The following is a 55,757-nucleotide window of genomic DNA, read 5'->3' on the forward strand; positions in this document are numbered from 1 at the left end:
ACCGCACAGTTCTTGATTGATGGGCGGTCCGACGACCTCCGGGGGGGAGAGTACCTGACCGCCCATCGACAGGGACTATATATCATAACTGATAGGTTGCCTAATGCGTACCTATTTGTCTTCCGCACGCCGTCCGGCGCGCGAAATCCTCGCTTCCGGGCAGGCAAGCTGCCCACGCTGCGGGCGGCCAGTCGGCCTTGCGGTTCGCTGTTCGCGAACCGTTTATGTAGCTTTCGCACGAAGAGCTGGAGTTGACTGCGTAACCAACGTCTAGCTGACCGTCGCCCTCAAGTAGTGAAGCGATAGGGCAAAGGTGTGCCTTCAACCAGCGAAGTGTAAAGGCAACAAAAAAGAGCGGGGTGCCTCTCCACACCCCGCTCTCATTTTTGCTCCGCCGTGAAGGCTAAGCTGAGGTTAGCTGCCGCCCGCTCCTGGGCCGCCGCTACCGAATTGACGATACTTCTCGTTGCCGACGAAGCCAAACTTCGTCACGCCTGAAACCTTGATGATGTTCAAGACGCGTGCTGACAGCTCGTAACTTGCCAGAGCTTCCGGTTCGAACTGCAGCTCGGGTTCCGGTACCATCCCCAGCGATGTGTTGAGGTTCGCGACCAGCGTACCCTGATCAATCGATTCCGCATTCCAGAGGATCTGGCCGTCTTGTGTCAGAACGATCTTGTTCTTGATCGGATCAACCATGTCAGGTGGCGGATTCGGGTTCGGTTGCGGCAAGTCGATGCTGACCGCGTGTGTCGCCACAGGGATCGTGATGATGAACATGATCAGCAGAACGAGCAGAACGTCGATCAGCGGGGTCATGTTCATGTCGGTCATCGGCTGCCCGTCGAGCTTGCCTCCTGCCATACCCATGAGATGTGTCTCCTAAGTTCTTTTCTTCTGCGGCTTAGATGCCGGGTGCAACCGGGTTGGAAATGAACCCAACCGTCGGATAACCAGCAGCCTGGACGTTGTAGATCGAGCCTGCGACGCAGCGCCATGGAGCTTTCACGTCACCGCGAATGTGCACCTGCGGGATGAGGTCGGGATCAGCCATGATGGCATCCGCACCGCCCGCACGCTGGACGATCGCGTCCAGACGTTCAAACGCCATGTCATAGAGCTCTTCCGAGGTTACCGGCGTGATGTTGTTGAAATACACCCGGCATTCGCCTTGGCGCGAAGCCCCTTCAAAGCCTGGCTCACCAGCGCTGCGACCGTTTGCATCGGTCGTGCTCACAGTCAGCAGCAGGTTCTCGACCTTATCATCGGATTCGATCGATTCCATGATTGGAATCTCAAGCTTCTCGATCGTCTGAATCGCCACCGGAACCGCGATGAGGAAGATGATCAGAAGCACCAGCATCACGTCCACCAGCGGCGTGGTGTTGATGTCTGACATTGGGGTCTCGCCCCCGCCTCCCATCGAAATCGCCATTGTACAGTCCTATCGTTTGTAATGCGCTTTTATGCAGCTTCGACCCGAAGAGCGTGAGCTGCGTTTGACCTGATCGCTAAGGCTAGGGGGCAACCACTGCTGCCCCCCGGCCCTTCAATCGATCAGGCCTTGCTTGCTGGAGCAGCAGCTGCTGGACGCGCCGCAGCCTTAGCAGGTGCGCCGCCAACGGCTGGCTTAATCGCACCGTTCGAGCCCATGTAAGCGAGCAGGTCGGTGGAGAAACCGTTCATCAGTTCAGCGATGCGACGGTTACGGCTCTGCAACCAGTTAAACGCAAGCACAGCAGGCACAGCAACGAACAGACCAATCGCGGTCATGATCAGTGCTTCACCAACCGGACCAGCAACCTTATCGATCGACGCCGAACCAGCGATACCGATGTTGATCAGTGCGCGGTAAATACCGATCACCGTGCCCAAGAGGCCGATAAACGGAGCGGTTGCACCGACCGAAGCGAGGAACGGAAGACCGCCTGCAAGCTTGGAGTTGATCGAGTCTTCAGAAGACTGCAGCGTACCGTGCAGGTAATCGTGTGCTTCGCGGCTGTCAGTCATCTTGCCGTGATCTTCGCTCGCCTTGAGCGCGTCATCAGCGAGCTGGCGCCAGGCGCTGTTCTTTTCCAGCTTGGTCGCGCCTTCCTTGAGGCTGTTTGCGCGCCAGAAGTTCTGACGAACCGCCTTGTACTGGTTCATGATCTTGCGCTGCTCGAGCAGCTTGGTGATCAGAATGTAGAATGAGCCGACGCTCATGATGACCATAACGGCCAGAATGAACCAAGCGACCGGGCCGCCTTGCTCCATGGCTTCCATGAAGCCGAACTTGTTCTCCGGGGCTGCGTCGGAAGCAGCAGCAAGAAGTTCAATAATCATTGCGAATAGTCCTCTTTAAAATGTCCCCAAAGGCTGAGCGCTCACGACACGCGATCGCTCAGTCCCCGTGTTAGTTGAGTCGATAAACAATACGTGTGGAGTAGCTGCCCGTTGTCGGGTTACCCGCAGCATCCAGCGCAGGATCAAACCGAGCGTAACGCTCCATGCCTTTGCAAGCTGCATCGTCGAGAATGCTAGAGCCGCTCGACGCGGTTACACGGCAACCCGCGACGCGACCGTTCGCGCCAACAGATACGGCAACGCCAACTACGCCTTCGGTCTCTTCGCGCAGGGCACGTGACGGATAGTTTTCTTGAATCCGGCGCGCCCAGCGGCTTTGACCTTTCGGCGAAGCGCCACGCGCTTGTGACGGAGGTGCCGGCGGAGCTGGCGGCGGCACAGCGAGCACTGGCGGTGCAGGCGGTGGTATCGTCGGCTGGGTACGAATAGGCGGAGGAGCCGGCGCGATATTGATCGGCGGCGGCGGCGCAACCGGTGGCGGTGGCGCAACGTCCTGCGGTTCGGGTGGAGGAGGCGGTTCATCCTCCGGCTCAGGTGGCGGTGGTTCCTCGATATCGACAGTCGTAACGCGCTCGATCACCGTCTTGGCTGCTTCGATAGCAAGCCCGGTAATCAGCATGTATCCGACCGCGACGTGAATCAGAGCAACGATCACAATCGCAACCATGCGATTTCCGCTCATCTCTTGGTCAGCGTAAGCCATCCAGTCGCTTTCTCTCCATTCCTTATGCCGACACGAAACCGGCTAAGTCTTGCATCCGCAAACGCATGCCTGCGGAGCGTCGACGCACTCCAACAATCTGTCTGACCGGTTCACGCGGAGCGACCCGGCGAACGAGCGATTCGGTAACGAAAGCTATGTCTCGACCTCTTCCCTCGCAGGATCGCCGCCCGTTTATGTCCCCATGGCATGCAATCCGAAAGCCCGCTTTAACGGGCAAGCGAACCCCAAGCAAACGCTTTATCGGTTCAGCGGCAATTCAGTGCTTGTCGTCTGGAAGCGATTGGACAAGAATTCAGCGCGTGGCATGGCATTTGATCAAGCCGCTGATTTCGAGTGAGAATTATTTTAACTACCTGTTAGGATTTGATTTTTTGCAAATGGCTCGCAAAATCTGGTTCGTCATCGCAGCGCTAGCCGCTGCTTCGCTTGCTCCGCTCTCAGCGCAAAATGAAAGTGCAAATGAAAGTGCATTGGCTGGACCGACCTATGCAGATTTGGCCGCTCTTGCCGATTCTGCAGGGCTCGTATTGCGGGCTGAGATTCGCAAACAGGCAGAAGTCGAGCCGGAGCGTGCTCCCGGCCTCGCACCGGGCTATGCGCGTCTTTATGTTACGGCGCGAACAGAGGCGCTTATCAGTGGCCGGGTTCCTATGGGCGAGGAGCTGACTTATCTGGCCGACGTGCCGCTCAATGCGAACGGCAAAGTGCCTCGGTTGAAGCGCCTTCAGGTTTTGCTTTTTGCCAATCCTGTGACGGGCCGTCCTCGCGCCATTCAGCTGGTTGCGCCCAGCGGCCAGCTGCAGCACTCGCCGGAATTGGAAGCACGCCTGCGCCCGATTCTCGCAGACCTTGCACAGCCTGACAGTCCGCCAGCCATTACCGGAGTGCGCGATGCTTTCTCAGTGCGCGGCAACCTATCTGGCGAATCGGAAACGCAGATCTTCCTCAACACCGATGGCAGTGCACCTGCTTCGATCAGTGTCTTGCGTCGTCCGGGCCGTCCGCCCGTATGGGGCGTTTCTTGGGGCGAGATCATCGATGCAGCAGCGCTGCCGCCAGAGCCGAATTCCATTGGCTGGTATCGTCTGGCTTGCTCGCTTCCCGAACAATTGCCGGCAGGCGCGCTTTATAGCGATGACCCGACAGCGCGCCGTCAGGCAGCGGCCGACTATGTCTTCGTAAGGCAGTCGCTAGGGCCCTGCGAACGCAGGCTGCCCGAGTTCTAGGAGCTTCGCAGCCAAGCCAGTCTTGTCCGCACTCTAGACAATTCCCTTTCACATGGCGCGAAACCCGCGCTAGTGCCCGCCTCGTCTTGGGACGTGCGAACCGGTGATGAAAGGGATTGCCTCGCTATGAATGAAACGCTGCCTCCTTTGCGCATCGCCTTGGCCGGGATCGGCACCGTTGGAGCAGGCGTGATCCGCTTGCTTGAGGCGAACCGCGATGTGATCGCCGCTCGTGCTGGTCGCTCAATTGAAGTCGTCGCGGTCAGTGCGCGCGATCGCAGCAAGGATCGGGGTGTCGATCTCAGCACTTTTGGCTGGGAAGACGATATGACTGCACTTGCGGCATGCAACGATGTGGATGTCGTGGTAGAGCTAGTCGGCGGCTCGGATGGTCCGGCCCTCGCGCTCGCTCGTACAACGCTTGAGCGCGGCAAAGGCCTTGTCACAGCCAATAAAGCGATGATCGCGCATCATGGTTTGACGCTCGCGCAAAGCGCAGAGGCGCGCGATGTCCCGCTCAAGTTTGAAGCCGCGGTCGCTGGCGGCATTCCAGTGGTGAAGGGTCTGCGCGAAGGCACGTCGGCCAACCGGCTTGAAAGAATTTACGGCATCCTCAACGGGACCTGCAATTACATCCTGTCAGAGATGGAAGACACCGGCGCTGACTTTGGCGAAACGCTTAGCGAAGCGCAGCGGCTTGGTTACGCTGAAGCGGACCCTGAGTTTGACATTGAAGGGATCGATGCTGCGCACAAGTTGGCGATCCTTGCAGCAATAGGATTCGGCGCCGAGATTGATTTCAATAATGTGCGCACAACCGGGATTACGAGGATTACAGCAGCGGATATCGCTCAGGCCGACGCGCTCGGCTATGTTATCCGACTGATTGCAGAGGCCGATGTTGAACACAGCGAGGATGGCGCAAAATTGCTCCAGCGTGTGCGTCCATGTCTGGTTTCTAAAGCGCACCCGCTTGCGCCAGTTGATGGCCCTACCAACGCCGTCGTCGCGGAAGGCAATTTTTCAGGCCGCTTGCTTTTTCAAGGGGCAGGTGCCGGCGAAGGTCCTACCGCAAGTGCTGTGGTTGCAGACTTGATTGACATCGCCCGCGATGAAGTAGGCGCGCCGCTCTCCATACCGGTTTCGCAGCTGGTCAAGATGGCACCGCTAGAGCCCGGCCATAGAGTAGGCTCGACCTATATCCGCTTTACAGTTGCGGATCGCCCCGGCGTACTCGCGGAAATTACCGCCGCTATGCGCGATGCCGATGTTTCTATCGAGAGCCTGCTTCAGAAAGGCCGCGCCGGGGAAGGCGAAGATGTGCTGGTCGCAATGGTCACGCATGAAGGCCCGGAAAAATGCGTGAGCGAGGCGATTGGCCTGCTTGAAGGGTCTGACAGCCTTACGGCTGCTCCTCTGGTTCTTCCGATTCTTCCGGATTAGTCTCTGGTTCCGGTCTTGTCTGCGCACCTGTGGTCAGGGTCGGCCGGACCGGAGGCAAGCCCAGCTCTTCCTGGCTTGGAGGCGCTCCTCGATCATTACCGAGTGGCGGAAGCCCGCGCGCAATCCTGTCAGCATCCGAGCCTGGCGGCGCTTCGGGCAGCGACTCGATGTCAATGATGAGGGCAGCTTCCTTGGGGCAAGGCGGAATGAAGCAGAGCCCCGAAGCAGTTGCCGGTCCTTTGAATATTCCTGCGCCCGCGACATCAGGTGCCTGAGGATCGTTCGCGAAAGCTGTTTCCTCCGCATACCGCCTTTGTGCATCACTCGGGCTTGTTGTTCGGAACTCGCGTTGATCCTGCTTCCTGCGACAGACGATGATCTCGCCCGATATGATTGCGGCCTCCTGCTCGTCCGTGCAGTCTTCGAATGGTGGCGGGGGACCATAAAGCTCGTCTGCGTCAGCAAGGATGTCGATGGTTGTATCGCCATCGGGAGTTCGCTCGGTTTCGCGTTCAGTGAAGTCCTCTGCTTTTTCCAATTTAAACTCGGAGGCTGCCTGTTCCTGAGCAGACACGCTGGCTGGCAAGCAAAGCGCTAAGCAAGCAAATGCCATCCGTCTCACCATGGGCCATAAGTCTCGCAGCCTTCTCGACAAATGGACCTCCTTGTGGCTAAGCGCGCCGGAAAGGTCGCCAACCGATAACTGCGCCAAGCCGCAGAGTTCTTCATTCTTGCCACGCAAAGGGCTGAATTCGCCATGAATGCTACTGAAAACGCTGACCTGCTTGCCAACAAACCGGACGCCGCAAACGCGCTTGACCGTGTGCTCGTACTGGAAATGGTGCGTGTGACAGAAGCGGCGGCTGTTGCCGCTTCCAATCTAATCGGTCGCGGCGATGAAAAGGCAGCCGATGCGGCGGCTGTGGAAGCGATGCGCAAAGCATTCGATACGCTCTATATGGACGGCACGGTGGTGATCGGCGAAGGCGAACGCGATGAAGCGCCGATGCTTTATATCGGCGAGAAGGTTGGCGGGGCTCCTGGCAAGGGTCCGAAAATCGACATCGCGCTGGATCCGTTGGAAGGGACGACCATCACGGCAAAGGCCGGCCCTAACGCTCTGGCAGTTCTCGCAGCAGCAGAAGAGGGCAACCTTCTGAATGCGCCTGACACTTACATGGACAAGATTGCGGTCGGCCCTGGCTATCCAGCCGATGTCATCGATCTTGCAAAGACCCCGACAGAGAATGTGAAGTCGGTCGCTGCGGCAAAAGGTGTAGAGCCGCATGAGATCATCGTTTGCGTGCTCGACCGGCCGCGTCATGCAGACTTGATCGCAGAGCTGCGCAGCATCGGTTGCGGTGTTGTGCTGATTGGCGATGGCGACGTCGCTGGCGTGATCGCGGTCACCGATGAAGACACGACAATCGACATGTATATGGGTCAGGGCGGCGCCCCGGAAGGCGTGCTCGCAGCAGCCGCTTTGCGATGTGTTGGCGGACAGTTCAACGGACGACTGGTCTTCCGCAATGACGATGAAAAAGCGCGCGCGCGCAAATGGGGCATTGAAGACCTTGATCGCATCTACAAGCTGGAAGACCTTGCCAAGGGCGATTGTATCTTTGCCGCAACCGGTGTGACATCAGGCTCGCTGCTCGAAGGCGTCAAGCGCAAACGCGGCGGCCTCATGACAACTGAAAGCGTTGTCATGCGCGCGAGCTCGGGCACTGTGCGCTGGGTCCGGGGCGAGCACCGGGTGAAGTGAATTGATCGCCATGCGGTCCGACGAATCTTCGGGTTCTTCACTGGGCCGGTGGGCGGCTCTTGGCGTATTCGTCACCGGAGTTCTTTACGTTACGGCGTTGGGTGGCGGCTTTGCTTCGCTAGATAGCGCGCAGGATCCCATCGGCGATCCTTGGTTCACGATCCTGGAGCTGCTCATCCTGACTGAACTCCCACTGCTAGTCATGTTGTTCAGCGCGCTTCATATGCGAACACCAGTGCCACTTCGTCCATATTCACTCGCGGCGTTGATCTTCATCTGCACGCTTACCACCATCTCTGCTTCAGTCCATTTCTCAATCCTCACGCTTTCTCGAACTGAGCTGTTCCAGCAGGATGATATTTCGAGGGCGCTGTTTGCATTTGAGTGGCCGTCTGTGGCCTATGCGCTGGACATCCTGGCCTGGGATGGCCTGTTTCCCCTCGCACTGTTTTGTATCGCAGCTACGTTCAGTCCGACTGGAAGGGAAAAGATAGTGCGGCGGCTGGTCCTGGTCAGCGCCTGGCTATCTCTTGCCGGGCTCGCGGGGGTTGTGTTTGCCGACATGCAGCTGCGAAACATTGGTATTTTGGGCTATGGTATGATTTGGCCTTTGGCAGCTTTGGCGATGGTGGGCCTTTTCAAAACCGAGACGAGAGCAGTCAGCAGCGAGGACGCCTTGTCATGAAAGCATCTGATCCTGGCGAACCCAATCAGCCTGTCAGCCATACGCTGCTTGAAGATGCACTCGCACTGATCGTCGGATGCATCTTTGTCGCGACCGGCCTTGCAATTCTGCATGCGGCAGGATTGGTCGCAGGGGGTATGGCGGGAACGGCGCTGCTGGTCTCACAGTTTGTGCCGCTTGCGCCTGGCCTGCTTCTCGGACTGCTCACTCTTCCTTTTCTGGTCCTCGGATACTTCGCGATTGGGCCGCTGTTTGCGCTGCGCACAGTTGTGGCAAGCGTGGGTATAGCGGTGCTGTCAGTAGTGGCTGAAGATACGGTACGGCTGGGCGTTGACAGCCCCTTAGTCGCGGCGATTGCTGGCGGAACCTTGCTTGGGCAAGGCATGCTGATGCTGGTCCGTCATGGTACCGGGCTTGGCGGCTTTGGCGTGCTCGCGGTCTGGCTCTTGCAGAAATTCGGCTGGCCGATTGGGCGGACTGCTATTGTTGTCGATGTTATCGTTCTTGGGGTGAGCGCGATCTTCCTCGCGCCAATTCCGCTGATGTGGTCGGCTTTGTGCGCGATCATCATGGGCGCGATTGTCTATCTCTGGCATCGTCCGGGCGTTTATGCCGGTGCATCCAGGATGGGTTGATGAGCTAGGCCACTGGCGCGCTCCGCGCTGGGCAAAACCTCTCACCGCTCTCTGTTGCAAACAGGCCGCCCTCAGCTAAGCCAAACGCCAGACAAGCGTCGCGATTCGGCGCGCGATTCGGGGATCACACCGCCATGAAGATCATGTCCGGCAATTCGAACTTGCCGCTCGCTCGGGCAATTGCCGCCTATCTCGAAATGCCGCTCACCGATGCGAGTGTCAGGCGTTTTGCCGATGAGGAAATCTTCGTCGAGATCAACGAGAATGTCCGCGGCGAAGATGTCTTCCTGATTCAGCCGACCAGCTTTCCGGCCAATGACAATCTGATGGAGCTGCTGATCTGCATTGACGCGTTGAAGCGTGCATCAGCCAAGCGTATCACAGCGGTTGTACCCTATTTCGGCTATGCGCGGCAGGACAGAAAGCCGGGTCCACGCACACCGATCTCTGCCAAGCTTGTGGCAAACCTTGTGACAGAGGCAGGTGCGGATCGCGTTCTCGCGGTCGATCTGCACGCGGGGCAAATCCAGGGCTTTTTCGATATCCCGACCGACAACCTCTATGCCGCCCCTGTCATGGCAGCCGATATCCAGGCGCGCTATGGCGATCAGGACCTTATGGTGGTCTCGCCCGATGTTGGCGGCGTGGTCCGCGCCAGGGCGCTTGCAAAAAGGCTCGACAATGCGCCGCTCGCTATCGTCGACAAACGCCGCGACCGCCCTGGTGAAAGCGAAGTCATGAACATCATTGGCGACGTGCAAGGGCGCCATTGCATACTGATTGACGACATCGTCGATTCCGGCGGGACTTTGTGCAACGCCGCGCAAGCGCTGCTTGACCAAGGGGCCAAGTCAGTCGCCGCCTATATCACGCACGGTGTCCTGTCCGGCGGAGCGGTTGCCCGGGTCGAAGGCTCTGCGCTGAAAGAGCTAGTGATCACGGACAGCATCCGACCCACTGATGCCGCGATGGAGGCGGAGCGCATCCGCATCCTTACGATTGCGCCATTGGTCGGTGAAGCCGTGCGCCGGATTGCTGACGAAAGCTCGGTTTCCAGCCTGTTCGACTGATTGCTTACTCTGCTTCCCAAGGCCGGCGCTCGCCCGGCATGATGCGATTGAGGATTTCCAGCCGGCGCGCTTGTCGTGTTTCAAGGTTGATCGTCATCAGAGGGTGAGGCGTGGACCGGAAGGCTGCCGGGGTATTCGCGAAGAACGCCTGAAACTCCCGGATCAAATGCGACTGATCGAAATAGCGCAGCAGCAATTCCTGTTCTTCCGCTTCATCGGCGACACCGCATAATTGCGCTGCCAAATCCAGCGCTCGCGCGCGGCGCAAAACCTTCTTGGGGCTTAACCCGAAGTCGCGTTTCACGATCCGTTCAAGCTGCCGCAAACTGATCCCTTGCTCTTCCGCAACGTCGCCCGGGGCGATGTTGGGATTAAGGAAGGCCGCTCGCTCAAATGCGGTCGAGACAGGATCAGGTGGCTCCGGGTCTAGCTTCTCGATGAGCAACCGCAAACGTGCTTCCAATTGCGCGATCCACTGGTCGGGTGTGGCGCTTGCCGGATACTCGCTGGCCATGTCGCTCTCGATAAGCCCCAGTGGATCACCGCGCACAATCCGGTCGAGCAGCTCCGGCGCCTTCTGGTCGGCTAGCCGCGTGAGCGCGCCGGGTCGCAGGCCGACACCGATCGCAACAACCGGGCCGGTGCAAGTGAGCGGCATATATTTCGAGTGCGGCCCGAACAGAAGAGCCTCGTCCTGATAGGCGTCGTGCCCATCCTTGCTCTGCGCGGTCCAGCGACCGCGTTGCACTAGGCGCTGATAAGCAAGGTCATTGCACATGCCACAAACGATGGTGTGATCTGCTTCGGTTTCGATCCGCGCGGCGACGAGCCGCGCGACCCATGGGCGCAGGCCATCGGAAGGTTCGCGATTAACGGAGAGCGGCAGTCCGGACGTACTGGTTCCGGAGCGCGAGTCCAGCGCATCCAGGCTTTCGTGCTTACTGCCTGAGGCAGGCTTCTTGTCCATGCGACCCCGTTCCTCAATGATCTTCTCAAGAGATCTGTCTGCAAACATCTGGACAATGTTTGCTACTGTTCGAAGTCCATCCTGCGCAGCCTCTATGGGCGCTCAACACGTTGAGTCTATTGCAAGTACCTTGCAAAAGCAACGTGTTATGCGGACCTCAGTTGCACGCGCTTTGTCAGCTGCGCCACGGTGGCAAGTTTCCTGGCAGGGTTCGGCCCAAAACTTCGAGTCGCCGCGCTTGCCGTGCCTCCAGCGTGAGCGTCATAAACGGTTGAGGGGAGCGCGCAAACTGACGCGGTGTCATGCCGAAGAAGCTGCGAAACTCGCGGATCATGTGTGACTGATCGAAAAAGCGCAGCGCTGCCTCTTCTTCTTCGCGATTGTCTGCCACACCGCGCAAATGCGCCGCAATGTCGAGGACACGCGCCCGTCGCAGTACTTGTTTGGCGGTTTGTCCGTATGATTTCTTGATCAGTCGTTCCAGGCGCCGACGCTCGATATCATGTTCAGTGGCAAATTCTCCAATATTCAAATTTGGATTGGCAAAGGCGGCTTTGTCGAATGCAGCAATGATCGGATCAGGTTTCGTTCCGCCAGCTCGTTCCGCCAGCATTCTGAATAGCTTCTCGGCGACTTTGAGCCAGCGCTCGGCAGGACCGGCTGGATCAAACCACTCGATCATCTGTGCGCTCGACCCCCATTCCTTGTGGCCATAAATGTGATCATAGAGGATGATGCGATCGAGCGTTTCTGAGACAACTGGTCCCTTGAGCGCCGTGACGGCCCCTGGCTTCAAAGCAACGCCGACAGTTGCAAAGCTTCCCTTTACAGTCACCGGCATACGCTTGGTCTGCGCGCCAAAGAACAGCGCTGACGGCCCGTATCGCCCGTGACCGTCTCTGGTTTCGGCAGTCCAGTTACCAGAGAAGAGGAGCCTGAGTACCGGTGTGTCCGCCAGCATGCCACATGACATGGTATCGTCCGGCCTCATTTCGACTTGTGTCGCATAGACCCGCGCTACCCACGGCGCGAGATCATCGGCAGGCGCGCGATTGTTGGACAGCGGCTCGCCTTGCGATGTGTGGCCCAAGAAGGATCGAAGCGCAGTAGCGCTTGTTTGAGGCTGGCGGTCTCTTGCTCTGGCCAATTTCGACTTTGCCCCCATACAGATTCCTCGCCACAAGAGCGAAAAAGAATCGGCGACCCTGCGGGCATAATAGCAAAAGACACGAAAATGACACCTAATATCATTAACTTGGCGAACCGGCTTGCAGATTCAGCTGGCGAAGCGATCCGGCCTTTGTTTCGCGGCGACTGGCAGGCTGAGGAAAAAGACGATCATTCTGCTGTAACGGAAGCGGATCGCGCTGCTGAACAGGCGATGCGCAGAATCCTCGAAGCAGAAAGACCGGAAGATGGCATTATTGGCGAAGAGTATGGGGCAACGCGCGAAGGCGCATCCTACACCTGGGTGCTCGATCCGATTGATGGCACGCAGAGCTTTGTCGCAGGGCGGCCGATCTTCGGAACGCTCATTGCTTTGCTGAGAGATGGCTGGCCGGTGCTCGGCATTATCGATCAACCGATCGCGCGTGAGCGCTGGGTCGGTGTGCTCGGCGAAGGCACGACCTTCAACGGTATGCCGATTTCCACTCGCCGCTGCCGCTCTCTGGAAGGGGCAAGTGTCGCAACGACAAGCCCGCATGCTTTTGCCGAGGAAGATGTCGACGCCTATCTCAGGGTCGTGGCGAAGGCATATCCCAAGCGGCCCTATCCGGTTTATGGCGGCGATTGCTATAATTACGGACTGCTCGCCTCCGGACATCTGGATGTCGTCATCGAAAGCGGTCTGAAGCTGCATGACTATGCTGCACTTGTTCCCGTGGTCGAAGGGGCTGGTGGTATGATGAGCGATTGGCAGGGCAATCCGCTTGATGCGGACAGCGCTGAGAAGGAAGGCGGCCGGGTCATCGCGCTGGGTGAGCCTGCACGGCTGGAAGATGTGCTGGAGGCGATGAGCGGAGGGTGAGCCGCCTGTAAAAGGCTTGCATTTCGCCACAGAATCGCTAGTTGGCGCGCCTTCACGACACAGATTTGCGTGTTCGGCCTGGCTGAAAGGGCTGCCAGGGCTGAGCCAATGTGTCTCTGACTTAAGGAGATAAAAATGCCCAAACTGAAGACCAAGAGCGGTGTGAAGAAACGCTTCAAGATCACCGCGACCGGCAAGGTCAAGCACGGTGTTGCTGGTAAACGCCACCGCCTGATCAGCCACAATGCGAAGTATATTCGCCAGAACCGCGGCACCTCTGTCTTGTCGGAAGCCGATACGAAGACAGTGAAAAAGTGGGCGCCTTACGGGCTCGATTGAGCGCGCTGGTTTAAGGAGAATATACTATGCCTCGCATCAAACGCGGCGTGACCACACGCCAGAAGCACAAGCGCCTACTCGATCAAGCCAAGGGCTATCGCGGTCGTCGCAAAAACACCATTCGCATTGCGCGTCAGGCAGTCGAAAAGGCTGGCCAGTACGCTTACCGCGATCGCAAGATCAAGAAGCGCAATTTCCGCGCGCTCTGGATTCAGCGCATCAACGCAGCCGTCCGCGCCGAAGGTATGACCTATTCGCAGTTCATGCATGGTGTGAAGCTCGCCGGTATCGAACTTGACCGTAAGGTCATGGCGGACCTCGCGATGAATGAAAGTGCTGCTTTCGCAAGCATCATCAAGCAAGCGAAGGATGCTCTCCCAGCTTAAGTGCAGGGTTAGTTTTCCCACTGGCATAAAGGGGCGCTAGAGCATGGCTCTGGCGCCTCTTTTGCATTCACATTTGTAAATTTGCTCTTGTTCGGGCAAAGGCCGCGTCAATGGCTCGTGAGAACGCTAACAGGGGCGCCAACAGATCGCATCGAGTGCGCAGTCGGTTTTTTGCGCCGCCTGAGCAATTCGATGGCTGCTTCACGACCTTCTACCGACTTGAGCTTGAGGTCGATAAGGGCCGTCAAGTTACGGATTATCTGCAGCCGGAGTGGGGCAATATCCGGTTCTTTGCCGGTAGCGTGCCCACGGGGAGCATCGCGCGTTCAAAGCTTGATGGTGCACGGTGTGTTGCGACCGGGCCGAGTAGCAAGCCTCTCAAATTTTCGCTTGGCAGTGCCAAGATGTGGGGCATTGGGTTTCTGCCATTAGGCTGGGCGCGCTTTGTACGCAGCGATGCTGCCAAATTGGCAAACGTCCTTGCTGATGCAGAGAAGCATCCGGCGTTCCAGCACCTGTCCGGTATCTGCGAAGTGCTGTGCGACGAAGATGCCACCGACGAAGAGCAGTTTGCAGCTATAGTCAGCTTGATGGGTAAGACCATGCAGCCGACCCGCGATGATGAAAAAATCCGGCAAGTACACCGTGCGCTGCTCGAGGAAGAATTGGTCAGCGTGACAGAGTTTGCCGAGCGATCCCGCATGAGCGTGCGCACGCTTGAGCGGATCACGCAGCGCTATTTCGGATTCGCGCCAAAGCTGCTGATGCGTCGCCAGCGCTTTATGCGTAGCTTGGTGCATTTCATGCTGCACCCGGGCAAGAAATGGACCGACGCAATGGACGGTCATTACCACGATCAGGCGCAATTCAGTCGCGAATTCACTGAGTTCATGACGATGAGTCCGAGCGCTTATGCAGCGCTCGATCACCCGATCCTCGATTCCTTTGTACAAGCTCGCGCGCGTATTTGGGGTTCTGCAGCTCAGACACTCGACAAGCCGGGCTGACTTTCGCGGCATTCCCGGTTGGAAAGTGCGCTAAATCCGGCTAGCGCGCCCGCTTGGATTAGAAACGCGAAAACCATGACAGAATTGACATCACAAAAGGATGCTGCGCTCAGCGCAATTGCCGCAGCCGATACGCTCGATGCGCTCGACGAACAGCGCGTTGCTGCGCTTGGCAAAAAGGGCTGGGTGAGCCTCGCTCTGAAAACGCTCGGCGGCATGAGCCCTGAAGAGCGCACCGCTGCAGCTCCTGCCATTCAGGCCGTCCGCGCAGAAGTGGCTGACGCGATTGCGGAAAAGAAGGATGCGTTGGAAAGCGCTGCCTTGGAAGCGCAGCTTGCAAGCGAGACATTGGACCTCACTTTGCCAGCGCGCGAAGAACCTCGCGGTTCGGTTCATCCGGTCAGTCAGGTGATGGACGAGCTCGCTGAGATCTTTGCCGATCTCGGGTTCGCGGTCGCAATCGGCCCAGAGATTGAAGACGATTGGCACAACTTCACCGCGCTCAACATGGATGAGAGCCACCCTGCACGGGCAATGCATGACACGTTCTATTTCCCGGATAAGGATGAGAACGGCAACTCGATGCTGCTGCGCACGCACACTTCGCCGGTGCAGATCCGCAGCATGGTCGAGCAAGGCGCGCCCATTCGCATCATCGCACCCGGCCGTGTTTACCGCTCGGATAGTGACGCGACGCACACGCCGATGTTCCACCAAGTCGAAGGCCTGGTGATCGACCGCGATATCCATCTGGGCCATTTGAAATGGACGCTTGAGACTTTCCTCAAAGCCTTCTTCGAGCGTGATGACATCGTGCTTCGTTTGCGCCCGAGCTACTTCCCGTTCACTGAGCCCAGCGTCGAGGTTGACGTTGGTTATTCCAAGCAAGGTGGTCGCTGGGTCGTTGGCGGCAATGGCGATGATGAGGGCCATGACTGGATGGAGCTGCTCGGCAGCGGCATGGTCAACCGCCGCGTGATCGAGATGGCCGGGCTTGATGCGGATGAATGGCAAGGCTTTGCCTGGGGCCTTGGCGTCGACCGGCTCGCCATGCTCAAATATGGCATGGACGATCTGCGCGCCTTCTTCGACGGCGATGTGCGCTGGCTCGACCATTACGGCTTCAGCCCGTTTGATCAGCCGACGCTTTCAGCAGGTGTAGGAGCGGCATCATGAAGTTCTCGCTCACTTGGCTGAAGGACCATCTCGAAACCGATGCGAGCCCGAAGGAAATCGCGGACACGCTCAATGCGATCGGCTTGGAAGTGGAAGGGCTTGAAGACCCAGCAGAGAAGCTCGCAGGCTTTCGCGTCGCAAAGGTCCTGACGGCTGACAAGCACCCCGATGCGGACAAGCTGCAGGTTCTCACCGTCGACACGGGCGAGGGCTATCCGCTGCAGGTGGTGTGCGGTGCGCCCAATGCGCGAGCAGGTATGAAGGGCGTGCTTGGCCTTCCCGGCGCGAAGGTTCCTGCCAACGGCATGGAGCTTCGCAAAAGCGCGATACGCGGCGTCGAAAGCAATGGGATGATGTGTTCGGTGCGCGAGCTTGAGCTTGGCGATGAGCATGACGGCATCATCGAACTGCCAGACGATGCTCCCGTCGGCGAGGCATTCGCGAAATACCAAGGCACCAGTCCTGTCTTCGACGTTGCGATCACGCCCAACCGCCCCGATTGCATGGGTGTCTACGGGATTGCGCGCGATCTCGCCGCGGCCGGCCTTGGCACCCTCAAGCCTATTCCAATCCCTGATTTCGAAGCTTCAGGCGATTGCCCGATAGAGATCCGCACGGATGATCCGGAGGGGTGCCCCGCCTTTTATGGCCGCGTCATCACAGGCGTGAAGAATGGACCATCGCCAGACTGGCTGCAAATGCGTTTGCTGAGCGCAGGCCAGAGACCAATCTCGCTGCTGGTGGACCTCACCAACTGGATCATGCTCGCCTATGGCCGTCCAGCGCACGCTTATGACATGGCGAAGCTGACCGGAGCAGTCGTTGCTCGCCGCGCAAAGGATGGCGAGCAGGTCCTCGCCTTGAACGAGAAGACCTACACGCTCGATGATAGCATGACGGTGATCGCGGATGATGCAGGCGTGCATGACATTGCCGGCATCATGGGCGGCGAGGATTCGGGCTGTTCGGACGAAACGACTGATGTTCTGCTCGAGATCGCCTACTTCAATCCTGCGCGCATTGGTGTGACCGGCCGCAAGCTGGGCCTGGCCTCCGATGCACGCACACGGTTTGAGCGCGGTGTTGATCCTGCATTCCTTGATGATGGATTGGATCTGCTGACCGGCATGATCGTCGAGCTTGCAGGCGGTCAGGCAAGTGAGAAAGTGCACGCGGGTTCGCCGCCAAGCGAGCCGAAAGTGCTGAGTTTCGATCCGGAGATGACCGCGAAGCTTGGCGGCGTGGAAATAGCTGCGGACGAGCAGAAACGCATTCTGGAAAGCCTCGACTTTCAAGTTGGAAATGATTGGCAAGTCACCTGTCCGCTGCGCCGGCACGATATCGAAGGTGCGGCAGACTTGGTCGAGGAAGTCGTGCGTATCCACTGCCTCGACAAGGTTGAAAGCGTAGCGCTGCCGCGTATCGATGGCGTTGCCAAGCCGACAGCGACGCCGCTGCAAGTGATGGAACGCAAGCTTCGCCGTGCAGCTGCAGCCAATGGATTCCATGAAGCGATCACCTGGTCGTTCTTGCCATCGGAAGAAGCTGAATTCTGGGCGAATGGTGAGGAGCTGTGGGCGCTCGATAATCCGATTAGCGAAGACATGAAAGTCATGCGGCCCTCCATGCTTCCGGGTCTTGTGAGTGCAGCCAAGCGTAATCTCGATCGCGGCGCATCAAGCCTGCGCCTGTTCGAAATCGGACGCCGTTATTTCCGCGGGAAAGGCGGCGCGAGCGATGAGAGGCCAACGCTTGGCGTCATCATGGCGGGCGAAAAGGATGCGCGGCGCTGGATGAGCGGCAAGGCGACCAAGTTCGATGCCTATGACGCTAAATCCATCGCGCGGGCGTTGCTCGCTGAAGCGGGTGCGCCGGTGAACAAGCTTATGACCATGGGCGAGGCAGGGGCTGAGTTTCATCCTGGCCAATCCGCAACCCTGCGGCTGGGACCAAAGAATGTGCTCGCTCGCTTCGGTATGTTGCATCCAGCCACGCTCAAAGCGTTCGATATCGACGGCCCGTTGGCTGCCGTAGAGATTTTCCTCGATGCGATCCCTGAAAAGAAGAATGCAAGCTTTGCGCGCTCTTCCTATTCGCCTCCTTCGCTTCAATCAGTGACGCGCGATTTTGCTTTCCTTGTGCCGGCAGATTTGCCCGCCGCCGATCTGGTTCGAGCGGTGGCTGGCGCGGACAAGAACAACATCGTAAGAGCGCGCGTATTCGACGTCTTCGAAGGTGAAGGCGTGCCCGAGGGCAAAAAGTCCATCGCTTTGGAAGTGCTCTTGCAACCGCAAGACAAGAGCTACAAGGATGCGGACCTGAAGACGATTTCCGATGCGGTCGTCGCGGCAGCTGCGAAGCAAGGAGCGGAGCTGCGCGGTTAATCCGTGCGGGCCACAGCCATGACCTCCGACAGGCGCACCTTCGCGATTATCTCGCACCCTGACGCGGGTAAAACCACACTTACCGAGAAGCTGCTGCTGACCGGAGGCGCGATCCATTTGGCGGGCGAAGTCAAAGCGCGCGGGGCGGCCCGGCGGGCACGCTCCGACTGGATGAAGATCGAGCAGCAGCGCGGTATCTCTGTTACCTCCAGCGTGATGACCTTCGAGCGTAATGGCATCACATTCAACCTGCTCGACACGCCAGGGCACGAGGATTTCTCCGAAGACACTTACCGCACGCTGACGGCCGTCGATTCCGCGATCATGGTGCTCGATGCCGCCGCCGGTATAGAGCCGCAGACGCTGAAACTGTTTGAGGTCTGCCGCCTGCGCTCAGTTCCGATCATCACCTTCATCAACAAGATCGACCGCGAAGGGCGCGATCCATACGAATTGCTCGACGAGATCGCGGACAAGCTCGCGCTCGACACCGCGCCGATGAGCTGGCCGGTCGGCATGGGCGGGCTGTTTGAAGGAGTCTATGATTTCGAAACCGGCGAACTCCATTTGCCTGAGGGCGATGGCAAGGAGTTTCGCGGGAAGACGATCAAGACCGAAGGTGCAGAGGACCCGGTGCTCGCGGATCATATTTCCGCTGAAGGGGTAGCGCGCATTGCCGAGGAAGGCCTGCTGGCACGCGAAGGCTATCCCCAATTCGATTTCGATGCTTATCGCAATGGTGATCTGACGCCGGTCTACTTCGGATCTGCCTTGAAACAATTCGGGGTCGAGGAAGTGATTGAGGCGATCGCCAAGTTCGCGCCGCCGCCGCGTCCGCAGCCCTCCGCTGACGGCGAGATTTCGCCCGAGCGTGACGAAGTCACCGGCTTCATCTTCAAGGTCCAGGCCAACATGGACCCCAACCACCGCGACCGGATTGCATTCATGCGGCAGGTTTCCGGCACCTTTAAGCGCGGCATGAAGTTGACCCCGTCAGGACTTGGCAAACCGATCGCAGTGCATTCGCCGATCCTGTTTTTTGCGCAGGACCGCGAGATTGCCGATACGGCAGAGGCGGGCGACATCATCGGTATTCCCAATCACGGTACTTTGCGCGTGGGCGATACGCTCAGCGAGAAGAACGAAGTGCGCTTCACCGGCTTGCCGAATTTTGCGCCGGAAATCCTGCGCCGCGTGCAACTGAGAGATCCGACCAAGACCAAGCAGCTTCGCAAGGCGCTCGACGATCTGTCGGAGGAAGGCGTGCTGCAGGTGTTCTATCCGGAGATCGGCGCGCAGTGGATTGTCGGGGTGGTGGGCCAGCTGCAATTGGATGTTCTCATCAGCCGCTTGTCTGCGGAGTATAAAGTCGAAGCAGGTCTTGAGGCTGCGCCTTTTGCCACCGCACGCTGGGTCAAAGGCGTGGGGCAAGCGCTCAAAAGCTTTGAGGAGTTCAACCGCGCGAACCTTGCGAAGGATCGCGATGGCGATCTCGTCTTCATGGCGAAGAGCCCGTGGGACGTGAACTATCAGGCGGAAAACAACCCCGACCTGACATTCTCGGCCACGAAAGAACGGTAGGCTTGCCCGCTGCATCACTTCGCGGCATGGGTTTCTCATGAGCAGAGGCCCGACAAAGCAGATCTTTATTAGCCAGCGGCTGAAACTCGCCTATTTTGACTGGGCGCAAACCAAAGCTGATCGCGAAAAGCCGACGCTCGTGCTCGTCCATGGCGGGCGCGACCATGCGAGGAGCTGGGACTGGACAGCTGAAGCGCTGTGTGAGGACTGGCGGGTGGTCGCGTTCGACCATCGCGGGCATGGTGACAGTGAGTGGGTGTCAGACGGAAACTACCGCGCGAATGATATGGTTTATGACTTGGCGCAGCTGGTGCATCAGCTGGGTGTTGGACCGGTCACAATCGTCAGCCATTCGATGGGCGGCAATGTTGCATTGCGCTATGCAGGCGTATTTCCGGACATGGTGAGAAAGATTGTCGCCATCGAGGGCGTCGGCCCCAGTCCGAAATGGCAGGCAGAGCGGCGCCAAACACCGTATTCAGAGCGTTTTGCCGAATGGATCGGGAAGAAGCGCGCTGCCTCAGGCCGGACCCCGCGCAAGTACAAATCCATTGAAGATGCCTTCGCGCGGATGATCGAAGAAAACTCATATTTGACCGAGGAACAGGCGCGCCATCTGACTATCCACGGCATCAACCGTAATGAAGACGGGACATACAGCTGGAAATTCGATCCGCACCTCAATGTCTGGGGTGTCGAAGATATCGCAGACGAATTTCTTCAGCAGATCTGGGGCGCAATCACCGCACCGACCTTGTTGCTCTATGGCGCAGACAGTTGGGCTTCCAATCCGGAAAAAGACGGACGCATAGCTCACTTCAATAATGCCGAAGTGATCGAGTTTGAGAAAGCGGGCCACTGGCTTCACCACGACCAGTTCGATCGGTTCATCCAGACCCTTCGCGATTTTCTCTAAGGCAGGAGCTTTTCTGATGGCTGACTTTTTTGACGCGCTTGAGGAAAAGCATGTCGCGATGATCTCAAAGCAGCCGGTGTTCTTTGTCGCGACTGCAGCGGCAGATGCGCGGATCAATCTTAGTCCCAAGGGCTATGATGCATTTCGTGTGCTTTCACCCACTCAAGTTGCCTATCTAGATCTCGGTGGTTCAGGCAATGAGACCCATGCGCACCTGTCGGCGGATGGCCGCATCACTATCATGTTCTGCGAGTTCAATCGCCCTGCGCTAATCTTGCGCATTTACGGCAAGGGCCGTCCGGTTCTGCCGAAGGATGATGAGTGGGATGGGCTGGTCGGCCACTTCACATTGCTTCCCGGAACACGGCAAATCTTCGTGATCGATATCGAGAGCATCCAGACCAGTTGCGGCTGGGGCGTACCGTTCATGGAATACAAGGATGAGCGCCACACTCTGAAGAAAGCGCATGCGCAGTTCGATCCGGATGAGTGGGTTGCGAAGTATCAGGCCCGCAAGCAAAGCATTGACGGCTTGCCGACGCGGCCGACCGATCGCTTCTTCGCAGGCGACTAAAGCGGCAGCGGAGCGCTTTTGTGGAGCTCACCTTTGCGACCTATAACATCCACAAGGCCGTTGGTGTGGACGGTCGGCGCGATGCGGACCGCATCATGCGTGTTCTGCGCGAAGTGGATGCGGATGTCATTGCATTGCAGGAGGCCGATCTACGGTTTGGCTCCCGCGCAAGTGTGCTCCCACGCGCAATGCTCGATGACACGCCTTGGCTGCCGGTCCCCGTCGCAAAACGCCGCCGCAGTCTGGGATGGCATGGCAATGCCCTGCTGGTTCGGCGTAAGTTCCAAATCCTCGCGGCAGGCGCGCTTGACTTGCCAACGCTTGAGCCGCGCGGCGCTGTATTCGGCGAGATCAGCGCAGGCGCGCATCGCTTCCGGGTGCTTGGTACACATCTCGATCTGTCAGGTCTGAGGCGGCGCGATCAGATCCGCGCATTGATTGACTGGAATGCGGAGCGCGAAGAACGCTTGCCAACGGTTCTGATGGGCGACTTTAATCAATGGGGCAGGCTGACCGGAGCGATGCGCGAGTTCGGGATGAGCTGGCAACAACTTGCTCCAGGACCCAGCTATCCCGCTCAGCGGCCTATCGCGCGGCTCGACAGGATTGTGACGACGCCGGATTGGAGTTGGGTGGGTGGAGACGTCCACCACAGCACCACTGCCGCGCAGGCCTCAGACCATTTGCCAGTGTTTGCAAAGCTTGGCCTGCCTAAAAAATAATCACAAGCCCAAATATTAGGCAGTAACTCCACCGGTGTGGCCGGTAATTTCTCGTTAACTTCTGGATTCCCTTACGTCAGCTGAAATTGGCACAGCTCTTGCTGATGCGGGACTCGCTGTAAAGCGAAGCCGGGTGTCGCTGAAAGACCAAAGGCCCGAAACCAATAAGGGGGCACGGATGAAGTTCATCATCGCCATAATAAAACCGTTCAAGCTCGACGACGTTCGCGAAGCCCTGGGTGGCATCGGCGTTGCGGGTATGACCGTATCGGAAGTGAAGGGGTTTGGCCGCCAGAAAGGCCAGACAGAGATTTACCGCGGCGCGGAATATTCCACGAATATGCTGCCAAAGGTGAAAATCGAAGTCGCTGTGAGTGACGATATCGCCGCTCAGGTGGTCGAAACCATTCAGACGACTGCCAGAACGGATGCCATCGGGGATGGCAAGATTTTCGTGCTCGACCTCGCCACTGCAACCCGCATTCGCACCGGTGAGACCGGCGAAACTGCGCTGTGATCCAGGGGACTTCACTGATGAACCGCAAAACTCTTTCCTATGCTGCGCTGGCCACCGGTCTCGTGGCTCTGGCGCAGCCGGCACTCGCCGCCGCGCCTGTCGCTGAAGCGGCTGAGGCTGTCGCAGAAGTTGCAGAGGCCGCCGCGCCTGCTGCTGACGCTGTCTCGCCCGGCACCGCTTACATTTTCAACACGCTGCTGTTCCTGATTGGCGGCTTCCTCGTGATGTGGATGGCCGCTGGCTTTGCCATGCTTGAAGCTGGCCTTGTCCGCGCAAAGAACACATCGACGCAGTGCATCAAGAATATCGGCCTCTATTCGATTGCCGGCCTGATGTTCTGGGTGATCGGCTATTCGATCGCTTATCCCGGCTTTGCTGAAGGCTCGCTCGGTCTCTTCGGTGTCGGCGGCTTCCCGTACGACATGCAAGGCGTCGGCGAAGCGGACACGGAAACCGGCTATTCCGTCGCATCCGACTGGTTCTTCCAGATGGTCTTCTGCGCAACGACCGCTTCTATCGTGTCCGGCACCGTTGCCGAGCGCGTGAAGATCGTACCGTTCTTCTTGTTCGTCGTTGTGCTCTGCGGCTTCATCTACCCGACTGTTGTCAGCTGGGAGTGGGGCGGTGGCTATCTCGATAGCGTACACGGTTTCTCTGACTTTGCTGGTTCGACGCTGGTTCACTCAACCGGTGGCTGGGCAGCGCTTGTCGGTGCTCTCATCATCGGGCCGCGCCTCGGTCGCTACGGCGCAGACGGCAAGGTCAACGTCTTTCCAGGCGCGAACATTCCGCTTGCAACCTTGGGTACGTTTATCCTTTGGCTTGGCTGGTTCGGCTTCAACGGCGCATCGCAGCTCGCGATGGGCACGGTTGGCGATGTTTCCGACGTTTCGAAGATCTTTGTGAACACGAACATGGCAGCTGCTGCCGGTGTGGTCGTCGCGATCGTCGCAACGCTGATCCGCTACAAGAAGGCTGACATTACCATGGCGCTCAATGGCGCGCTAGCCGGCTTGGTTGCTATCACTGCTGAACCGCTTGCTCCGACCGTAACAGGTGCGATCATCATCGGCGGTATCGGCGGCCTTCTCCCGGTCATCTTCGTTCCGATCCTCGACAAGCTGAAGATCGACGATGTTGTCGGCGCGATCCCGGTTCACCTGGTTGCTGGTATCTGGGGCACCATGATCGTTCCGCTCTATGGCGACGCGACCTATATGGGCCAGCTCGTTGGCGTCCTGCTCACCGCAGTCTTCGTCAGCATCGCCAGCGCCATCGTCTGGTTCGCTCTCAAGGCCACCATCGGTGTTCGTCCGAGCGAAGAGGAAGAGATGTCAGGTCTCGATCACGCGGAAATCGGGGTGGAAGCCTATCCCGAATTCGCCCGGACTTAAATTTAACCAGTTTGGCGGGGAGAGATTTCTTCTCCTCTCCCCTCTCCCCGCCTCACCTCGTTCCTCCTGCGAACGAACACCTGGAACGGGCCGAAGCTCTAAGAGCTTCGGCCCCTTTTTTATGTGCTGTTGGAGAGGATTGGCTTGAGGCGCGACCCTAGTCGCACCAGTCGCGCCATTCCCAAGGACCATCGCCTGAGGCTAGCTTCTTCTCGATCATGTGGTCAGCGAGATTTTCCACTGTGCCATCCTTATTGACCCGGCGAACTGCGCGCAGCTCGCGGCCATACTGGTCGCGTGGAGCTGAAGCACCGCCGTCCCATTCAAACGGCCCGCGATTAAGCCAGCTTTTGAGTTCCCGCTGCGCTAAAATGGCTTTTGTTTTCTCCGCCTGACATGCCCCGGCGATCTCCGGCGCATCAAAGCCGGTTAATCTGATCCGCCTGGCATTCTGGCCATAGCCGATAGTCACTGTGTCACCGTCGCTCACGCAGTGGAAGGGTCGGCCTCGCTCGCCACACGTCCCGAATTGCGTGCCTATTGTGCTCCAGTCTTGCGGAGCGATACGCGGGCCAAAGACATACCATGCACCGACCAGCCCGATCGCCAGCACCGGCGTCGTCCAGCGCATCCAATGGCTCCTGCGCTTGCGGTACTTCCAACGCGCCACGCGATCCTCTTGCATTGCAGTTGCAGTCAGGCAGACTTGCCCGATTGCGCATGACCTGCCAATCCTTGGGCTGGGACGCGTCAACAGGGGACTTGAAAGCATGGCAGGACGCGCGCGAACCATCGAAGAATTCATCGCCAATATGGGCGCGGGGGCGCAATTGCCTGCGCCTGATTACAAACCCTATGAGCCGCAAGACGGCGACGTCTTCATCACCTGTTGGGCGAAAAGCGGCACGACCTTCATGCAGCAAATGTTCCATCAATTACGCACGGGCGGCGACATGGACTTTGACGACATCAGCCGGGTTGTGCCGTGGGACGATACCGGCGCGCTGTGCAATTTCGATATGACCGCGCCGCAAAACGCTGATCCGCGCGGTTTCAAGTCTCACCGGGACTATGAGCGGCTGCCTGCGGGTATGCGCTATGTTGTGACACTGCGCGATCCGAAGGAGACCTTTGTCTCATTCTATCGCTTCATGGATGGTTGGCATATCGAACCCGGCGCAATTGCGATGGAGGAGTTCCTGCCTGTCTGGATGTCCGGCGGGCCGGGCGGGTGCGATTATTTCACGCATTTACTGAGCTGGTATGCGCGACGGAAAGAACCCGACACGCTTTTGTCGACCTATCGTTGGGCGGTGAAGAATAAGCGCGCCATGATCGAGCGGATGGCTAAATTCATCGGGGTGGAGCTGACACAAGAGCTTGCGGACCTCGTTGACGAGCGGACTACGCGGGCGTTCATGGTCGAGCACATGGACAAGTTCGATGATGCGATGGTCGCACAAGCGCTGGAGGAGAAAGTCGGCATTCCCGCAGCAAGCGACTCCACCAAAGTCCAGGCAGAAGGCAGCGATGCGAAGACTGTCCCGGCAGCGATTGCAGCAGAGATCGATGCCATGTGGACGGAGCGCGTTTTTCCAGCGACGGGTCATGCTGACTTTGCTTCGCTTGCAGCTGAGGTCGATGCCTAGCTCTTCTCTTCCCTGAAACGCACTTAGCCGCTAAGCGCGCTTAAAGACAGCAGGACAAATGCGCCATGAGCGACAGCAGCGACAAGACCACCCTTGCCAAAGCCGAAGTGCTGATCGAAGCGCTGCCATACTTCCAGCGTTATGCGGGCCGCACTTTCGTGGTGAAGTATGGCGGGCACGCGATGGGCAACCCCGATGCCGCGCGCGACTTTGCGGAAGACATCGTGCTGCTCAAAGCAGTCGGCATCAACCCCGTGGTCGTTCACGGCGGGGGGCCGCAAATCGGTGCGATGCTGGAGAAACTGGGCGTTGAAAGCACTTTTGTCGATGGCCTACGGGTCACCGATGCGGCCACCGCTGAAGTCGCAGAGATGGTCCTGTCGGGTGCGATCAACAAGCAGCTCGTTAGCTGGATCGCGGGTGCGGGCGGCAAGGCTATCGGTATTTCCGGCAAGGATGGCGGCCTCGTCACAGCCACCAAGGCGGAGCGCACCACGCGCGATCCGGAAAGCAATATCGAGAAAGCAGTGGATCTCGGATTTGTCGGCGAGCCGTCGACTGTCGATACTACAGTGATCGACACCGCGGTCGCCTCCGGCATGATCCCGATCATCGCTCCGATCGCTGCGGGCGCAGATGGCGAGACCTACAACATCAATGCAGACACGATGGCGGGTGCCATTGCTTCGGCGCTAGGTGCAGCCAGATTATTCCTGCTGACCGATGTGGCGGGTGTCATGAGCAAGGAAGGCAAACTGCTGACGGATCTCACGCCAGATGACATCGCGAAGCTCAAGGAGGACGGGACTATTTCTGGCGGCATGATCCCCAAGCTCGAAACCTGCGTCTCAGCGGTGGAGGCTGGCTGCGAAGCAGCAGTTGTGCTTGACGGGCGGGTCGGCCATGCGATGCTGCTCGAATTCTTCACAGCCCGCGGTGCCGGCACGCTGATCCGACAGGGGTAGCCCAGCAAGACGGGATCAAACTCTGGCCTTTACCGTATTATCTCTGTAATACGGCGCCAATCACATCAAGACAGGTTCGCAATGCAAGCTCTTTACACTCTTTACGACATCATCGCGATGCTCACCAATGTGCTGGTGATGCTGATCATCATCCAGTTCATTATCGGGCTGTTGTTTGCGTTTAACGTGGTCAATCAATCGAACGATTTCCTGATGGCATTCTATAATTCGATCAATCGTTTGCTCGACCCGCTCTTGCGACCGATCCGCAATCTGATGCCCAGCACCGGAGCGATCGATTTCAGTCCGCTCGTGTTGATTATCGTCTTGAACATCATCCTGATCGTTCTTTCTGGCATAATCCGGAGCGTCTAGTGACAGCCACGCGAATTGACGGGAAGGCGTTCGCTGCGCGTCTGCGCGAACGTGTAGGCGAATATGCTGCGAGCTTTGAAGAGGCCGCTGGCCGCAAGGCTGGCCTTGCAGTGGTTCTGGTCGGTGATGACCCCGCAAGCCAGGTCTATGTCGGCAGCAAGGGCAAGGCGACGTTGGCCGCGAATATGGCGAGCTTTGAGCACCGCTTGCCCGCAGACACTTCCTCTGAAGACCTGCTCGCATTGGTTGAACAGCTCAATCAGGATGAGAGCGTAGACGGTATTCTCGTCCAGCTACCATTGCCGGATCATCTCGACGAGCAATCGATCATTTCCGCGATCAGTCCTGACAAGGATGTCGATGGCTTCCACGTCATCAATGCAGGCCGCCTTTCAGTCGGGCAGAGCGGTTTTGTGCCCTGCACGCCGCTGGGCTGCATGATGCTGCTGACAGACCGGTTAGGCGACCTATCCGGCCTGGAAGCGGTCGTCATTGGCCGCTCCAACATCGTCGGAAAGCCGATGGCGCAGCTGCTGCTTGATGCCAACGCAACCGTCACGATCGCCCATAGCCGCACCAAGGATCTGCCCTCCGTGGTTAAGCGCGCAGACATCGTCGTTGCCGCAGTCGGTAGGGCTGAGATGGTAAAAGCCGAATGGCTCAAGGAAGGCGCAACGGTGATCGATGTCGGGATCAACCGCTTGCCGCCGGAGCCGGGCAAAGAGAAAGGCAAGCTTGTGGGCGATGTCGCGTACAACGAAGCGAGCGAAGTGGCGGCGGCGATCACGCCTGTACCTGGCGGCGTCGGGCCGATGACAATCGCGGTACTCTTGCGCAACACGCTCGTCGCTGCGCATCGCAATGCCGGCCTCACGCCTCCGGAAGACCTTTGAAGCGTTTAGCGCTCCTGATCGGCCTTGCCGCCACGCTCGCCGCTTGCGGCCAGCAGCGTCCGCGCATTCCCGACAGCGTCATCAATCGCGCGCTCGCAGGCGCTCCGGGTGAAGCCCAGCCCAGCGAAGTCGTGAAGGCAGAGCTGGAGTTTGCGCGCGCGGCCCGCGACACCGGCCAGTGGACCGCGTTCCGCTCTTTCGCAGCACCCGGCGCGATCATCCACGGCCGCAATGGGCCGATTGTAGCTGACCCGTGGCTCGCGAGCCAGTCGAACCCAGAGAAGGCGGTACAATGGGAGCCTCGTGCAGTCTGGATGAGCTGCGACGGGGCGCTGGCTGTCAGCTCAGGCCGTTTCGTCGATCCTGAAGGACTTGTCGGAACCTATGTGACCGTGTGGGAGCGGCAGAGCGACCGGTCCTACAAGTGGACTTACGACATTGCCGCTCCGGACAACCCGCAGCCGCCCGCCCGTCAACCACTTCCGGATTTGGGTCCGGAAGACATCGTAGTCACGCGCATGGACTCGATCCGCGGCCTCGTCGCGCATTGCCCGCGCTCAGGCGAGGATGTGCCCGCGGCGCCTGCCGTCACCATCACCGATGATGCGTCGCAAGGCGGCAAGATGTCACGCGATGGGACGCTGCGCTGGCGCTGGGAGCATAACGGCCCGGGCGAGCGGCGCGTGGTGGTCGACTGGCTAACACCCGGAAAATGGGAAACGGGCCTCGATCAGGCTCTTCCCGCGCCGGAAGAATAAGATTAGAGGGCCGGTCCATGACCGAGCTTTTCATCTCTGCCTTTATCACGCTGTTCGTAGTGATTGACCCGCCCGGCTGTGCGCCTATCTATGCGGGCCTCACCAAGGGTGCGACGCAAAAGCAGCGCACTTCTATGGCTTTGCGGGCAAGCGCCATTGCGACAGTCATCCTGTTGTTCTTTGCTCTGCTGGGCGAGGAATTGCTCGACGCGCTCCATATCGAGCTCGACAGCTTCCGCATCGCAGGCGGCTTCATGCTGTTCTGGATCGCATTCGAGATGGTGTTCGAGAAGCGTCAGCAGCGCCGCGAGGAACGCGCCAACAAAGTCGCCGCAACACCCGAAGTCGAAGACGTTTCCGTCTTTCCCATGGCTATGCCGATGCTGGCAGGTCCGGGCGCGATTGCCGCGATCATGCTGCTAATGAATGAAGCGGACACGACAGAGGAAACGCTGGTGGTGCTTGGTGCTCTGGGCGCAGTGCTGTTGATCACAGCGATTGCTCTGGTGGCGGCGGGACCGCTGATCAAGCTGCTCGGCGACCGCGTCGAAGCGGTCATCACGCGCCTGCTGGGCGTGCTGCTCGCAGCGCTTGCCGCGCAATATGTGATCGACGGGCTGAAAGGCAGCTTCGGGATTTGAGGGTGCTGCGGGCGTCTGTGTTGGATGCCCGCTAACGACCCAATTGCGGACGTTCGTGCATTCTGCGATCATCCTTCAATGCTCAAACCAATTTTCATCTCATTGCTCGCGTTGTTCTCGGTTGCGAACATCGGTCAGCAAGGCTGGGATGATCGCACAGCATTCATTTATGCGACGGTCGAACACTCCGAATGGTGTCCTGCCGGCAATGTCCAGCTAGACCTTCGAACTGGCGAGTTTGTCCTGACGGAGCGTGCTGATCGAGAAAACTGTCAGGACCCGGATATTGAGAGGCCAAGCCGAAAGGGAAACTTGAAAACGAATGACCTGCAAGCGTTGCGTAGAGCATTCGATCTAGCTCAACGCGAAGGGCTTGAAGCGAAAATTTGCCAAGAGGGCGGCAAGCCAGACTACATCATCATTTCAAATGGCGGTTTGCCAACTTTGGTCGTGACCACTGGTTCAGCTACGGAACATGCTCCTGATAGACTTGAGTGCTGGAGCAAACCCGCGACGGCGTTGCACGATTTGCTGGAACCGATTTTCGATCCATACAGGGATGAACTCAGTAATTAGCCCTGCGTCCGTTTCCCACCCCATTTCCAGACATTTCCTACTTTATGTGCGTTGCGTAAGTTGGGAGCGCATCTTTGAATACCTCGATCACCCCTCGCATGAGCGGGGAAATGCTCATTGGAGTTTTGAAAAAATAGGAAAAGTGTCAACTTTGTTGGAAAGGCAAAAAACGGCGGAATTCTTAGGGATTGAGGCCGATTTAGCGAAGTTGACAGGTGTCAACTTTGTCAACTTTGTTGGAAGGACTTCGGGAAGTGCTTTGCATGGCGAATTTACCGCTCGGTTCGGGGCCGGTTCAGGCTTGAGGCGCGATCCATATGTCCATGCTTAAGCGCTTTCTCGCATCGGCTTTCCTGATGGTATACGCAAACATAACCTCTGCGGCGCAAGCCCAGCCGCTGCCTGACTGGAGCCTTGCCGAACTAGAGGCCGCAATTGCCGACAAGGAGCTTGGCAAAATCCGCGCTGTCGCAATCGAGCAAGCAGGCGAAGCGGTCTATCGAAAGCGCTTCGATGACGAGCCAATGGGCGATCCGGTTGATATCAAGTCCGCGGGTAAGTCGATTACAGCGATTGCTGTCGGCATGGCGATCGATGACGGCGCGTTGTCAGGCATCGATGCAAAAGTGTGGCCGCTCTTGGGATCAAGCCGAGGCGATGCGGCTGCAGATATCACGGTTGCAGACCTGCTCGGCATGTCGTCAGCGCTCGATTGCAACGATTGGGAGCGCAAGTCTCCCGGTCAGGAAGAAAAGATGTACCGCCGCCGTGTCTGGCGCGATTTCGCGCTCGATCTGCCTTTGCGCGAATTTGCTCGCGATGCTGACGGGGATGGGCCGTTTTCCTACTGCACGGCCGGCGTGTTCCTGCTGGGCCAGGTGGTTCAAGAAGCCACGGGCGAACGCTTCGATGCCTACGTCCAGCGGCGATTGTTCGATCCGCTCGGCATTGATGGCGCGATCTGGCGCAAGTCCAGGTCCGGAGAGATCCAGTCAGGTGGCCAGCTTACGATCTCTGACGACGCCTTGCTCAAGATCGGGCGGCTAGTGCTGGGCAAAGGCCAGTGGCAAGGCGAGCAGCTCGTCTCTGAGGACTGGATCAAGCACATGCTGACAACGCGGCATCAGCTTGGCGAGCATGTCTATTACAGCAATCTGTGGTGGTCGATTCCGCTGCGCGCTGGCGGGGGATATACCGGCGCGGTCATGATGAAAGGCAATGGCGGCAATATGGTCGCGCTCGTTCCTGCCTATGACGCGGTGCTTGTTGTACAGACAGAGAATTACAACAAGAAAGACGCAGAGCGGTACGCCTTTACGGCCATGACGACTTTGCTTGGTAGCCTCGAGCCGGCAGCGCAGTCTGCGGCAAAGCCGTAGCGCTCATTGCAGCGTGATGATCTCTTCATCGCCATCGGTGCGGCCGTAAAACTGCATCAACTGGATGAGCAGCTCGCAACGTGCGTTCAGCGTCTCGGCTTCTAGCAGTGCCTGCTTACTTGCAGGGTCAAAAGGAGCGATCTGAGACACGCCGTTGATCAGCGAATGGTCATCAAGCCGTTCAACGGATTCCCAATCGACCCGGTAGCCCTGACGATCCGCAAATTTGCGCGCTTGCTGCTCGAACCCCGCGCGTTCAATCGGAGAAAGCACCGCGCTGCCATTGTCTTCGAGCAGCTCCGCCTCGACTTGGCGGAAGCTGGTCGCGACATCCAGTTCCTTGACCATCCGGAATCGCGATTTGCCTTCAAGAATGAGATTGTAGCGGCCATCATCCATCGCTTCGATCTCGCCGATCTTGCCCACGCAGCCGACGGAATAGAGCGGTGCGCCTTCGCGCGATTGCTGCGGCTGGATCATCGCAATCTGGCGGTCTCTGACCAGCGCGTCACCAACCAGCTCGCGGTAACGTGGCTCGAAAATGTGCAGCGGCAATTGCAATCCGGGAAACAGGATCGCACCAGGCAAGGGGAAGATGGAAAGGCGAGTCGACATCAAGCGCTCAGTATGGCCTATCCGAAAAGAATTTTCGACAGGCGCCGACGCATGGTGACGACCCATTCGTCTTCCAGCCCCACCGCTTCAAAGATCTGCAGCAGTTTGGCTCTCGCTGCGCTGTCGTTCCACTCGCGATCCCTTTCGACCATAGCCAGCAGCGTATCTGCCGCTTCATCGCGCGCGCCGGCAGCAAACGCGGCTTCGGCAAAGGCGAGCTGCTTGTCCATATCCTCAGGGTTCGCCTGCGCATCAGCGCGAAGAGCAGACAGTTCGCTGTCATCAACCTGATTGTCGGCAAGTTCGATTGCACTGGCAGCTGCTATGATCGCAGGATCGTCAGCGAGCGCTGGATTTTGCTTGATCGCTTTGAGCGCAGCTTTCGCTTCCGCAAGATGCCCTGCCGCGATCAGCGCACGCAGCAGACCTGCTTGCGCGGGGGCATTGTCGGGTGCCATATCAATAACTTGCGCAAAGATACCCGCTGCACGTTCAGCATCCCCTCCAGAAAGCACATCTTCACCCATCGCGATGAATTGCTCGATGTCCAGCTGCTGCGCTGCCGCAGCGTCACCACCCGCACCCGGTTGAACAGGCAGCTGGCCGAGGATCTGGTCCAGCATCTGCTTGAGCTGGGACTCTGTTCGGGCATTGGTCAGGTCAGCAACCGGCTGTCCTTGAAACATAGCATAAACAGTCGGGATCGATTTGACTTGGAATTGAGCGGCGATGAACTTCTCTTCATCGACATTGACCTTGGCAAGGATCACGCCCTTGTCGGCATATTCAGCAGCGACTTTCTCCAGCACAGGCGTGAGCGCTTTGCAGGGTCCGCACCATTCTGCCCAGAAGTCGAGGATCACGAGGCTCGACATGGATGGTTCGACCACCGTCTGACGGAAACGGTCGACCGCTTTTTGCTCTTCGAGATTAAGACCCATGCTGGCCACGTGTGAAGCTCCTTGATGAAGCGGATCGGCTGATGGACCCACTGTTTGAATGCATGAGCCACCATGTGGGTCCGCAGGCGGGTATGTAAAGAGCGGAAAAGGGGAGTCCTGCTCCTGATCGCAGCCTTCTTCGCGCAATTGCGCGTTTTGATGCAATTTTGCGCTTGCGGGGTACGAAAGGCGCTGCTAATCGCGCCGCCTCCCCAGCGAAAAGAGCGCTTAGCGCCTTCGCTAGCGAGCGTCAGTGAGCGGGCGTAGCTCAGGGGTAGAGCACAACCTTGCCAAGGTTGGGGTCGGGCGTTCGAATCGCCTCGCCCGCTCCATTTTTCAAAGACTTACAGCCGATCTCTGTGTTTTCCATGAGAAAGACATGAAAAACGCGGTGTGGGAACGGCTCGCGAATAGCGCAATTTGGCTCAGATTGCCCACCGACACGCTCGAGCTTTTCGACGAAAATCGAGAAGTGCTGAATGACCGTGTTCTTTTTGGCTAACATTCGCAGCCAGGCTGCAAGACAATCGAATATTTAGGCGGCACGACAATTGCCTTGGAAATTGAATGGCTAATTCGTGGCTGTTTACGACCGAAGGCTCAGCGATTTACCATTCACTGTCCTTCTCAAAATTTCGCTTTGCGCTTTCTAATCACTTCGGCAAGCATCGCGGTTAGTTGCGCATCATCATATTCCACTTTCTTCTCGCCAAGCCCCCGGACCAACTCAGCTTGCCCGGTGGCTGGCCCAGTGCCGTAGCTCATTGGTGTCCTTAGCATTTCTTCATGGCCGATATTTTGCGACCATGCCTTGATCCATTCAATCGCCATGACCGCCGTGCTACGGCAATGAAAATTTTTATCGTAAGTGAACTGACATCTGCAATTGGGGGCGGGAAAGTCGGCTGCTGCTTTAGGCGGTCGGGCAGTTAGGCGCTTTGTCCAGTTGAACCACAAAGCTTCCGGCAACCGATATTCCGAACAGCCCGGCAGTTCGGAATATTGCGCATGTCGAGCAAGCTGATGAAGCACCAACCTCAAGACATTGAAACATGAGCAGTTAGTGCTTGGCCTCTTTCGAGAACATGACCGATCTAGTTTGTACTGCCAAATTGGTATGACAGAATTTTCAGATTGGGCATACATGATGGATTGACAAAAAAATATACCAATCTACTCTTCAGTGCAATAATAAGCGAATTTAGCGGGAGAGAACTGATGGGGTATCGACTCGAGTCGTGGTGCGGCTTCGTACGCAAGCAACAGATTATCGCTGGAATGTTGACTGGGTCAGCAATTGCTCTGATCCCAGGCGCAGCCTTGGCTCAGGATAATGCGAACGATGGATCTGCTATCGACAATAGCGAAGAGAACACAATTGTCGTCACGGGTATACGGAGCTCGCTAGCAAGCGCGCTGAACGAGAAGCGCAACGCTGATAGCCTGATAGAAGTGATTCAAGCGGAAGATATTGGCAAGCTTCCTGACCAAAACTTGGCAGAAGTGCTTGAGAATATCACAGGTGTTCAGATCACGCGTGAGAACGGTGTTGGTACCGGCGTCCAAATCCGAGGTACGGATAGCAACCGACTTGAAATCAACGGCATTACTACCGTTGGCGCTGGTAATGGTCGAGGCGGCATAAACTTTGAAGACTTGAATCCGGCTATCATCGCGGGCGTCGAAGTCATCAAGGCGCCAGAGGCGTCGACTATTGAAGGTTCTGTTGGCGGCACGATCAACTTGAAGACTATTCGGCCGCTCGATTTGACGGATACTCTCCTAAGCGTACGCGGGCAGCTTGAAGACAGTAGCCTATCATCCGGTGGATTGGACCCAAGGTTGTCGGCTGCTTTTGGCAAGACATGGGAGACATCAGACGGACGCAGGTTTGGTTTCGTCTTGAGCGGCAGCTATACTGAGTCAACCAACACAGCTTTTCGTCCGCGCCTCGATCGCGATAATCTAACAGACTGTACGGGCGACACTCCTCCGACCTCTTGTCCAGCTGGGGCCACAGGCTTCCTTGGGGTTCAGTTCTTGAATCAGGTTCAAGAAACGCAGAACTTCGAGACTTTTAATATCGCAGGCTCAATTGAAGGCGAAGTGACCGACAGGCTTACTCTGTTTGCGGATTATATTTACACCGATCAGACCCGGCGACTCGCGGGATCGAGAGTTCAGTTTTCTAATGTTAGCCGGTTGAACGGTGCGAGCGATGCAAGCGGCACCGGTGCCAATATCAATTTCACGGACTTTGAGACTTTTGATCTAGGGACCGATGCAATTGGCCAAGACCTTGGCAGCATTCTAGCTGTTACGGCTGGCACTTTCACACCCTATCAAGCGTCGGACTTTGCAACTCTCGATGACTTCAGAAATGCCGGCCGCGGTGCGCCATTCTTGCGCGTATCAAGTGACAACGGCTCACGCCTTACGACAAGCGATGTTTTCAGGGCTGGCGGTAATTGGGAAGGCGAACGGCTGACTGTAGCCGCTGAATTCTCGCGGGTAACAGCAGACACGGTCAATCCCAACCTGTCTTCGACCCTGAATTTCATCAACCCCAACTCCGATATTGCCCCGAACAACTCAGCTGGCACGAGCTTCAGGGATGAAAACGGCATTCCGATCATATTCGACTTCAGAGATGGGATTTCCTTCGGCATCAATTTTGCAGATCCATTTGCTCCAACTCCTGACCAACTGCTCGATGGAAGCAATTATGTGCTTGATGGCACGCCTACATACTCCGCAAATGTCCAGGAGAATGCGGAAAACGCATTCCGGATTGATGCCTCTTACGACCTCGCCGGCGCGGTCGGCTTCATCACCTCTTTTGATGCGGGCTATCGCTACAGCAAGCGCACAACCCTGAGAGACAACAGGCAAGCTTCACGGAGTGGTTCAAGCTCGCTAGCTGGTAGTCTCAACGCGGGCGGTATCGCAGATCTCCTCACGACAATCCCTGATAATTTCGGGGATGGCACGGGCAGCGATCTGTTCGTTTCGGGTGTATTGCACCTTGATCCTACGAATGGTGCGAACCCGGAAGATACCGTGGCTGCAATCAATGCCGCCGCCGCTGTTCAGGGACTTGGACCAATATTCACCTCGGACCTTGAGTCGATTGCGGGTGACTTCTTTGACATCACGGAAGAAACGCATGCCCTGTATGGGCAAGTTAACTTTGCGACCGAGGATGGACGGTTTCGCGGGAATGCCGGCTTGCGCTGGGTAGACACTTCGATTTCGTCGACAGCTAATGTTCTGGGTAATGGCGTTCCTACCCTCAATACCGTAAACAGTGGCTATGATCATTTCTTGCCGCGAGTGAACCTCGCCTTTGAAGCAACAGACGACATAGTTCTACGGGCATCGTTCTCCAAGGAGATCAATCGCCCCGGGTTCGTAAGCATCTCGTCCGCGCTGGAACTTCCGGATGCAGGCGGCGTCAACAGCAACGCCGTAGCCGGGAATCCCGATCTTCGACCGGAAGAAGTTACCTCTTATGATGTGTCTGCGAGTTGGTACTTTGCGCCTGAGGCCGTGATCAGCATTGGCTATTTCCGCAAAGAGCGTGATGGACTGTTTGGTGTCAACGTTGACGAACCAGGCGGCCCGGGTGATCCGGGCGTCAACGCCCCAAACACCCGCGACACAGTCGGTCCGGACTGCGAGGGCGGCGGGATTTTCTCCCCACTAACCGAAGCGGGCATTTTCGGTAACGGCGAAACAGGGGTCTGTGTCGGCCTGCAAGCGCCATTCAACTCAGACGGGACAACCACTCAGGAAGGTGTTGAAGTCGCGTTCCAGTATAATCTGAGCGATTGGGAAGACAGGCTGGGCAGCTTTGGATGGCTCTCCGGTCTTGGCCTTGTTGCGAACTACACCTACCAAACGGAAAGCAACAATTCCGGTTTTACTGACATTGCTGGTTCGCGCGCTCAAGCAGTCTTCGCTTCGCTGGGTTTCGACCCAGCCGTGAATCCGGTGCAGCGTGAGACCGCAACTTTGCTGAACCTTTCAAAGCACGCCTACAACCTTACAGCCTATTATGAAAAATATGGTTTGTCTGCGCGTGTGCGCTACACATGGCGTGATACGTTCAGAACAGATGATCTGCCCGGTACAGGCAACGTCTTTGAACCGCTTGGCTTCCGAGGCGCTGTCGAACCTCGAGGGCAGCTAAACGCTGGCATTAGCTACGACATCACTGATCAGATCAACGTTGGGGTGGAGGGAACTAATCTGACTAAATCTAGTCAAAACATCTCTTGCGTGAATGATGGTGCATTGCTTTGCTACGAGGGTATCACCGACCGTCGAATTCAATTTGGTGTTCGATTCACTCTTTGAGCGAGCTTCGTTTTGGACGACACGAACTGCCGAGTGTGTGATAGCTTGTGTTCAGCGCGCACTTGAGGGCGATAGGCCGGCTGCCGCCAACGAAGGAACTTGGCGGCAGCTAGCAGCGCCAGAAAGTTATGGGGCTCAATTAGAAGCAGGATTAGTTACCTAGCAATCGTCATTTCGTTTGGAGCCGGGCCAGATATGCGACGCAAGCGGCTGTTTGAGACAGTGGCAGAAAAGATTTCCGGACTGATCGACGAAGGTGTCTACGCGTCGGGCACTCGCTGGCCCAGCGAGCGAGAACTTGCCGAGAAGCTTGGCGTGAGCAGAGTTTCTGTCCGAGAGGCTGCAGTTGCCCTTCATGCGATTGGACGTCTGGAAACCAAGGTAGGGCTCGGCGCTTAAATAGTTGAAAAAGAACCAGCAAAAAGCGACCACCTGTCAAACGCGAGCGCATTTGAGGTCACGGAAGCAATGATGCTCGTAGAATCCGAAGCCGCTACACTCGCGGCGTAAATCAGTTCCGATGAATCGATTGCCAAGCTTAGCGATCTGATTGCGCTCATGCAGTCAGGGAAATCGGAAAGTACTGACAGACCTGACGAACGGTTTCATCTCGCCGTTGCAGAAGGGTCTCTACATGTCCCCATCGTACATACCATTTGATCGCTTTGGCGAATGCCTGGGGATCTTTGGAAGGATAAGACGATTTATCGGGCCGGATGTAATTACGATCGTTGTGCGCGGAGGGTAGAGCACCGTGGCCAGTTGGCTTTCCATAATCGCCCAGCGATATTTGCGAATTGTGTTCTGTGTCGGAAACATAGGCGCGCGCGAGCCAAGTGCCTCTCTTACCCTTCTTCGAATCGCCTCGCCCGCTCCATTCCCACATTTTCGTTGAACGTGACGAACTTATAAGCCAGCGCCCGGTTCGCCTTGAGCATTTTGTGTCATAAATGCCGCAAGCTGGCACCTGAATGCGGCTTCAGCCCTCTACAACTCACATTCCTAAGAGTTTGGGGTTGCTATCTGGCCAACACTCGCTACCTGCATGATACATTGTTACATTGTAATGTTATTACGTTCTCTGGAATCGGGAAGGCCTCTTCGTGAAACGCTACACATCGCACTGCGCTATCGCTGCTATGCTTACTGCATCAATCGCCGCAACGCCTGCTTTTGCAAATGAGACTTCAGCGGGAGTAGCAGTCTCATCTGATGAGCAGCCAGAAGAGCGTGCGGCTGCGCGAGAAGAAGCGCGGGAAAGCGATCCTCACTATCGCGGAGACATCATTGTTGCGGCAGAAGCCCTGCAGCAGCTTGATTTCATCGGCGGACAAGATGTCGTGGAACTTGACGAGATCCAGCGCGATCTCAACGGCCAGCTCGGCGATCTTCTGATCAAGCTGCCGGGTGTTTCAGCGACTAGCTTCACTCCGGGTGCTTCGCGTCCGATCCTGCGCGGCCTTGATGGCGAGCGGGTACGCGTCCTTGTCGACGGGCTCGGCACAGCGGATGTCGGCAACACTTCAGCCGACCATGCGACAACGATAGATCCTCTCACTACTGAGCGTGTGGAGGTTCTACGCGGTCCTGCAGCGCTGTTGTATGGCAGCCAGGCAATCGGCGGCGTCGTCAATGTCATCGACCGCCGTATTCCGGTAGCGATCCCTGAAGATGGCTTCCACGTTGAAGCACTGGCTGCGGTCGATACCGCCACTGATCTGCGCAGTGGCGGGGCATCGCTTGACTTCGGGCTTGGCGAAAATGTCGTGTTCAACATTGGCGGGTCGTTCCGTGAAACAGATGATGTCGAAATTCCAGGCTTCCAGCTGTCTGACGATTTGCGTGCGGACTTGCTTGCCGATGCGGAAGAGGAAGAAGGCGAAGGCGAGTTTGAAGAAGCAGAAGAGCTTCGTGAGGCTGCCAATCAGAAAGGTTTCATTCCAAACAGCGCGACCGAAACCTGGACTGCTCATGGCGGCGTAGGCCTGTTCTTCGGCGACTCGCGCGTCGGCGCGTCTGTATCTTATTATGATACTGACTACGGCCTGGTAGGAAACCCTGAAGGCGGACACGCTCACGGTGAAGAGGGTGAAGGCGAGGAAGAAGAGGAAGAGGGCGAGGAAATCGTCACGATTGGCCTGGAACAGCTTCGCGTCGATGTGCTCGGTGATTTTGCATTAGGCGAGGGCTTCCTTTCGCGCTTGAAGGTTCGGGCCGGCTATTCCGATTACACCCATACCGAGTTTGAAGGCCCGGAAGTCGGCACTGTTTACGATACCGAGACCTTCGAAGCGCGCGCAGAGCTCGTCCAGAATGGCGGAGGCGTGATCGGCGTTCAATTCAAGTCGCGCGACTTTGCGGCGGCTGGCGAGGAAGCGTTTGTCGCGCCTAACGACACCACGCAGCTTGCGCTATTCACCGTCCAGGAAATCGAGCTGTCAGAAAGGCTCCAGCTTGAAGCAGCTGGCCGGTATGAGATGGTCGATGTCGAGTCTGATGTAGTCGGCGTAGAGCGAAGCTTCGATCTGTTCTCCGGTGCGCTTTCGCTTGTCACAGAGCTTGGCGAAGGGGTCCGGGCCGGTATCACGGGCTCGCGTTCCGAGCGAGCTCCGGCGGGCGAAGAGCTGTTTGCAGACGGGCCTCATATCGCAACGCAGCAGTTCGAGATTGGCGATGTCGATCTCGACACAGAGACCGCTTGGGGACTCGAAGCCTTTGTTCGCGGTGACATCGGCGATGCAAGTTTCGGCGCGTCGGTATTCTACCAGGACTTCGACAGCTTCATCTATCTCAATGCCACCGGCGAAGAGGAAGATGAGCTTCCGGTCTTCGTCTATCTGCAAGACGATGCCAAGTTCTTCGGGTTCGAGGCTGATCTCAACATGCCGATCGTCCAAACAGACAGCTTTGACCTGATCGCTGACCTTCGCGCATCCTATGTTGATGCCGATCTTGATGCGGAAGGCGGTCTTCCGCGTATTCCTCCTGTCAGTCTGCTCGGCGCGCTTGAAGCCCAGTTCACGTCCCTTGATGTGCGCGGTGAAGTCCAGTGGTTCGGCTCGCAAGATGATGTGGCGGAGTTCGAAACGGAAACAGACTCCTTCGCTTTCACGAACCTCTATGTTTCATGGCGTCCGCTGAAGGACAATCCCGGCGTGGTGGTCCAGCTTGCCGGCGAGAACCTGTTCGATGTGACCGGCCGTCGCCATTCCAGCTTCACGAAAGAATTCGTGCCGCTGACCGGTCGCAATGTCCGGGCAAGCGTGCGGCTTAGCTTCTAGAGCTTGCGGAAGAGCGCCTTCGTCCGCCCCCCATTTCGAGCGGAGGCGCTCACCGCATCCTTAATTCTCTGCTGCGAAACTCAGCTCTGCGTGCTCTTCAAGCCGCTTGACGAGGTCTTCCCCGAGGAACGAGCCTGGCGTTCCAATGCCGCCGGGCTTGTCACATGAGAGCAAAGCAATCCCGGTTTCACTCAGCATCCTGCTGGTCGAGCCATAGCCCGGATCATATTTGCCTTTGACGCCGTAATGCAGCTTCTCGCCATTGGGCAGATCGGCCACAAACAGCACATCGTAAAAGCCGTTTTCGCGCTCTTCCTTGCTTGGACCTTCACCCGGCTTGGGCGGCTTTGCCCCGAACGGATTTTTCATCATCTCCGCGACTGCATTCGCCGCTGCCTTGCCTGCATCGCCGGGGCTCGTCAGCATCATTTCGTCATAAACAAAGTCTTCGCCATAGGGATGGCCGAGCAGGAAGTTGGTGCGGTGGACGTTCTTGGTGTTGATCGGCGCCATCACGAATGGCGCGGCCCATTTACCGAGGTCGCTTTCATAACCCGGCACCATGCCCGAGGGTTGGCTTGGCCCTTCAAATCCCGGGGTCAGGCCGAAGGAGCTGCGAAGGATATTGATGATCTTGGGATTGGTAGCCGCAGCTTTCATCGTTGCAGTAAGGCTCGCGGCCGTCCCGCCAGAGAACGTCCCTTGCATCGCGCGCACGCGGCCGCGAATGCGCGGCGAGGGCTTGCCGGTGCGCTTTTCGACTTCCTTTTGAGTCATCAACACGCCCAAGTCGAAGGGAATGGAATCAAAACCTGAGGAGAAGCAGATCCGCGCGCCGCTCTTTTTCGCGGCCTCTGCATGCTTGTCGATCTGCTCGCGCATCCATGCTGGCTCACCGCACAGATCCGCATAGTCGGTGCCGGTTTTCACACAGGCTTCGACCAGCGCATCGCCATAAAGCTGGTACGGGCCCACCGTGGTGAGGATCACCTTCGCGCGGCGGCACATGGCTTCCAGGCTTGCCAGGTCGTCAGCATCGGCCACCACGAGCGGCGTCGAGGCCGGCGCGCCAATCTCATCGCGCACGCTTTCCAGCTTTTCCAGACTACGCCCTGCCATTGCCCATGTGGGTCCGTCATCGCGCCCGCCATAATGGTTGCTGAGATATTCAGCGACCAGACGTCCTGTGTAGCCGGTCGAGCCATAGACAATTATGTCGAATTCGCGGGATTTGTCAGCCGTATCTTTAGACATGGGGGGTTATCTCCTTTGCGCTTGCTCCATGCGCTTGAGGCTCCGCAGAGTCAAAGACGTTACGGAAAGGACGCTGCGACCAGCGTGACGATGCGAATCCAACGAAGTTGACAAAGTTGACACCTGTCAACTTGGCTAAACTGGCCCCAAACCCGCAGAATTCTACCGTTTTTGACCTTTCCAACAAAGTTGACACTTTTCCTATTTTTGCAAAACTCTGGCGGGTTGCGGCGTTGTGAAGCGTAATGCAGCCAAAACTCTCAAACAGTAGCTCGGCGCAAGCGTGTAGGAAATGTCGAGCCGCACAACAGTGGTTCTCCCGCACAACATTCTACAAATCCCGGCGCCCAGACCTATATCGCAAGCATGAGCCTTTTGCCGGTCCTGCTTGTTTTCCTGCTTATCGCCGGGTTCTTCCTGTATCGCTGGTGGGCACGCAAACAGAAACGCGCCCGGCTCTTGGCAACTCCACTCACTCAAGATCAACGCAAGACCGTTACGCAGCTTGTGCCGATCGTGCGCCGTTTGCCCCGAGAATTGCACGCCAGCTTCGAAGGCAAGATCAATCTGTTTCTCGATCAAATGACCTTTCGCGGCCATAACGGCATTGAGGTGAGCGAAGAGATGAAGCTGTCGATCGCTGCGCAGGCCTGCCTTTTGATCGTCAACAGTCCGGCCTGGTATCACACGCTCCGGAACGTGCTGATCTACCCGTCTGCGTTCCGCACAGGGCGCAGCAGCCTTGATGGGAATATCGTACATGAGCGCGATTTCCATATGCTTGGCGAAAGCTGGGATCGCGGTCCGATTGTTCTGTCATGGGACCATGCCTTGCAAGGCGGCCTCGATGCCCATGATGGCTACAACGTGGTCATCCATGAATTTGCGCATCAACTCGACAGTCTGACCGGGCACACGAACGGCATTCCGATCCTGCGCAAGGGACAGGCCTATGAAGGCTGGGAAAAGGCAATGTTGGACGCGTATCACGACCATGTCGCACGGGTTGAACACGGCCAGCACACGCTGATTGATCCTTACGGAGCAACCAATCATCAGGAGTTTTTTGCAGAAGCGGTCGTAACTTTCTTCGAAAAGGCGCAAGCCTTACGCAGGGAAGAACCCGCTCTCTATGCGCAGCTATCCGAGCTGTTGGCGCTTGATCCGGCCACGTGGACCTAGGGGCTTGTGTCGGCGTTCTCCTGCTCGTCCAGATAGCTCCAGATTTGCGAGATAACGACCGAGCCTTCCCCGACGGCTGACGCGACGCGTTTGACTGAGCCTGCGCGTACATCTCCGACGGCGTAAATGCCCGGATAGGATGTCGCGTAAGGCGAGTTTGATCCCACATCGTCCCCGCACAAAACGAAACCGCGTTCGTCGAGCTTCACGAAGCCAGACAGCCAATCGGTGTTCGGAGCAGCGCCTACCATGATGAACAGGTTAGCTGCGTTCAATGGTTGAGCCTCGCCTTGCTTATTCACTTCAATGCTTTCGAGCGAGCTGTCTCCATTCAGCGCAGTGACCTGCGTTTCATAGTGAATCGTAATGCGCGGGTCCGCTTCCAACCGGCTGCTGAGATAGCTCGACATGGAGGCGGCCAGCGATTGTCCGCGCACCAGAACATGGACGTGGCTGGCATGACGGCTCAGGAACATGGCTGCTTGTCCAGCGGAATTGCCGCCGCCTATGATCGCGGCTTCCTTGTCCCTGCAATAACGCGCTTCCATGTCGGTCGCGGCGTAATACACGCCCGCTCCCTCGAAGTCTTCGAGCCGGTCAAGCGGGAGCCTCCGGTACTGCACGCCAGCCGAAACAAGAATCGCTTTCGCGCACACTTCGCTGTCGCAATCGAGCCGGATGCAGAACACCCCGTCTTCGCGCCGGGTGATGGCAGTGGCGCGGCGTGGAACAGCGAAACGCGTGCCAAACTTCAGCGCTTGAACATGACCGCGCCAGACGAGGTCGGAGCCCGAGATCCCGGTGGGAAATCCCATATAGTTTTCGATCCGGCTGGAGGTTCCCGCTTGTCCCCCAATGGCGACGTCGTCGACCACCATGGCGCAGAGACCTTCAGCGCCCGCATAAACACCTGCAGCCACTCCCGCCGGTCCGCCGCCAACGATCAGGAGGTCGAACACTTCCTCGCGTGCGATGTCTTCATCCAGCCCGAGAAGTCGCGCGATCTTGAGCGGAGTGGGTTCGTCGATCACTTGGTCCTTGCCGAAAATCACTACCGGATCATTGTGCGTGATGCGGCAGGCTTCCGCTTCGGCAGTGGCGGCTTCGCTGTTGAGATCGAGCGCTTCGAACGGGATCTTGTTGCGACTTGCAAAGGCGACGATGCGCTTTAGGTCTGCGCTGCGATCCGCACCGATGATCTTGAGCGAGCTGTCCGAATCCTCCAGCTGCCGGCGTCTGCGCGCGGCAAACACACTGATGATGATGTCCGACATCTCCGGGATTTTCCCCATCAGCTCGAGCATTTGCGCGCGCGGGGCTTCCAGCGTTCGCGTATCCTTCGCCGCGCGCATCGGCAGCGTCACTGTGCCTCCGTTCAGAAAGGATATCTCGCCCATGAATTGCGAGGGGCCCAGCGAGGCTTCGAGGTGGCGTTCGCCTGTGAACGGATTGACAACTTCGATCTCGCCTTCGAGCACATAGACAAAACGGTCGAGCGGATCGCCCACTTCGACGACAAACTCGCCCTCAGCGTAAGTTCTGGTCTCTGCAATCTCGCGGATTGCGTCGACGTGACTTTCGTGCAGCGGTGTGCGCTGCATCTGTCTCAAGTCGTTGGCAAGGGATTCCATCTGCTATCTCGCACGGCCGAGGGGAGACCATGCATTCGCCCGCGCAAGCACCTACTGCAAGCGGATTCTCAGCCGACAATCTGCATTGCAGCCCTTAAAGCCGCGGCAGTGTCACCCCGCGCTGGCCCATATATTTGCCCGCCCGGTCCTTATAGCTCGTCTCGCAGCGTTCATTGCCTTTGAGGAACAGGAACTGGCACGCGCCTTCATTGGCGTAGATCTTGGCCGGTAGCGGTGTAGTGTTGGAGAACTCAAGCGTCACATGGCCCTCCCAACCAGGCTCGAGCGGCGTCACATTCACGATGATCCCGCAGCGCGCATAGGTCGATTTGCCAAGGCAGATCACCAGCACATCTTCGGGCACGCGGAAATACTCGACTGTACGTGCCAGCGCGAAAGAGTTGGGCGGAATGATGCAGACATCGGTCTCGCGGTCGACGAGGCTTTCCGCATCGAATTTCTTCGGATCGACTGTGGCCGAGTTCACATTGGTGAAGATCTTGAACTCCGGCGCGACCCGCGCGTCATATCCATACGAGCTGAGGCCATAGCTGATTACGCCTTCGCGCCTTTGCGCTTCCACGAAAGGCTCGATCATGCCGTGCTCTTGCGCTTGCGTTCGAATCCATTTGTCTGAGAGAATCGCCATGCCACTCAGATTGCGCAAGCAGGCCTGAGGAGCAAGCGGTCCTCGCGCGTTATCCGGAAAGCAGTGCGCTGGGGCTTGGAATTTGCGCCAGGTCAAGGTTGAGCGACCGGATCGGAAGTACACTCTCATGCATTGACGGATTGACAAATGCGCAGGGCTTGCGCAAATTTGTCCGGACAAATTTAAGGAAGAAGTACGATGTCGGATCTCCCACCCCCTTACACTGCGCTGACGCGGCACCCTATGATGCCGCGCACAAGCCATGATGAAGCGGCGCGATTCAACTTCCTCACGCATTTCAACCGCTATCTTTCAGGCGCAATCGGGAAGGGCAACAAGCTTGCCTATGACAAGCGCGTGTTGCCTGCATTTGTTGAAAAACATGGGCGCGAGCCGGAGCATCGCTACGAAATCCGCGACGCGATGAATGAAGACCCGTGGCATCGTATGTGGTCCGCTTTGAAGCGCAACTCGATGGAAATGCGCCAGCACAATGGCCGTCAGACGGTGCTGCGCCAGCTGGACGAGCTTGATGCACAGGCGCGCCAGTTCAACGAGCATTCCGGCATGCTGGAGCTGGATCCGACTGTCGAACAGCCGCATTACCAGACTGCAGTTGACATTCACTGCCAGCCCGGCGGCTATCACTCTGAAGAGCGCAGTGGCGATGTGACAGTTGGTGCGAATTATGATATCGGTCTGTTTGCGACCACTGGCGGCGCGCTGGGCGGACTTAATGATGGCGGCGGTCAGGCGATTGTCGAGTGGATCAAGAAAGAGCGCCCTGACTGGCAGCCACGCCGCATCCTCGATATCGGTGCAACGGTTGGTCATAACGCCGTCCCGCTGGCGCAAGCTTTCCCTGATGCGGAAGTGATTGCAATCGATACAGCTGCCGCATCGCTGCGTTATGGCGCGGCGCGCGCTGCATCGATGGGCGTCAAGAACATTAAGTTCGTGCAGGCTTCGGGCGAGGACCTGTCGCGCTGGGCTGACGGCTATTTCGACTGGGTGCAGACCACAATGTTCCTGCACGAGCTGTCGTCCAAAGCGATGCCGCGTATCCTCGCTGAAGCAAACCGCGTGCTGGCTCCGGGCGGCTTGATTTTCCATATCGAACAGCCCGAATACACTGACGAAATGCCACTGTTCGAGCAATTCATGCGCGACTGGGATGCGTTCAATAATAATGAACCGTTCTGGTCTGCGATGCACGGTCAGGACTTAAAGCAAGTCATGGCGGATGCCGGCTTTGCGCGCGATGACCAGTTCACCGTGGGTGTTCGCGCGGTAGTCGATCCAGAGATTTTCCCGCCATCGCCTGACGAGGGCGAAGAAGACTTTGGCCGCGCTGCGATCTGGAACGCCTACGGCGCGTGGAAACCTCTCGCGCAGGCGGAAGCGGCGTGACAAGCCCGGACGATCCCGGCTTCGATTGGGTCGAGGCCTCTGGCAAGCGGGCCAAGGGCAAACGGCCTGAATACTTTTCCGATCCGGCGCTCGACAGGCTTTACTCGACAGTCTTTGCGCTGGCAGCGGAAGTCTCTGCTCTGCGCGAACGACAGGATACCGTTGAACGGCTGCTCGACGAAAAGGGCACGCTGCGCCGTGAAGACATCGACCGATACGAGCCAGACCGGGCTGCGGGAGACGAGCGCGGGCTCGCAACACGCGCTTACATCAACCGCATCATGCGGGGCTTCCAGCAGGAAGTTGAAGCGATGGAGGCGGCGGACCCGCCGATCATGGAGATCGTGGAAAAATTGTCGCGCGAATAGGGATCTCGCTGCGGCAATAGGGGAGGGAAAACGTGGAATTTCTTAACATGCATGAGCTCAGCATACTGCGCTGGGTTCATATCCTAGCGATGGTCTATTGGCTGGGCGGCGAATGGGGCGTCTTCCAGACCAGCTATCATGTGACCAATCGCGATCTCAGCCTGGAAGAACGCAAGCGGCATATGGAAACCGCTTACCGGATCGATATCCTTGCGCGTACAGGCATTGTCCTGCTGCTGCCGCTCGGGCTTCATATGGGCAAGCTCTATGGCTTTGTGCCCATGCTGGAAGGGGCGGGCATCTGGTGGATGTGGCTGTTCTTTGCCGTCTGGCTTGGCATGACCTGGACCGCTTTCTTCAAGCGCGAAACAGACATTGGCATCACTGTCACTAAAGCAGAGGAATTGCTGCGCTATCCGCTGATCATTGCGCTGTTTCTGTTTGCTTTCATGGCGATGGCAGGTTCCGGCCCGATTGAAGTCAGCGAAGGCAATCACTGGTATCCATGGAAGATGGCGCTCTATGCATTTGCGCTTTGCATTGGATTGTTCTTGCGCCTCGTGATGCGGCGTTGGACAACACGCTTCCGGGTGCTCGCAGCGGGTCCCAATGCAGCGGAAGAAGCAGCATTGGAACGCGAGATCACGCAAGCGCGCTTTGCGGCCTATGTCTACTGGATTACCATCGCCTCGGTCTGTTTCCTTGGCGCGGTTAAACCGTTCTGAGGCAAGACGCGTAACGACAAAGGAGAGCCGGTTATGGACCGTCGGACATTGTTAGGGGCGGGTGCGGCCGCAAGTGCTGCTGGTGCTTTCAGCTGGACCCAGTTTGCCTCACCTGCAGTGGCGGCGGAAGCGAAGCCCGGTTCGACTGAGATCAACATGCGCTCTGACGGCACATACGATACTGTACCGCTGAAGAAAGACACGATCTCGCTCGCTGTGGCGCAAACGCGTGTGGTCCCTGTCGAGCTTGGCAATATCAAGCAGACGCGCCGCGCAAATGTGCAACATATGTGCGATGTGATCGACATCGCGAACGGCTTCTCAGGCGCGAAGGACCTCATCTGCTTTCACGAGTTTCCTATCACCGGATACCGACATGTCTGGGACTTGGGTGATGCGCGTAAGATCGCAATCGAAGTACCGGGCGAAGAGACGGAGATGCTCGCTGCAAAAGCCAGGGAATATGGCAGCTACATCGTATTCGGGTCCTATGTTCGCGACCCTGCATGGCCAAAACGCTTGCTCAGCATCACGACGATTATCGATGACACCGGCACGATCATCGCCAAAGACTGGAAGGCGCGCAATCTGAAGGGCTTCTTCCCCGGTGGGCGTGAGCTATTCACAACGACGATCTACGATGTGCTCGACGAATACGTTGAACGTTATGGCTGGGACGAGGTTGTCCCGGTGATCCGCACACCGATCGGCAATCTCTACACCAGCTCCTCGCAGCGTGAGCCCGAGCTGTTCCGAGCAGCTGCGATGAAAGGCACGGAGATCATGCTGCGCACAGCGACCGGCAATTATGGCGAGCTCGATATCCGCGCTGTTTCTTTCTACAACAGCGTCTATTCAACCATCGCGAATAACTCCGCATCGCCGGAGAACGAATACTACCTTGCGGATTCCAATCCCGGCTATGCCGGCATTGTCGGACCGGATGGCGAATTCTTCGAGAAAGCCGAAACCGACAATGAAACGCTGGTCTACGGCCGCATACCAATTGGCGATTTTCGCGCGCGCCACCGCCAGCCGATTGTCCATAGTGAGCTGGTGATGCCGGTTTATGACAAATATCGCAGCCCCTATGGCCCGAACCTGATTGCTGACTATCAGCCGACCGATACCGCCGATGCGGGGCGCTATCTGCGTTCGAAGACGCGCTGGTAATCGCGCTGCAAATCAAGGGAATATTGCATGCCTGCCTATATGATCGTTACCGCCAGTATCAAAGATCGCGATGCCTTTATTGCAGGCTATGGCGCAAAGGCGGCTGAGCTTGTGACGCAATTCGGCGGCGAGTATCTGCTGCGCGGTCCGGGTGCGGAATTGCTTGAAGGCGATTTCGGCGAGGGCGCAGGAATGGTGATCTCGAAATGGCCTGATAGGGAAGCGGCCAAGCGCTTCTGGAACAGCCCGGAATATGCGGAAGCAAAGAAGTTGCGCGAGGGCATTGCGGACTGTCAGGTGCTGCTGATTGACGGACCGGAACTTACCGCTTCATAGAAGCGAGGCAATGAAGCCTGAAACACAGTCAGAGCGCGATCTGTTCGCAGGCGATCTCTATGGCGAGATGTATCAGGCCGAGCAAAGCGATGCGCCAACGCGCTTTGCCTTTGCAGATATCATTCCCGGTCTTCTGACGTGCCTGGTTGCGAGCCTTGCTGCGTTGTGGCTGTCAGAGCATTATGGCTTTCCCGCTGTGCTTTTGGGCCTCATCATCGGGCTTGCGCTGAACTTTCTGTCCGAACTTCCTTCGCTGGGTGCAGGCCTCGATTTTGCATCGCGTCACTTCCTGCGGATTGGGATCGTGTTGTTGGGGCTGCAAGTCACCTGGGCAGAGATCAGCGGGATGGGCTGGACACCGTTTCTCGGGCTTTTCGTAATTATGGGCGCTGCTTTTGCGGCAGGTCTCGTCGCTTCCAGCTTGGTCGGGCAGGGGCGCTATGCTGGCGTTCTCGCAGGCGGTGCGACGGCCATTTGCGGCGCGTCTGCTGCGTTGGCGATTTACGGTGTGATCGGCAAGGAGCGGCTCGATCCTTCGCGCTTCACCATCACACTGGTTGGGGTGGCTTTGGCGAGCGCACTGGCGCTGACGACATATCCGCTGATCGCGGCAGGACTCGGATTGAGCGATAGTCAGGCGGGCTATCTGGTCGGCTCCTCGATCCATGACGTCGCGCAAGCGATTGGCGGGGGCTATGCGATTTCAGATATTGCTGGCGATCAGGCGACGATTGTAAAACTCGCGCGCGTGGCTTTGCTGGCCCCGGTTGTCGCGCTGGTGGCGATCTTGCTTGGCAGTGCGGGTGAGGCAAGTGGATCGCGACCAATCTGGCGGCGGCTAACTCTACCGTGGTTCATTACGGCTTTCCTCGCGCTCGTGGTTGTCAACTCGCTGGTGAACCTGCCGCCTGGACTAGCCGAACCGGGCCTCGATGCAGCAAAGTTCCTGCTGCTGCTGGCGGTCACGGCTACGGCTATGCGCAGCCGGATGGGTTTGCTGTTGGAAGCGGGATGGCGTCCGCTAGTGCCGGTTTTCGCTGCAACGCTCGCAAGTTTCCTCGCCGCGCTGGCGGTGACTCTAACAGTGATTGCCTAACTCGGCCGCGGCAGTGCTGTGCTCGCTTTCATCTCTTCCATGGAGAACGTCGTGGTCACATCGATCAGGCCTGGCACGCGCGCGATCAGCTTTCGATAGACTTGGTCGTAATCCGCAATATCGCGCACGCGGACTTTGAGCATGTAATCGACATCGCCTGCCATCCGGTGGCACTCCATGACCTGATCGATTTCTGAGATGGCATTGGCGAACAGAGCGAGCCACTCGGGATCATGCCGGTTGGTGCGGATCGCGACGAATGCGGTCGAGGCGAAACCGATCTTCGCAGGATCAACAATCGCGACCCGGCGCGCAATGACCCCTGCTTCTTCCATTTGCTTGATCCGCCGCCAGCACGGATTGGCGGACAGGCCCACCTGATCGGCGATATCCTGGACGGATAGGGACGCGTTACGTTGAAGAAGTGCTAAGATCGCCCAGTCACGATCATCCAGTTCGAAATTCGATCTCATTCTTGGGAAAATATCCCAAGTTAACCGAGATTACCAGATCACTTTGGGAGAAATTTCTCCTGCGGCGGTGGTATAGCTGCGCTTGATCGTATCGCCAGCCAATTCATCACCACATTAAACCCAGGGGCCAGTCCTTCCATGATCGACCGTCTGTCAGACGCCTTTACCGAACATCCCGCCAGCGTTGGCGAGACTTATGGCGAGCATTTTGTCCACGCGAACAGCTTTGGCATTCGCATGATCCTGGGAGGCATTGCCTGCATGTTGCACGGCTTCCTGCCATTTCTCTTTGTGAAAACAGGCAGCAAGCAGATCGAAACGCTGCACGGCAGGATGATCGTCAATCGCAGCAAGCTGCCAGCACCGATCGATTTTGTGATTTAGTCGAGGAGCTGGTTGATCTCGACCGCGATGCCGTCGGGATCGAACACATTGCAGCCCCGTACACGGATATCCGGACGCCCATCGCGGCCTGGATAGACCTGCAGGCGCGGCGGGCCGGTCATCAACGTCCCTTCAACCGCTGCGGCCGCAGCGCAGCGGGCATCCGCATCATCGGTATTGACGACCATCAAGGCCATGCCGGAGCTAAGGCGTGTCGGATAAGGCTCGTCGACATCAGGCAGCGGAGGGTCGAGCGGCTGCAACAAGCCTACCCAGCCCAGGTAAGGATCATTGCCATTGAGCAGGACAAGCCTCGCCTTTGTGCCGGGCTCACCGACCGGCAGATTTACGCCTGATAGCGTCACTTCGACGTCGTAGTTGAGCTCCAAGCCGAGTGCATCGCGCCAGAAAGCCAGGCTCTTGTCCATGTCGCGTACGATGATCGAAGCGCGGCGCACATCTGTGGGAAGCGGCGTTGCGATTTCGACCCCGTCCATTGCGCGCCGCTCGGATTGGGAGGTGATCTCTGCCTCTGCGACGGGCGCCTCGACCGTCTGATTGTAGTTATTGACAGTGCAGCCGCTCAGCAATGCGAGTGCCCCCAATGCGATCCCCCGTCCAAGACATGTCCTCATCCATTCTCTCCCACCGCGCCGTTCCCGATCAAGGCTTCGATCCGGTCGGCATCATAGCCCAGCGCTGAGAGAACTTCGCGCGCATCCTGGCCGGGTGTAGGAAGCCTTTGAGGCGAGCCAATTCGCTTGCCGCTCATCTCCAGCGGCACGGTCGGCAGACGTACGGGTGTGCCATCATCGAGTGTAACATGTTCGAGGCCCCCTTCAGCCAGATGAGGATCCTCGAACATGTCTTGCGGCTTGCCAATCGGCGCGAAAGGCAGGCCCGTCCCGTCGAGCTTGGCGATGACTTCCTCAGCGGTGAACTGTCCGATCAGTTCGCGGATCTGCGGCATGATCGTGTCGCGTGCTTTCACGCGGCTGTTGTTTTCGCGCAGAGATTCGTCCGCCCACAGTTCGTCCAAGCCGAACAGCTTACAGAACTTCTCCCACAAGGCATCGGTGACGACCCCGATGAATACTGGATCGGTCTTGGTTTCAAACACATCATAGATCGCCCAGGCCGAAACGCGCGCGGGCATCGGCGCTGCCGGTGTGCCGGTCACGGCATATTGCGCCATATGCTGGCCGACCAAGTAAATCGTAGTTTCGAATAGCGAAGCGACGACCTTCTGCCCATTGCCGGTGCGGTGGCGCTCTTCCAGCGCAGCAAGCACACCGATCACGCCGAACATGCCGCCGGTCACATCGATCACGCTTGCACCCGCGCGCAAGGGTTTGCCTGGAGGACCTGTCATGTAAGCAAGCCCGCCCATCATCTGCGCGACTTCATCTAATGCCGTGCGGTTTTCATACGGGCCAGGAAGGAAGCCTTTCTCGCTGCAATAGATCAGGCGCGGATTGGCTTCAGAACAAGCTCCATAGGACAGGCCCAGCCGATCGAGAGCGCCGGGGCGGAAATTCTCGACCAGAATATCAGCGCCTGCGATCAAATCCTTGGCAACGGCGATCCCTTCATCGCTCTTCAGGTCCAGGCAGATTGACTGCTTGCCGCGATTGTACATCGGAAAATAGCCTGCGCCTGAACCGAGCAAGCGCCGCGTGCGGTCGCCGCCGATGGGCTCGATCCGCACAATCTCTGCGCCAAGCCCTGCAAGGATATGGCCGACCGTCGGCCCCATCACCATATGCGTGAACTCGATGACCTTGATGCCTGCAAGCGGTGTGGGTGCAGTCTCGCTCATGCAGCAATCCTTTGCCTGTAATCGAGCATGGGTCCGGCATCAGGCGTAAAGCCATAAAGTGGCTCGCCCGGAAGAGCTTCCTCGATGATCGAACGCACCTTGAGCAGCGCATCCAAATCGATCCCGGTCTTGAGCCCCATAGAATTGAGCATCAGCACCAGGTCTTCAGTGACGAGGTTTCCGCTTGCACCCGGCGCGAAGGGACATCCGCCCAATCCGCCGAGCGACGCATCGAAGGTAGTGATGCCTTCTTCGAGACCGGCGACGACGTTCGCGAGACCGAGCCCTCGTGTGTTGTGCAGATGGAGCGTTGTCAGCATGTCATTGCCCACTGCGGCTTTGACAAGCTTCGTTAGACGGCGGACTTGGGCGGGGTCAGCATAGCCCGTCGTATCGGACAGGCTGAATTCCTGTGCGCCCGCTTCTGCGGCTTTCTCCGCTAGCCTCGCAACAGCATTGGGATCGACCGCGCCTTCATAAGTGCAGCCAAAGGCGGTGGAGAGGCCCACTGCGAAGTGAATGCCATGCTCTTTTGCGATTGCCGCTGCGGCGCGGATCTCCTCGATCATCGCGGGATGATCCTTGCGCACATTCTTGATCGAATGAGTCTCGCTCATGGAGAAGGGGATGCTCACCCCGTCCACGCGCGCATCGGCTGCAAACTGCGCGCCTTTCGCGTTCGGAACGAGCGTTACGACTGTGAGCCCGTCGATCGTCTTGGCGTGCTTCACCAGCTCTGCAGTGTCCGCCATTTGCGGCAAGAGCTTTGGCGGGACGAAACTGCCGACTTCGATCTCTTTGACTCCAGTGGCGGCTTCAGCGCTGATCCATGCCTTCTTCGCTTCAAGCGGCATCACCCGCTCAATCGACTGAAGCCCGTCGCGCGGGCCAACTTCGGAAACGAGAATGTCATTCATGCGGGTTTCTCCAGATAGACCCAGGGGCGGGCAGGCTTGTCTGCAGCAAGCCATGCTGCAATCGCATCGCCTTGAGTCATGGTGAGGTCAATCGCATCCAGTCCTTCTGCAAGCATTTGCTTGGCTTCGGGATCGATGGAGAAGGTGTAGGTTTCGTCGCCGCAGCGCACGGTTTGCGCAGCGAGATCGATGGTGACGGCATTGCCTGCACAGGCCTCAACGGATTCGCGCGGCAAGGCCACGGGCAGCAGGAAATTGCGCACGCAATTGTTCTGGAAGATCGGCGCGAAACTCTCCGCGATGATCGCCTTGATGCCGTATTCAGCAAGCGCCCAAACGGCATGCTCGCGGCTTGAACCGCAACCGAAATTTGTGCCGCCCGCGATGATGGTCGCGTTCGCGAACTCTGGCTGGTTCAAGGCAAAGTCGGGGTTGGGTTTGCGCGCATCGACATCGCTGTAACGCCAAGGTGCGAACATACCGTCTGCCAGGCCATCACGCCCTGTGGAGCGCATTTCGCGGCTCGGGATAATCGTGTCCGTGTCCACATTATCGACCATGATCGGCGCAGCAATACCGGTGAAAGGCTGAGGGAAAGCGCTCATGCCGGCTCCTCCTCTTTGTTCTTCAGAGGCGCATAGTCGCGGTGGTCTGCGATTGCTCCCGCGATAGCGCTTGCGGCGACGGTTTCAGGCGAAGCAATATGCGTGCGAATGCCGGGACCTTGGCGGCCTTCGAAATTGCGATTGGTGCTGGAGATGGTGCGCGAGCCTTCAGGAAACCCTTCGCCTCCTGCGTAGAAGCATAGCGAACAGCCGGACATACGCCATTCGAATCCGGCATCGGTAAAGACTTTGTCGAGGCCTTCAGCTTCCGCTTGGCGTTTCACTGAAAGCGATCCGGGCACAACCATCGCTTTCTGGATATTCGATGCGATCCGCCTCCCATTGAGGATACGCGCTGCGCGGCGCAAATCGGAGATGCGGGAATTGGTACAGCTGCCTATGAAAGCCACATCCACCGGCGTTCCAGCAAGCGGTGCGCCAGCGTCCAGTCCGATATATTTGTGCACCTTTTCGGGTCCCTGTGGCACATTGCCTGTGACAGGGATCGTGTGCTCCGGGCTTGTCCCCCAACTCACCATCGGCGCGAGCTTTGAGGCGTCAATTGTGACCTCTTTGTCGAACTCCGCACCTTCGTCAGACTTTAGATCAGACCAGTAATGTTCGTTAAAGTCGGTAGGGGCGTAGGGCCGTCCCGCGAGGTATTCAAAGGTCTTCGCATCCGGCGCAATCAGGCCGGTCATAGCGCTGAATTCCGTCGCCATGTTGCACAGCGTCATGCGCGCTTCCATGTCCAGCGCGCTTACAGCTTCACCAGCGAATTCGACGACCTGACCAGCGCCGCCGCCTGCACCATGAGCAGCGATCAAGGCCAGAACCATATCCTTCGCCGTCACACCATCAGGAAGCGCACCTTCATAGGTCACCCGCATCGTCCTCGGTGTGTCGAGCCGCAGCGTTCCGGTGGCCATGGCATGTTCGGCCTCGCTGCTGCCGATGCCCCATGCAAGCGCACCGAATGCGCCTTGCGTGCAGGTGTGGCTATCGGGCGCGACAAGCGTCACGCCAGGCAAGACAATACCTTGTTCAGGGCTGATCACATGAACGATGCCCTGGTCCTTATCGTTCACATCGAAGAGCGTGATGCCAGCAGCTTTGGTCGCTGCGCGAGTCTCTGTGATAAAGCCTTCGCCGCCCTGCATCAGCGTGCCGTCTCCGCGCCCCGGACGCGTATCGACAATGTGGTCCATGACTGCGAACACACGTGCTGGATCAAGGACCTTGCGGCCCATCTCTGCCATGCGTTTGAGCGCGGCTGCCCCGGTACGTTCGTGCAGGAAGACTCTGTCGATCGCGATCAGGGCCGCGCCTGAAGGCGTTTCCGCCACCAGATGCGTTGCCCAGATCTTTTCGAACAGCGTCTTCGCCATCAGTCCTTCGCTTCTAGGCGGTCTGCGCC

The 55,757-nt window shown here is 57.8% G+C and carries 59 protein-coding genes and 1 tRNA gene (1 of these 60 running past the window's edge); 39 read left to right on the forward strand and 21 right to left on the reverse strand.

Annotation, left to right across the window (positions count from 1 at the left end; genetic code table 11):
* Positions 1-414 precede the first annotated feature (414 nt).
* The 4 genes from HUO12_RS11450 to HUO12_RS11465 form a co-directional block, all read right to left on the reverse strand.
* Entirely contained in the window at positions 415-870 is a 456-nt protein-coding gene (locus tag HUO12_RS11450; RefSeq protein WP_176273722.1) for an ExbD/TolR family protein, read from the reverse strand.
* A 34-nt stretch (positions 871-904) separates the two neighbouring features.
* Positions 905-1,435: an ExbD/TolR family protein gene (locus tag HUO12_RS11455; RefSeq protein ID WP_176273723.1), complete on the reverse strand. Its 531-nt coding sequence runs from the start codon at positions 1,433-1,435 to the stop codon at positions 905-907.
* A gap of 122 nt (positions 1,436-1,557) precedes the next feature.
* A complete protein-coding gene (locus HUO12_RS11460) occupies positions 1,558-2,325 on the reverse strand; it encodes a MotA/TolQ/ExbB proton channel family protein (RefSeq protein WP_176273724.1) in 768 nt (255 codons plus the stop codon).
* 70 nt (positions 2,326-2,395) lie between these two features.
* Positions 2,396-3,049 (reverse strand): TonB family protein, encoded by a 654-nt coding sequence (locus HUO12_RS11465; RefSeq protein ID WP_176273725.1) that lies wholly within the window; start codon positions 3,047-3,049, stop codon positions 2,396-2,398.
* Positions 3,050-3,251: 202 nt separating this feature from the next.
* Between HUO12_RS11465 and HUO12_RS11470 the strand changes: the two genes are divergently transcribed.
* From HUO12_RS11470 to HUO12_RS11480, 3 genes are all read left to right on the forward strand, one after another.
* Positions 3,252-3,407: a hypothetical protein gene (locus HUO12_RS11470; protein ID WP_176273726.1), complete on the forward strand. Its 156-nt coding sequence runs from the start codon at positions 3,252-3,254 to the stop codon at positions 3,405-3,407.
* Positions 3,408-3,447: 40 nt separating this feature from the next.
* Complete coding sequence (locus tag HUO12_RS11475; RefSeq protein ID WP_176273727.1) at positions 3,448-4,296, forward strand: hypothetical protein; 849 nt, start codon at positions 3,448-3,450, stop codon at positions 4,294-4,296.
* 126 nt (positions 4,297-4,422) lie between these two features.
* Entirely contained in the window at positions 4,423-5,739 is a 1,317-nt protein-coding gene (locus HUO12_RS11480; protein ID WP_176273728.1) for a homoserine dehydrogenase, read from the forward strand.
* On the opposite strand, the gene HUO12_RS11485 is transcribed toward HUO12_RS11480, so the two are convergent.
* The gene (locus tag HUO12_RS11485; protein ID WP_176273729.1) at positions 5,699-6,313 is read right to left on the reverse strand and encodes a hypothetical protein; all 615 of its coding nucleotides are present in this window, start codon (positions 6,311-6,313) and stop codon (positions 5,699-5,701) included. The two genes, HUO12_RS11480 and HUO12_RS11485, sit on opposite strands and share 41 nt — an antisense overlap.
* A 183-nt stretch (positions 6,314-6,496) precedes the next feature.
* Here HUO12_RS11485 and glpX point away from each other — a divergent pair, with 183 nt between their 5' ends.
* The 4 genes from glpX (at position 6,497) to HUO12_RS11505 (ending at position 9,894) form a co-directional block, all read left to right on the forward strand.
* Positions 6,497-7,504 (forward strand): class II fructose-bisphosphatase, encoded by a 1,008-nt coding sequence (glpX, locus tag HUO12_RS11490; RefSeq protein WP_176273730.1) that lies wholly within the window; start codon positions 6,497-6,499, stop codon positions 7,502-7,504.
* 1 nt (position 7,505) lies between these two features.
* Complete coding sequence (locus HUO12_RS11495) at positions 7,506-8,189, forward strand: hypothetical protein (protein ID WP_176273731.1); 684 nt, start codon at positions 7,506-7,508, stop codon at positions 8,187-8,189.
* The gene (locus tag HUO12_RS11500) at positions 8,186-8,824 is read left to right on the forward strand and encodes a YitT family protein (protein ID WP_176273732.1); all 639 of its coding nucleotides are present in this window, start codon (positions 8,186-8,188) and stop codon (positions 8,822-8,824) included. The genes HUO12_RS11495 and HUO12_RS11500 overlap by 4 nt, the downstream gene beginning before the upstream one ends.
* A 134-nt stretch (positions 8,825-8,958) precedes the next feature.
* Positions 8,959-9,894, forward strand: coding sequence for a ribose-phosphate pyrophosphokinase (locus tag HUO12_RS11505; RefSeq protein WP_176273733.1), 936 nt, complete (start codon positions 8,959-8,961; stop codon positions 9,892-9,894).
* 4 nt (positions 9,895-9,898) lie between these two features.
* Here the strand turns inward: HUO12_RS11505 and HUO12_RS11510 are convergent, their stop codons facing one another.
* Positions 9,899-10,861: a helix-turn-helix domain-containing protein gene (locus HUO12_RS11510; RefSeq protein WP_176273734.1), complete on the reverse strand. Its 963-nt coding sequence runs from the start codon at positions 10,859-10,861 to the stop codon at positions 9,899-9,901.
* Between the two features lie 175 nt (positions 10,862-11,036).
* Positions 11,037-12,008, reverse strand: coding sequence for a helix-turn-helix domain-containing protein (locus tag HUO12_RS11515; RefSeq protein WP_232367384.1), 972 nt, complete (start codon positions 12,006-12,008; stop codon positions 11,037-11,039).
* 87 nt (positions 12,009-12,095) lie between these two features.
* Between HUO12_RS11515 and HUO12_RS11520 the strand changes: the two genes are divergently transcribed.
* From HUO12_RS11520 to HUO12_RS11575, 12 genes are all read left to right on the forward strand, one after another.
* The gene (locus tag HUO12_RS11520) at positions 12,096-12,890 is read left to right on the forward strand and encodes an inositol monophosphatase family protein (RefSeq protein WP_176273736.1); all 795 of its coding nucleotides are present in this window, start codon (positions 12,096-12,098) and stop codon (positions 12,888-12,890) included.
* Between the two features lie 135 nt (positions 12,891-13,025).
* The gene (gene rpmI / locus HUO12_RS11525) at positions 13,026-13,229 is read left to right on the forward strand and encodes a 50S ribosomal protein L35 (protein WP_160608719.1); all 204 of its coding nucleotides are present in this window, start codon (positions 13,026-13,028) and stop codon (positions 13,227-13,229) included.
* Between the two features lie 26 nt (positions 13,230-13,255).
* A complete protein-coding gene (gene rplT / locus HUO12_RS11530; protein WP_176273737.1) occupies positions 13,256-13,615 on the forward strand; it encodes a 50S ribosomal protein L20 in 360 nt (119 codons plus the stop codon).
* Positions 13,616-13,770: 155 nt separating this feature from the next.
* Positions 13,771-14,622 (forward strand): helix-turn-helix domain-containing protein, encoded by an 852-nt coding sequence (locus HUO12_RS11535; protein ID WP_332310409.1) that lies wholly within the window; start codon positions 13,771-13,773, stop codon positions 14,620-14,622.
* A gap of 75 nt (positions 14,623-14,697) precedes the next feature.
* Entirely contained in the window at positions 14,698-15,798 is a 1,101-nt protein-coding gene (gene pheS, locus HUO12_RS11540; RefSeq protein WP_176273739.1) for a phenylalanine--tRNA ligase subunit alpha, read from the forward strand.
* A complete protein-coding gene (gene pheT, locus HUO12_RS11545) occupies positions 15,795-18,182 on the forward strand; it encodes a phenylalanine--tRNA ligase subunit beta (RefSeq protein WP_176273740.1) in 2,388 nt (795 codons plus the stop codon). Before pheS ends, pheT begins: the two co-directional genes overlap by 4 nt.
* Positions 18,183-18,200: 18 nt before the next feature.
* A complete protein-coding gene (locus tag HUO12_RS11550; protein WP_176273741.1) occupies positions 18,201-19,763 on the forward strand; it encodes a peptide chain release factor 3 in 1,563 nt (520 codons plus the stop codon).
* Between the two features lie 37 nt (positions 19,764-19,800).
* Positions 19,801-20,679 carry an alpha/beta fold hydrolase gene (locus tag HUO12_RS11555; RefSeq protein ID WP_176273742.1) on the forward strand — a complete coding sequence of 293 codons (879 nt, stop codon included), beginning with the start codon at positions 19,801-19,803 and terminating at the stop codon, positions 20,677-20,679.
* Positions 20,680-20,695: 16 nt separating this feature from the next.
* Positions 20,696-21,253: a pyridoxamine 5'-phosphate oxidase family protein gene (locus tag HUO12_RS11560; RefSeq protein WP_176273743.1), complete on the forward strand. Its 558-nt coding sequence runs from the start codon at positions 20,696-20,698 to the stop codon at positions 21,251-21,253.
* 20 nt (positions 21,254-21,273) lie between these two features.
* On the forward strand, positions 21,274-21,975 hold the full coding sequence (locus HUO12_RS11565) for an endonuclease/exonuclease/phosphatase family protein (RefSeq protein WP_176273744.1): 702 nt from the start codon (positions 21,274-21,276) through the stop codon (positions 21,973-21,975).
* A gap of 178 nt (positions 21,976-22,153) precedes the next feature.
* Positions 22,154-22,492 (forward strand): P-II family nitrogen regulator, encoded by a 339-nt coding sequence (locus tag HUO12_RS11570; protein WP_176273745.1) that lies wholly within the window; start codon positions 22,154-22,156, stop codon positions 22,490-22,492.
* Between the two features lie 17 nt (positions 22,493-22,509).
* A complete protein-coding gene (locus tag HUO12_RS11575) occupies positions 22,510-23,886 on the forward strand; it encodes an ammonium transporter family protein (protein ID WP_176273746.1) in 1,377 nt (458 codons plus the stop codon).
* A gap of 157 nt (positions 23,887-24,043) precedes the next feature.
* Here HUO12_RS11575 and HUO12_RS11580 read toward each other — a convergent pair whose 3' ends face one another.
* The gene (locus tag HUO12_RS11580; protein WP_176273747.1) at positions 24,044-24,517 is read right to left on the reverse strand and encodes a thermonuclease family protein; all 474 of its coding nucleotides are present in this window, start codon (positions 24,515-24,517) and stop codon (positions 24,044-24,046) included.
* A 139-nt stretch (positions 24,518-24,656) separates the two neighbouring features.
* Here HUO12_RS11580 and HUO12_RS11585 point away from each other — a divergent pair, with 139 nt between their 5' ends.
* The 8 genes from HUO12_RS11585 to HUO12_RS11620 all read left to right on the forward strand — a co-directional run bounded on the left by HUO12_RS11585 (position 24,657) and on the right by HUO12_RS11620 (position 31,122).
* A complete protein-coding gene (locus HUO12_RS11585) occupies positions 24,657-25,535 on the forward strand; it encodes a sulfotransferase domain-containing protein (protein ID WP_176273748.1) in 879 nt (292 codons plus the stop codon).
* Positions 25,536-25,600: 65 nt separating this feature from the next.
* Positions 25,601-26,500: an acetylglutamate kinase gene (gene argB / locus HUO12_RS11590; RefSeq protein ID WP_176273749.1), complete on the forward strand. Its 900-nt coding sequence runs from the start codon at positions 25,601-25,603 to the stop codon at positions 26,498-26,500.
* 81 nt (positions 26,501-26,581) lie between these two features.
* Positions 26,582-26,875, forward strand: a complete 294-nt coding sequence (locus HUO12_RS11595; protein WP_176273750.1) for a YggT family protein — start codon at positions 26,582-26,584, stop codon at positions 26,873-26,875.
* A complete protein-coding gene (gene folD / locus HUO12_RS11600; protein ID WP_176273751.1) occupies positions 26,875-27,768 on the forward strand; it encodes a bifunctional methylenetetrahydrofolate dehydrogenase/methenyltetrahydrofolate cyclohydrolase FolD in 894 nt (297 codons plus the stop codon). The genes HUO12_RS11595 and folD overlap by 1 nt, the downstream gene beginning before the upstream one ends.
* Positions 27,765-28,526, forward strand: coding sequence for a hypothetical protein (locus HUO12_RS11605; RefSeq protein ID WP_176273752.1), 762 nt, complete (start codon positions 27,765-27,767; stop codon positions 28,524-28,526). The genes folD and HUO12_RS11605 overlap by 4 nt, the downstream gene beginning before the upstream one ends.
* A 17-nt stretch (positions 28,527-28,543) precedes the next feature.
* On the forward strand, positions 28,544-29,167 hold the full coding sequence (locus HUO12_RS11610) for a MarC family protein (protein ID WP_176273753.1): 624 nt from the start codon (positions 28,544-28,546) through the stop codon (positions 29,165-29,167).
* A gap of 78 nt (positions 29,168-29,245) precedes the next feature.
* Positions 29,246-29,743: a hypothetical protein gene (locus tag HUO12_RS11615; RefSeq protein WP_176273754.1), complete on the forward strand. Its 498-nt coding sequence runs from the start codon at positions 29,246-29,248 to the stop codon at positions 29,741-29,743.
* A 317-nt stretch (positions 29,744-30,060) separates the two neighbouring features.
* Positions 30,061-31,122, forward strand: coding sequence for a serine hydrolase domain-containing protein (locus HUO12_RS11620; RefSeq protein WP_176273755.1), 1,062 nt, complete (start codon positions 30,061-30,063; stop codon positions 31,120-31,122).
* A gap of 3 nt (positions 31,123-31,125) precedes the next feature.
* Here the strand turns inward: HUO12_RS11620 and HUO12_RS11625 are convergent, their stop codons facing one another.
* On the reverse strand, positions 31,126-31,737 hold the full coding sequence (locus HUO12_RS11625) for an LON peptidase substrate-binding domain-containing protein (RefSeq protein WP_176273756.1): 612 nt from the start codon (positions 31,735-31,737) through the stop codon (positions 31,126-31,128).
* 17 nt (positions 31,738-31,754) lie between these two features.
* Positions 31,755-32,678, reverse strand: a complete 924-nt coding sequence (locus HUO12_RS11630; protein WP_176274436.1) for a tetratricopeptide repeat protein — start codon at positions 32,676-32,678, stop codon at positions 31,755-31,757.
* A gap of 257 nt (positions 32,679-32,935) precedes the next feature.
* Between HUO12_RS11630 and HUO12_RS11635 the strand changes: the two genes are divergently transcribed.
* Positions 32,936-33,010 (forward strand) — tRNA-Gly (locus HUO12_RS11635).
* Between the two features lie 295 nt (positions 33,011-33,305).
* Here the strand turns inward: HUO12_RS11635 and HUO12_RS11640 are convergent.
* Positions 33,306-33,710, reverse strand: coding sequence for a hypothetical protein (locus HUO12_RS11640; RefSeq protein ID WP_176273757.1), 405 nt, complete (start codon positions 33,708-33,710; stop codon positions 33,306-33,308).
* Between the two features lie 246 nt (positions 33,711-33,956).
* On the opposite strand from HUO12_RS11640, the gene HUO12_RS11645 reads away from it, so the two are divergent.
* The 3 genes from HUO12_RS11645 to HUO12_RS11655 all read left to right on the forward strand — a co-directional run bounded on the left by HUO12_RS11645 (position 33,957) and on the right by HUO12_RS11655 (position 40,318).
* Positions 33,957-37,037: a TonB-dependent receptor gene (locus tag HUO12_RS11645; protein ID WP_176273758.1), complete on the forward strand. Its 3,081-nt coding sequence runs from the start codon at positions 33,957-33,959 to the stop codon at positions 37,035-37,037.
* Positions 37,038-37,232: 195 nt separating this feature from the next.
* A complete protein-coding gene (locus HUO12_RS11650) occupies positions 37,233-37,436 on the forward strand; it encodes a FadR/GntR family transcriptional regulator (protein WP_176273759.1) in 204 nt (67 codons plus the stop codon).
* 704 nt (positions 37,437-38,140) lie between these two features.
* Positions 38,141-40,318, forward strand: coding sequence for a TonB-dependent receptor (locus HUO12_RS11655; protein WP_332310410.1), 2,178 nt, complete (start codon positions 38,141-38,143; stop codon positions 40,316-40,318).
* Positions 40,319-40,378: 60 nt separating this feature from the next.
* Here HUO12_RS11655 and HUO12_RS11660 read toward each other — a convergent pair whose 3' ends face one another.
* Positions 40,379-41,572, reverse strand: a complete 1,194-nt coding sequence (locus tag HUO12_RS11660; protein ID WP_176273760.1) for a saccharopine dehydrogenase family protein — start codon at positions 41,570-41,572, stop codon at positions 40,379-40,381.
* Positions 41,573-41,938: 366 nt separating this feature from the next.
* Here HUO12_RS11660 and HUO12_RS11665 point away from each other — a divergent pair, with 366 nt between their 5' ends.
* On the forward strand, positions 41,939-42,754 hold the full coding sequence (locus HUO12_RS11665; protein ID WP_176273761.1) for a M90 family metallopeptidase: 816 nt from the start codon (positions 41,939-41,941) through the stop codon (positions 42,752-42,754).
* On the opposite strand, the gene HUO12_RS11670 is transcribed toward HUO12_RS11665, so the two are convergent.
* Positions 42,751-44,355 carry an FAD-dependent oxidoreductase gene (locus HUO12_RS11670; RefSeq protein WP_332310411.1) on the reverse strand — a complete coding sequence of 535 codons (1,605 nt, stop codon included), beginning with the start codon at positions 44,353-44,355 and terminating at the stop codon, positions 42,751-42,753. The two genes, HUO12_RS11665 and HUO12_RS11670, sit on opposite strands and share 4 nt — an antisense overlap.
* A gap of 124 nt (positions 44,356-44,479) precedes the next feature.
* On the reverse strand, positions 44,480-45,034 hold the full coding sequence (dcd, locus tag HUO12_RS11675) for a dCTP deaminase (RefSeq protein WP_176273763.1): 555 nt from the start codon (positions 45,032-45,034) through the stop codon (positions 44,480-44,482).
* A 198-nt stretch (positions 45,035-45,232) separates the two neighbouring features.
* On the opposite strand from dcd, the gene HUO12_RS11680 reads away from it, so the two are divergent.
* From HUO12_RS11680 to HUO12_RS11705, 6 genes are read left to right on the forward strand one after another with little or no spacing between them, the layout of a single operon-like run.
* The gene (locus HUO12_RS11680; protein ID WP_176273764.1) at positions 45,233-46,444 is read left to right on the forward strand and encodes a class I SAM-dependent methyltransferase; all 1,212 of its coding nucleotides are present in this window, start codon (positions 45,233-45,235) and stop codon (positions 46,442-46,444) included.
* Positions 46,411-46,812 carry a hypothetical protein gene (locus tag HUO12_RS11685; protein WP_217905192.1) on the forward strand — a complete coding sequence of 134 codons (402 nt, stop codon included), beginning with the start codon at positions 46,411-46,413 and terminating at the stop codon, positions 46,810-46,812. The genes HUO12_RS11680 and HUO12_RS11685 overlap by 34 nt, the downstream gene beginning before the upstream one ends.
* A 32-nt stretch (positions 46,813-46,844) precedes the next feature.
* Complete coding sequence (locus tag HUO12_RS11690; protein WP_176273765.1) at positions 46,845-47,537, forward strand: hypothetical protein; 693 nt, start codon at positions 46,845-46,847, stop codon at positions 47,535-47,537.
* A 33-nt stretch (positions 47,538-47,570) separates the two neighbouring features.
* On the forward strand, positions 47,571-48,710 hold the full coding sequence (locus tag HUO12_RS11695; RefSeq protein WP_176273766.1) for a nitrilase-related carbon-nitrogen hydrolase: 1,140 nt from the start codon (positions 47,571-47,573) through the stop codon (positions 48,708-48,710).
* 27 nt (positions 48,711-48,737) lie between these two features.
* Positions 48,738-49,046, forward strand: coding sequence for a DUF1330 domain-containing protein (locus tag HUO12_RS11700; protein ID WP_176273767.1), 309 nt, complete (start codon positions 48,738-48,740; stop codon positions 49,044-49,046).
* A gap of 10 nt (positions 49,047-49,056) precedes the next feature.
* The gene (locus HUO12_RS11705; RefSeq protein ID WP_176273768.1) at positions 49,057-50,142 is read left to right on the forward strand and encodes a YeiH family protein; all 1,086 of its coding nucleotides are present in this window, start codon (positions 49,057-49,059) and stop codon (positions 50,140-50,142) included.
* Here HUO12_RS11705 and HUO12_RS11710 read toward each other — a convergent pair.
* Positions 50,139-50,615 carry an Lrp/AsnC family transcriptional regulator gene (locus tag HUO12_RS11710; RefSeq protein ID WP_176273769.1) on the reverse strand — a complete coding sequence of 159 codons (477 nt, stop codon included), beginning with the start codon at positions 50,613-50,615 and terminating at the stop codon, positions 50,139-50,141. The two genes, HUO12_RS11705 and HUO12_RS11710, sit on opposite strands and share 4 nt — an antisense overlap.
* 138 nt (positions 50,616-50,753) lie before the next feature.
* Here HUO12_RS11710 and HUO12_RS11715 point away from each other — a divergent pair, with 138 nt between their 5' ends.
* Positions 50,754-50,999: a DUF6356 family protein gene (locus HUO12_RS11715; protein WP_176273770.1), complete on the forward strand. Its 246-nt coding sequence runs from the start codon at positions 50,754-50,756 to the stop codon at positions 50,997-50,999.
* On the opposite strand, the gene HUO12_RS11720 is transcribed toward HUO12_RS11715, so the two are convergent.
* The 6 genes in view from HUO12_RS11720 to HUO12_RS11745 are tightly spaced (at most 13 nt apart) and all read right to left on the reverse strand, a layout consistent with a single transcriptional unit that may run on beyond the window.
* Entirely contained in the window at positions 50,996-51,634 is a 639-nt protein-coding gene (locus HUO12_RS11720; protein WP_176273771.1) for a VOC family protein, read from the reverse strand. The two genes, HUO12_RS11715 and HUO12_RS11720, sit on opposite strands and share 4 nt — an antisense overlap.
* A complete protein-coding gene (locus tag HUO12_RS11725; protein ID WP_176273772.1) occupies positions 51,631-52,818 on the reverse strand; it encodes a CaiB/BaiF CoA transferase family protein in 1,188 nt (395 codons plus the stop codon). The genes HUO12_RS11720 and HUO12_RS11725 overlap by 4 nt, the downstream gene beginning before the upstream one ends.
* Entirely contained in the window at positions 52,815-53,735 is a 921-nt protein-coding gene (locus HUO12_RS11730) for a hydroxymethylglutaryl-CoA lyase (protein ID WP_176273773.1), read from the reverse strand. Before HUO12_RS11730 ends, HUO12_RS11725 begins: the two co-directional genes overlap by 4 nt.
* Positions 53,732-54,340 carry a 3-isopropylmalate dehydratase small subunit gene (leuD, locus tag HUO12_RS11735; RefSeq protein ID WP_176273774.1) on the reverse strand — a complete coding sequence of 203 codons (609 nt, stop codon included), beginning with the start codon at positions 54,338-54,340 and terminating at the stop codon, positions 53,732-53,734. The genes HUO12_RS11730 and leuD overlap by 4 nt, the downstream gene beginning before the upstream one ends.
* On the reverse strand, positions 54,337-55,728 hold the full coding sequence (locus HUO12_RS11740) for a 3-isopropylmalate dehydratase large subunit (protein ID WP_176273775.1): 1,392 nt from the start codon (positions 55,726-55,728) through the stop codon (positions 54,337-54,339). Before HUO12_RS11740 ends, leuD begins: the two co-directional genes overlap by 4 nt.
* Before the next feature lie 13 nt (positions 55,729-55,741).
* On the reverse strand, positions 55,742-55,757 hold the 3' end of the coding sequence (locus tag HUO12_RS11745) for a DUF3598 domain-containing protein (RefSeq protein WP_176273776.1). 494 nt of this gene lie beyond the right edge of the window; only the last 16 of its 510 coding nucleotides appear in the window; its start codon lies beyond the right edge, outside the window; it ends in the stop codon at positions 55,742-55,744.

It is taken from the genome of Altererythrobacter lutimaris (assembly GCF_013371495.1).
GTDB lineage: Bacteria > Pseudomonadota > Alphaproteobacteria > Sphingomonadales > Sphingomonadaceae > Erythrobacter > Erythrobacter lutimaris_A.

Coding starts and splice junctions, on each gene's coding strand:
- HUO12_RS11695 (WP_176273766.1), top strand. CDS start 47,571: ATGGACCGTCGGACATTGTTAGGGGCGGGTGCGGCCGCAAGTGCTGCT.
- HUO12_RS11580 (WP_176273747.1), bottom strand. CDS start 24,517: ATGCGCTGGACGACGCCGGTGCTGGCGATCGGGCTGGTCGGTGCATGG.
- HUO12_RS11480 (WP_176273728.1), top strand. CDS start 4,423: ATGAATGAAACGCTGCCTCCTTTGCGCATCGCCTTGGCCGGGATCGGC.
- HUO12_RS11595 (WP_176273750.1), top strand. CDS start 26,582: ATGCAAGCTCTTTACACTCTTTACGACATCATCGCGATGCTCACCAAT.
- HUO12_RS11730 (WP_176273773.1), bottom strand. CDS start 53,735: ATGAATGACATTCTCGTTTCCGAAGTTGGCCCGCGCGACGGGCTTCAG.
- HUO12_RS11620 (WP_176273755.1), top strand. CDS start 30,061: ATGTCCATGCTTAAGCGCTTTCTCGCATCGGCTTTCCTGATGGTATAC.
- HUO12_RS11630 (WP_176274436.1), bottom strand. CDS start 32,678: ATGGGTCTTAATCTCGAAGAGCAAAAAGCGGTCGACCGTTTCCGTCAG.
- rplT (WP_176273737.1), top strand. CDS start 13,256: ATGCCTCGCATCAAACGCGGCGTGACCACACGCCAGAAGCACAAGCGC.
- HUO12_RS11715 (WP_176273770.1), top strand. CDS start 50,754: ATGATCGACCGTCTGTCAGACGCCTTTACCGAACATCCCGCCAGCGTT.
- HUO12_RS11660 (WP_176273760.1), bottom strand. CDS start 41,572: ATGTCTAAAGATACGGCTGACAAATCCCGCGAATTCGACATAATTGTC.
- HUO12_RS11645 (WP_176273758.1), top strand. CDS start 33,957: ATGTTGACTGGGTCAGCAATTGCTCTGATCCCAGGCGCAGCCTTGGCT.
- HUO12_RS11575 (WP_176273746.1), top strand. CDS start 22,510: ATGAACCGCAAAACTCTTTCCTATGCTGCGCTGGCCACCGGTCTCGTG.
- HUO12_RS11665 (WP_176273761.1), top strand. CDS start 41,939: ATGAGCCTTTTGCCGGTCCTGCTTGTTTTCCTGCTTATCGCCGGGTTC.
- HUO12_RS11615 (WP_176273754.1), top strand. CDS start 29,246: ATGCTCAAACCAATTTTCATCTCATTGCTCGCGTTGTTCTCGGTTGCG.
- HUO12_RS11680 (WP_176273764.1), top strand. CDS start 45,233: ATGTCGGATCTCCCACCCCCTTACACTGCGCTGACGCGGCACCCTATG.
- rpmI (WP_160608719.1), top strand. CDS start 13,026: ATGCCCAAACTGAAGACCAAGAGCGGTGTGAAGAAACGCTTCAAGATC.
- HUO12_RS11520 (WP_176273736.1), top strand. CDS start 12,096: ATGACACCTAATATCATTAACTTGGCGAACCGGCTTGCAGATTCAGCT.
- HUO12_RS11465 (WP_176273725.1), bottom strand. CDS start 3,049: ATGGCTTACGCTGACCAAGAGATGAGCGGAAATCGCATGGTTGCGATT.
- glpX (WP_176273730.1), top strand. CDS start 6,497: ATGAATGCTACTGAAAACGCTGACCTGCTTGCCAACAAACCGGACGCC.
- HUO12_RS11720 (WP_176273771.1), bottom strand. CDS start 51,634: ATGAGGACATGTCTTGGACGGGGGATCGCATTGGGGGCACTCGCATTG.
- leuD (WP_176273774.1), bottom strand. CDS start 54,340: ATGAGCGCTTTCCCTCAGCCTTTCACCGGTATTGCTGCGCCGATCATG.
- HUO12_RS11670 (WP_332310411.1), bottom strand. CDS start 44,355: ATGCAGCGCACACCGCTGCACGAAAGTCACGTCGACGCAATCCGCGAG.
- HUO12_RS11500 (WP_176273732.1), top strand. CDS start 8,186: ATGAAAGCATCTGATCCTGGCGAACCCAATCAGCCTGTCAGCCATACG.
- HUO12_RS11625 (WP_176273756.1), bottom strand. CDS start 31,737: ATGTCGACTCGCCTTTCCATCTTCCCCTTGCCTGGTGCGATCCTGTTT.
- HUO12_RS11700 (WP_176273767.1), top strand. CDS start 48,738: ATGCCTGCCTATATGATCGTTACCGCCAGTATCAAAGATCGCGATGCC.
- HUO12_RS11505 (WP_176273733.1), top strand. CDS start 8,959: ATGAAGATCATGTCCGGCAATTCGAACTTGCCGCTCGCTCGGGCAATT.
- HUO12_RS11585 (WP_176273748.1), top strand. CDS start 24,657: ATGGCAGGACGCGCGCGAACCATCGAAGAATTCATCGCCAATATGGGC.
- HUO12_RS11510 (WP_176273734.1), bottom strand. CDS start 10,861: ATGGACAAGAAGCCTGCCTCAGGCAGTAAGCACGAAAGCCTGGATGCG.
- HUO12_RS11725 (WP_176273772.1), bottom strand. CDS start 52,818: ATGAGCGAGACTGCACCCACACCGCTTGCAGGCATCAAGGTCATCGAG.
- HUO12_RS11470 (WP_176273726.1), top strand. CDS start 3,252: ATGGCATGCAATCCGAAAGCCCGCTTTAACGGGCAAGCGAACCCCAAG.
- HUO12_RS11570 (WP_176273745.1), top strand. CDS start 22,154: ATGAAGTTCATCATCGCCATAATAAAACCGTTCAAGCTCGACGACGTT.
- HUO12_RS11650 (WP_176273759.1), top strand. CDS start 37,233: ATGCGACGCAAGCGGCTGTTTGAGACAGTGGCAGAAAAGATTTCCGGA.
- HUO12_RS11475 (WP_176273727.1), top strand. CDS start 3,448: ATGGCTCGCAAAATCTGGTTCGTCATCGCAGCGCTAGCCGCTGCTTCG.
- pheT (WP_176273740.1), top strand. CDS start 15,795: ATGAAGTTCTCGCTCACTTGGCTGAAGGACCATCTCGAAACCGATGCG.
- HUO12_RS11460 (WP_176273724.1), bottom strand. CDS start 2,325: ATGATTATTGAACTTCTTGCTGCTGCTTCCGACGCAGCCCCGGAGAAC.
- HUO12_RS11710 (WP_176273769.1), bottom strand. CDS start 50,615: ATGAGATCGAATTTCGAACTGGATGATCGTGACTGGGCGATCTTAGCA.
- HUO12_RS11740 (WP_176273775.1), bottom strand. CDS start 55,728: ATGGCGAAGACGCTGTTCGAAAAGATCTGGGCAACGCATCTGGTGGCG.
- HUO12_RS11560 (WP_176273743.1), top strand. CDS start 20,696: ATGGCTGACTTTTTTGACGCGCTTGAGGAAAAGCATGTCGCGATGATC.
- HUO12_RS11705 (WP_176273768.1), top strand. CDS start 49,057: ATGAAGCCTGAAACACAGTCAGAGCGCGATCTGTTCGCAGGCGATCTC.
- pheS (WP_176273739.1), top strand. CDS start 14,698: ATGACAGAATTGACATCACAAAAGGATGCTGCGCTCAGCGCAATTGCC.
- HUO12_RS11555 (WP_176273742.1), top strand. CDS start 19,801: ATGAGCAGAGGCCCGACAAAGCAGATCTTTATTAGCCAGCGGCTGAAA.
- HUO12_RS11610 (WP_176273753.1), top strand. CDS start 28,544: ATGACCGAGCTTTTCATCTCTGCCTTTATCACGCTGTTCGTAGTGATT.
- HUO12_RS11455 (WP_176273723.1), bottom strand. CDS start 1,435: ATGGCGATTTCGATGGGAGGCGGGGGCGAGACCCCAATGTCAGACATC.
- HUO12_RS11550 (WP_176273741.1), top strand. CDS start 18,201: ATGACCTCCGACAGGCGCACCTTCGCGATTATCTCGCACCCTGACGCG.
- dcd (WP_176273763.1), bottom strand. CDS start 45,034: ATGGCGATTCTCTCAGACAAATGGATTCGAACGCAAGCGCAAGAGCAC.
- HUO12_RS11450 (WP_176273722.1), bottom strand. CDS start 870: ATGGGTATGGCAGGAGGCAAGCTCGACGGGCAGCCGATGACCGACATG.
- argB (WP_176273749.1), top strand. CDS start 25,601: ATGAGCGACAGCAGCGACAAGACCACCCTTGCCAAAGCCGAAGTGCTG.